The organism is Vibrio atypicus, from assembly GCF_009811315.1.
Classification (GTDB): domain Bacteria; phylum Pseudomonadota; class Gammaproteobacteria; order Enterobacterales; family Vibrionaceae; genus Vibrio; species Vibrio atypicus.
The window spans coordinates 47831-105501 of the sequence record NZ_BLID01000002.1 but is presented as its reverse complement, the minus strand read 5'-3'; the positions used below and the strand labels follow the sequence as shown (position 1 = coordinate 105501).

The 57671-nt window shown below is 44.6% G+C and carries 58 protein-coding genes, 5 tRNA genes and 1 riboswitch (1 of these 64 cut by a window edge); of the genes, 35 read left to right on the top strand and 28 right to left on the bottom strand.

What is annotated here, in order from left to right; all coding sequences use genetic code 11:
* Positions 1–559: the 3' portion of a hypothetical protein gene (locus tag GVO60_RS05120; RefSeq protein ID WP_159651564.1), read on the top strand. The gene continues 257 nt to the left of window position 1, outside the view; the window shows 559 of its 816 coding nt (coding positions 258–816); the start codon falls outside the window, past its left edge; it ends in the stop codon at positions 557–559.
* A 122-nt stretch (positions 560–681) separates the two neighbouring features.
* On the top strand, positions 682–1161 hold the full coding sequence (locus tag GVO60_RS05115; RefSeq protein ID WP_159651562.1) for a YehS family protein: 480 nt from the start codon (positions 682–684) through the stop codon (positions 1159–1161).
* Between the two features lie 99 nt (positions 1162–1260).
* Here GVO60_RS05115 and udp read toward each other — a convergent pair whose 3' ends face one another.
* The 5 genes from udp to nrtS form a co-directional block, all read right to left on the bottom strand.
* Positions 1261–2019 (bottom strand): uridine phosphorylase, encoded by a 759-nt coding sequence (udp, locus tag GVO60_RS05110; RefSeq protein WP_159651560.1) that lies wholly within the window; start codon positions 2017–2019, stop codon positions 1261–1263.
* A gap of 282 nt (positions 2020–2301) precedes the next feature.
* Positions 2302–4614: a zinc/cadmium/mercury/lead-transporting ATPase gene (locus GVO60_RS05105; protein ID WP_159651558.1), complete on the bottom strand. Its 2313-nt coding sequence runs from the start codon at positions 4612–4614 to the stop codon at positions 2302–2304.
* A gap of 57 nt (positions 4615–4671) precedes the next feature.
* The gene (locus tag GVO60_RS05100; RefSeq protein WP_159651556.1) at positions 4672–6138 is read right to left on the bottom strand and encodes an MATE family efflux transporter; all 1467 of its coding nucleotides are present in this window, start codon (positions 6136–6138) and stop codon (positions 4672–4674) included.
* A gap of 80 nt (positions 6139–6218) precedes the next feature.
* Entirely contained in the window at positions 6219–6635 is a 417-nt protein-coding gene (locus tag GVO60_RS05095) for a CBS domain-containing protein (RefSeq protein WP_159651554.1), read from the bottom strand.
* A 118-nt stretch (positions 6636–6753) separates the two neighbouring features.
* Entirely contained in the window at positions 6754–6957 is a 204-nt protein-coding gene (nrtS, locus tag GVO60_RS05090) for a nitrate/nitrite transporter NrtS (protein ID WP_159651552.1), read from the bottom strand.
* Positions 6958–7041: 84 nt separating this feature from the next.
* Between nrtS and GVO60_RS05085 the strand changes: the two genes are divergently transcribed.
* Positions 7042–8001 carry a sensor domain-containing diguanylate cyclase gene (locus GVO60_RS05085; protein WP_159651550.1) on the top strand — a complete coding sequence of 320 codons (960 nt, stop codon included), beginning with the start codon at positions 7042–7044 and terminating at the stop codon, positions 7999–8001.
* Positions 8002–8082: 81 nt separating this feature from the next.
* On the opposite strand, the gene moaE is transcribed toward GVO60_RS05085, so the two are convergent.
* The 5 genes from moaE to moaA form a co-directional block, all read right to left on the bottom strand.
* Positions 8083–8538, bottom strand: a complete 456-nt coding sequence (moaE, locus tag GVO60_RS05080; RefSeq protein ID WP_159651548.1) for a molybdopterin synthase catalytic subunit MoaE — start codon at positions 8536–8538, stop codon at positions 8083–8085.
* Positions 8539–8540: 2 nt separating this feature from the next.
* Positions 8541–8786: a molybdopterin synthase sulfur carrier subunit gene (gene moaD, locus GVO60_RS05075; RefSeq protein ID WP_159651546.1), complete on the bottom strand. Its 246-nt coding sequence runs from the start codon at positions 8784–8786 to the stop codon at positions 8541–8543.
* A complete protein-coding gene (moaC, locus tag GVO60_RS05070) occupies positions 8783–9262 on the bottom strand; it encodes a cyclic pyranopterin monophosphate synthase MoaC (RefSeq protein ID WP_159651544.1) in 480 nt (159 codons plus the stop codon). The genes moaD and moaC overlap by 4 nt, the downstream gene beginning before the upstream one ends.
* 11 nt (positions 9263–9273) lie before the next feature.
* Complete coding sequence (gene moaB / locus GVO60_RS05065) at positions 9274–9786, bottom strand: molybdenum cofactor biosynthesis protein B (protein WP_004414904.1); 513 nt, start codon at positions 9784–9786, stop codon at positions 9274–9276.
* Between the two features lie 85 nt (positions 9787–9871).
* The gene (gene moaA, locus GVO60_RS05060) at positions 9872–10861 is read right to left on the bottom strand and encodes a GTP 3',8-cyclase MoaA (RefSeq protein WP_162596531.1); all 990 of its coding nucleotides are present in this window, start codon (positions 10859–10861) and stop codon (positions 9872–9874) included.
* Positions 10850–10989, bottom strand: a riboswitch (molybdenum cofactor riboswitch). (Overlaps the previous gene by 12 nt.)
* 178 nt (positions 10990–11167) lie before the next feature.
* Here moaA and GVO60_RS05055 point away from each other — a divergent pair.
* The gene (locus GVO60_RS05055; protein ID WP_159651540.1) at positions 11168–12055 is read left to right on the top strand and encodes a YvcK family protein; all 888 of its coding nucleotides are present in this window, start codon (positions 11168–11170) and stop codon (positions 12053–12055) included.
* Here GVO60_RS05055 and luxU read toward each other — a convergent pair.
* The 3 genes from luxU to uvrB form a co-directional block, all read right to left on the bottom strand.
* Complete coding sequence (gene luxU / locus GVO60_RS05050) at positions 12041–12385, bottom strand: quorum-sensing phosphorelay protein LuxU (RefSeq protein WP_174855873.1); 345 nt, start codon at positions 12383–12385, stop codon at positions 12041–12043. The genes GVO60_RS05055 and luxU overlap by 15 nt on opposite strands.
* A gap of 2 nt (positions 12386–12387) precedes the next feature.
* Positions 12388–13782: a quorum-sensing sigma-54 dependent transcriptional regulator LuxO gene (luxO, locus tag GVO60_RS05045; RefSeq protein ID WP_159651536.1), complete on the bottom strand. Its 1395-nt coding sequence runs from the start codon at positions 13780–13782 to the stop codon at positions 12388–12390.
* Positions 13783–14055: 273 nt separating this feature from the next.
* Entirely contained in the window at positions 14056–16086 is a 2031-nt protein-coding gene (uvrB, locus tag GVO60_RS05040; RefSeq protein ID WP_159651535.1) for an excinuclease ABC subunit UvrB, read from the bottom strand.
* A 549-nt stretch (positions 16087–16635) separates the two neighbouring features.
* Between uvrB and GVO60_RS05035 the strand changes: the two genes are divergently transcribed.
* From GVO60_RS05035 to GVO60_RS04975, 13 genes are all read left to right on the top strand, one after another.
* Positions 16636–16711: transfer RNA gene (locus GVO60_RS05035), tRNA-Asn, on the top strand.
* Between the two features lie 620 nt (positions 16712–17331).
* Positions 17332–18510 carry an ABC transporter substrate-binding protein gene (locus GVO60_RS05030; protein WP_159651534.1) on the top strand — a complete coding sequence of 393 codons (1179 nt, stop codon included), beginning with the start codon at positions 17332–17334 and terminating at the stop codon, positions 18508–18510.
* Positions 18500–19483 (top strand): LytTR family DNA-binding domain-containing protein, encoded by a 984-nt coding sequence (locus tag GVO60_RS05025; protein WP_159651533.1) that lies wholly within the window; start codon positions 18500–18502, stop codon positions 19481–19483. The genes GVO60_RS05030 and GVO60_RS05025 overlap by 11 nt, the downstream gene beginning before the upstream one ends.
* A 2-nt stretch (positions 19484–19485) precedes the next feature.
* Positions 19486–20232 carry an SDR family oxidoreductase gene (locus GVO60_RS05020; RefSeq protein WP_159651532.1) on the top strand — a complete coding sequence of 249 codons (747 nt, stop codon included), beginning with the start codon at positions 19486–19488 and terminating at the stop codon, positions 20230–20232.
* A gap of 241 nt (positions 20233–20473) precedes the next feature.
* Complete coding sequence (rsxA, locus tag GVO60_RS05015) at positions 20474–21055, top strand: electron transport complex subunit RsxA (RefSeq protein ID WP_159651531.1); 582 nt, start codon at positions 20474–20476, stop codon at positions 21053–21055.
* Complete coding sequence (gene rsxB / locus GVO60_RS05010; protein ID WP_159651530.1) at positions 21055–21636, top strand: electron transport complex subunit RsxB; 582 nt, start codon at positions 21055–21057, stop codon at positions 21634–21636. The genes rsxA and rsxB overlap by 1 nt, the downstream gene beginning before the upstream one ends.
* 8 nt (positions 21637–21644) lie before the next feature.
* Positions 21645–24251: an electron transport complex subunit RsxC gene (gene rsxC / locus GVO60_RS05005; RefSeq protein WP_159651529.1), complete on the top strand. Its 2607-nt coding sequence runs from the start codon at positions 21645–21647 to the stop codon at positions 24249–24251.
* Entirely contained in the window at positions 24251–25297 is a 1047-nt protein-coding gene (rsxD, locus tag GVO60_RS05000) for an electron transport complex subunit RsxD (protein ID WP_159651528.1), read from the top strand. Before rsxC ends, rsxD begins: the two co-directional genes overlap by 1 nt.
* Positions 25298–25305: 8 nt before the next feature.
* Positions 25306–25941: an electron transport complex subunit RsxG gene (rsxG, locus tag GVO60_RS04995; protein ID WP_159651527.1), complete on the top strand. Its 636-nt coding sequence runs from the start codon at positions 25306–25308 to the stop codon at positions 25939–25941.
* Positions 25934–26623: an electron transport complex subunit E gene (locus tag GVO60_RS04990; RefSeq protein WP_159651526.1), complete on the top strand. Its 690-nt coding sequence runs from the start codon at positions 25934–25936 to the stop codon at positions 26621–26623. Before rsxG ends, GVO60_RS04990 begins: the two co-directional genes overlap by 8 nt.
* 33 nt (positions 26624–26656) lie before the next feature.
* Positions 26657–27298, top strand: coding sequence for an endonuclease III (nth, locus tag GVO60_RS04985; RefSeq protein ID WP_159651525.1), 642 nt, complete (start codon positions 26657–26659; stop codon positions 27296–27298).
* Positions 27299–27309: 11 nt separating this feature from the next.
* The gene (gene gloA / locus GVO60_RS04980; RefSeq protein ID WP_159651524.1) at positions 27310–27726 is read left to right on the top strand and encodes a lactoylglutathione lyase; all 417 of its coding nucleotides are present in this window, start codon (positions 27310–27312) and stop codon (positions 27724–27726) included.
* A 112-nt stretch (positions 27727–27838) separates the two neighbouring features.
* Positions 27839–28276 carry a DUF2753 domain-containing protein gene (locus GVO60_RS04975; RefSeq protein ID WP_159651523.1) on the top strand — a complete coding sequence of 146 codons (438 nt, stop codon included), beginning with the start codon at positions 27839–27841 and terminating at the stop codon, positions 28274–28276.
* Between the two features lie 36 nt (positions 28277–28312).
* Here GVO60_RS04975 and motY read toward each other — a convergent pair whose 3' ends face one another.
* Positions 28313–29194: a flagellar protein MotY gene (gene motY, locus GVO60_RS04970; RefSeq protein WP_159651522.1), complete on the bottom strand. Its 882-nt coding sequence runs from the start codon at positions 29192–29194 to the stop codon at positions 28313–28315.
* A 224-nt stretch (positions 29195–29418) separates the two neighbouring features.
* On the opposite strand from motY, the gene rnt reads away from it, so the two are divergent.
* Both rnt and GVO60_RS04960 read left to right on the top strand, forming a co-directional pair.
* Positions 29419–30081, top strand: a complete 663-nt coding sequence (gene rnt, locus GVO60_RS04965; protein ID WP_159651521.1) for a ribonuclease T — start codon at positions 29419–29421, stop codon at positions 30079–30081.
* Positions 30082–30105: 24 nt separating this feature from the next.
* On the top strand, positions 30106–31431 hold the full coding sequence (locus tag GVO60_RS04960) for a Na+/H+ antiporter family protein (protein ID WP_159651520.1): 1326 nt from the start codon (positions 30106–30108) through the stop codon (positions 31429–31431).
* Positions 31432–31502: 71 nt separating this feature from the next.
* Here GVO60_RS04960 and bamC read toward each other — a convergent pair whose 3' ends face one another.
* Both bamC and dapA read right to left on the bottom strand, forming a co-directional pair.
* Positions 31503–32531, bottom strand: a complete 1029-nt coding sequence (gene bamC / locus GVO60_RS04955; protein WP_159651519.1) for an outer membrane protein assembly factor BamC — start codon at positions 32529–32531, stop codon at positions 31503–31505.
* 54 nt (positions 32532–32585) lie between these two features.
* Positions 32586–33464 (bottom strand): 4-hydroxy-tetrahydrodipicolinate synthase, encoded by an 879-nt coding sequence (gene dapA / locus GVO60_RS04950; protein WP_159651518.1) that lies wholly within the window; start codon positions 33462–33464, stop codon positions 32586–32588.
* A gap of 282 nt (positions 33465–33746) precedes the next feature.
* Between dapA and GVO60_RS04945 the strand changes: the two genes are divergently transcribed.
* Positions 33747–34289 carry a glycine cleavage system transcriptional repressor gene (locus GVO60_RS04945; RefSeq protein ID WP_159651517.1) on the top strand — a complete coding sequence of 181 codons (543 nt, stop codon included), beginning with the start codon at positions 33747–33749 and terminating at the stop codon, positions 34287–34289.
* An 11-nt stretch (positions 34290–34300) separates the two neighbouring features.
* Positions 34301–34771: a thioredoxin-dependent thiol peroxidase gene (gene bcp / locus GVO60_RS04940; RefSeq protein WP_159651516.1), complete on the top strand. Its 471-nt coding sequence runs from the start codon at positions 34301–34303 to the stop codon at positions 34769–34771.
* A gap of 69 nt (positions 34772–34840) precedes the next feature.
* Here bcp and GVO60_RS04935 read toward each other — a convergent pair whose 3' ends face one another.
* The 3 genes from GVO60_RS04935 to GVO60_RS04925 form a co-directional block, all read right to left on the bottom strand.
* Positions 34841–36712 carry a methyl-accepting chemotaxis protein gene (locus tag GVO60_RS04935; RefSeq protein ID WP_159651515.1) on the bottom strand — a complete coding sequence of 624 codons (1872 nt, stop codon included), beginning with the start codon at positions 36710–36712 and terminating at the stop codon, positions 34841–34843.
* Between the two features lie 192 nt (positions 36713–36904).
* Positions 36905–37987 carry an AI-2E family transporter gene (locus GVO60_RS04930; protein WP_159651514.1) on the bottom strand — a complete coding sequence of 361 codons (1083 nt, stop codon included), beginning with the start codon at positions 37985–37987 and terminating at the stop codon, positions 36905–36907.
* Entirely contained in the window at positions 37988–38215 is a 228-nt protein-coding gene (locus tag GVO60_RS04925) for a sulfurtransferase TusA family protein (RefSeq protein ID WP_159651513.1), read from the bottom strand. It abuts the gene before it with no gap.
* A gap of 233 nt (positions 38216–38448) precedes the next feature.
* On the opposite strand from GVO60_RS04925, the gene bepA reads away from it, so the two are divergent.
* The 4 genes from bepA to GVO60_RS04905 are packed head-to-tail and all read left to right on the top strand — an operon-like array spanning position 38449 to position 41258.
* On the top strand, positions 38449–39900 hold the full coding sequence (gene bepA / locus GVO60_RS04920) for a beta-barrel assembly-enhancing protease (protein WP_159651512.1): 1452 nt from the start codon (positions 38449–38451) through the stop codon (positions 39898–39900).
* Positions 39901–39916: 16 nt separating this feature from the next.
* On the top strand, positions 39917–40261 hold the full coding sequence (arsC, locus tag GVO60_RS04915) for an arsenate reductase (glutaredoxin) (protein ID WP_159651511.1): 345 nt from the start codon (positions 39917–39919) through the stop codon (positions 40259–40261).
* Positions 40258–40827, top strand: a complete 570-nt coding sequence (wrbA, locus tag GVO60_RS04910; protein WP_159651510.1) for an NAD(P)H:quinone oxidoreductase — start codon at positions 40258–40260, stop codon at positions 40825–40827. Before arsC ends, wrbA begins: the two co-directional genes overlap by 4 nt.
* Positions 40828–40829: 2 nt before the next feature.
* Entirely contained in the window at positions 40830–41258 is a 429-nt protein-coding gene (locus tag GVO60_RS04905; protein WP_159651509.1) for a DUF2069 domain-containing protein, read from the top strand.
* Between the two features lie 63 nt (positions 41259–41321).
* Here GVO60_RS04905 and GVO60_RS04900 read toward each other — a convergent pair whose 3' ends face one another.
* A complete protein-coding gene (locus tag GVO60_RS04900; protein WP_159651508.1) occupies positions 41322–42596 on the bottom strand; it encodes a DUF2066 domain-containing protein in 1275 nt (424 codons plus the stop codon).
* 251 nt (positions 42597–42847) lie between these two features.
* Here GVO60_RS04900 and GVO60_RS04895 point away from each other — a divergent pair, with 251 nt between their 5' ends.
* On the top strand, positions 42848–44092 hold the full coding sequence (locus GVO60_RS04895; protein ID WP_159651507.1) for a uracil-xanthine permease family protein: 1245 nt from the start codon (positions 42848–42850) through the stop codon (positions 44090–44092).
* 158 nt (positions 44093–44250) lie between these two features.
* On the opposite strand, the gene ybaK is transcribed toward GVO60_RS04895, so the two are convergent.
* The 8 genes from ybaK to hemA all read right to left on the bottom strand — a co-directional run bounded on the left by ybaK (position 44251) and on the right by hemA (position 52309).
* Positions 44251–44724 (bottom strand): Cys-tRNA(Pro) deacylase, encoded by a 474-nt coding sequence (gene ybaK / locus GVO60_RS04890; protein ID WP_159651506.1) that lies wholly within the window; start codon positions 44722–44724, stop codon positions 44251–44253.
* Between the two features lie 99 nt (positions 44725–44823).
* Positions 44824–46485, bottom strand: coding sequence for a bifunctional UDP-sugar hydrolase/5'-nucleotidase UshA (ushA, locus tag GVO60_RS04885; protein ID WP_159652419.1), 1662 nt, complete (start codon positions 46483–46485; stop codon positions 44824–44826).
* 452 nt (positions 46486–46937) lie between these two features.
* Positions 46938–47789, bottom strand: coding sequence for a 3-deoxy-8-phosphooctulonate synthase (gene kdsA, locus GVO60_RS04880; protein ID WP_159651505.1), 852 nt, complete (start codon positions 47787–47789; stop codon positions 46938–46940).
* Between the two features lie 40 nt (positions 47790–47829).
* The gene (locus GVO60_RS04875; protein WP_159651504.1) at positions 47830–48639 is read right to left on the bottom strand and encodes a SirB1 family protein; all 810 of its coding nucleotides are present in this window, start codon (positions 48637–48639) and stop codon (positions 47830–47832) included.
* A gap of 18 nt (positions 48640–48657) precedes the next feature.
* Positions 48658–49041: a SirB2 family protein gene (locus GVO60_RS04870; RefSeq protein WP_159651503.1), complete on the bottom strand. Its 384-nt coding sequence runs from the start codon at positions 49039–49041 to the stop codon at positions 48658–48660.
* Positions 49042–49052: 11 nt separating this feature from the next.
* Complete coding sequence (prmC, locus tag GVO60_RS04865) at positions 49053–49913, bottom strand: peptide chain release factor N(5)-glutamine methyltransferase (RefSeq protein ID WP_159651502.1); 861 nt, start codon at positions 49911–49913, stop codon at positions 49053–49055.
* A 3-nt stretch (positions 49914–49916) separates the two neighbouring features.
* Positions 49917–51005, bottom strand: a complete 1089-nt coding sequence (gene prfA / locus GVO60_RS04860) for a peptide chain release factor 1 (protein ID WP_159651501.1) — start codon at positions 51003–51005, stop codon at positions 49917–49919.
* A gap of 47 nt (positions 51006–51052) precedes the next feature.
* The gene (gene hemA, locus GVO60_RS04855) at positions 51053–52309 is read right to left on the bottom strand and encodes a glutamyl-tRNA reductase (RefSeq protein ID WP_159651500.1); all 1257 of its coding nucleotides are present in this window, start codon (positions 52307–52309) and stop codon (positions 51053–51055) included.
* Between the two features lie 161 nt (positions 52310–52470).
* On the opposite strand from hemA, the gene lolB reads away from it, so the two are divergent.
* The 9 genes from lolB to GVO60_RS04810 all read left to right on the top strand — a co-directional run bounded on the left by lolB (position 52471) and on the right by GVO60_RS04810 (position 57521).
* A complete protein-coding gene (lolB, locus tag GVO60_RS04850; protein WP_159651499.1) occupies positions 52471–53085 on the top strand; it encodes a lipoprotein insertase outer membrane protein LolB in 615 nt (204 codons plus the stop codon).
* Complete coding sequence (gene ispE / locus GVO60_RS04845; RefSeq protein WP_159651498.1) at positions 53085–53957, top strand: 4-(cytidine 5'-diphospho)-2-C-methyl-D-erythritol kinase; 873 nt, start codon at positions 53085–53087, stop codon at positions 53955–53957. Before lolB ends, ispE begins: the two co-directional genes overlap by 1 nt.
* 29 nt (positions 53958–53986) lie before the next feature.
* A complete protein-coding gene (locus GVO60_RS04840; protein WP_159651497.1) occupies positions 53987–54931 on the top strand; it encodes a ribose-phosphate pyrophosphokinase in 945 nt (314 codons plus the stop codon).
* Between the two features lie 146 nt (positions 54932–55077).
* A complete protein-coding gene (pth, locus tag GVO60_RS04835; RefSeq protein ID WP_159651496.1) occupies positions 55078–55668 on the top strand; it encodes an aminoacyl-tRNA hydrolase in 591 nt (196 codons plus the stop codon).
* 10 nt (positions 55669–55678) lie between these two features.
* Complete coding sequence (gene ychF, locus GVO60_RS04830) at positions 55679–56770, top strand: redox-regulated ATPase YchF (RefSeq protein WP_159651495.1); 1092 nt, start codon at positions 55679–55681, stop codon at positions 56768–56770.
* Positions 56771–57041: 271 nt separating this feature from the next.
* Positions 57042–57118 (top strand) — tRNA-Met (locus GVO60_RS04825).
* Positions 57119–57155: 37 nt separating this feature from the next.
* Positions 57156–57240 (top strand) — tRNA-Leu (locus GVO60_RS04820).
* Between the two features lie 51 nt (positions 57241–57291).
* Positions 57292–57366: transfer RNA gene (locus GVO60_RS04815), tRNA-Gln, on the top strand.
* Positions 57367–57444: 78 nt separating this feature from the next.
* Positions 57445–57521 (top strand) — tRNA-Met (locus tag GVO60_RS04810).
* Positions 57522–57671: the final 150 nt, after the last annotated feature.

The window sequence follows — 57671 nt, the reverse complement described above, 5'->3', positions numbered from 1 at the left end:
ACCGTTCGATAATCGCCCTATGTATCGAATATTCCAGTTAAAGCTAAAAGCAATGCACAACGACTGGCATGAGCACAACATCAGCCGCAATCAAATTGTGCACGGTAAAACGATTCGTCACTGTATGTTCTTAATGGATGAAATCGCCATCGCTTGGCTAATTGAATCTGAGCGAGAAGATCTTAACGACGAATACCACTTAAACTGGCAGCAAGTTTTAGACAGCATGGAAGTGCTCACCCAATTACAGATTTGTATTCCAGAAAGCAGATCGACGGATGGATTCCTACGTTTGAAGTTCTATTGTGATAAAACAAGACGAAAGCTCAATCAGCTTTCATTAATCAGTCCGTTATCAATCGCCTCTCCAAACGGTATTGATGCCATTCACCAATTAGCAGAGCTATCTTCTGCTGAATCACTAACACTCGAGGATGAGGAGCTATATCTAATCACCAGTGACATTTCTGCAGTGATTGCACAAGTATATGATCAAATGTTGTCTGATATGTCTGAGAGCCTTTATTTGCCGCTGCCTAAGATCTCATATGCGTATTGAAAAGACTATCAGGGCACGTTCGAGTGCCCTTTGTTTTATTGCTGTCGCCTAGCTCGCATCTCTGTTAAAGTCGCCGTCAAATATACCTTATTAAACCAGACCTTCACTAAAGAGCAGATCCTGTGACTAACAATGAAATCTTACGTCGTATCCAGCATTCACTGAATTTGAAAAACACCCAAATTATCAAAGCTTTTGAGCAAGCAGATACAACGGTTGCCCCTAACCAAGTCAATGATTGGCTAAAAGCAGACTCAGATAAGTCTGTGACCAAGATGAAGGACAAAGAGCTTGCTCTGTTTCTAAATGGTTTCATCAACCTAAAGCGTGGCAAGAAGGAAGGTGAACAGCCTAAGCCGGAGCAATCACTGACCAACAACATGATTTTCATGAAGCTACGTATTGCTCTAAATATGAAAGCAGAAGATGTGTTGGATGTACTCGAAGTGATTGGTGTTAGCCTGAGCAAATATGAAATTGGCGCTTATTTCCGTAAGCCAAACAACAAGAACTACAAAGCATGTGAAGACCAATTGCTGTGTGATTTCTTAAGCGGCGTCCAGTTCACTAATCGTCCTGATTCAGAAGAGTTTATCGCTTAAGCGTCTGCTCTTCTCCCTAGATACAAAAAAACCTCAACTGGGTCGTCCCAATTGAGGTTTTTTCTTTATCTTAAAGATGCTGATAACTCAGCAGAGTTCTTAAAGCATTTTACGTGCAGCTTCTACCACGACTTTGATTGAACGAGCTTCTGTCTCTTTCAGTGTCGAGTGGTCTGGAATCTCTTTCTGAGTACGGTTGATGATAACACCAGCGACACAGCCAGCCTTAAGACCAGAGCTTGCACACATAGTAAGCAGCGTTGCTGATTCCATCTCAAAGTTTAGAACACCCATGTCTTGCCACTCTTGCATAGAACCTTGGAAACGCTTAACAACGCGACCTGAGAAGGTATCGTAACGCTCTTGACCTGGGTAGAAAGTATCACTTGAAGCCGTTACGCCCATGTGTACTGCTGCGCCAGATTCTTCAACTGCCGCTTTCATCGCTGTCGCAACTTCGAAGTCAGCTACTGCAGGGAACTCCATTGGAGCAAAGTGTAGGCTCGCACCATCTAGACGAACAGAACCTGTTGATACAATCATGTCACCCACGTTTACATGTGGTTGAATCGCACCAGTAGTACCAACACGTAGGAAAGTACGAACACCAAGCTGAGCTAGTTCTTCAACTGCGATAGATGTTGATGGACCACCGATACCCGTTGAACAAACAACAACAGGCTTGCCGTCAAGCTCTGCACGGTAAAGTGTGTATTCACGGTGACTTGCTAGGAATACTGGATTTTCCATCTCTTCTGCGATTTTTTGAACGCGTGCTGGATCACCAGGAATGATCGCGAGAGTTGCACCAGCAAGATCGGCTTCAGTTACACCAAGGTGGAATACAGCTTGAGACATAGGGGGCTCCTTATGGGTGGTGAAATCTGTTCTTTGTTTGAACGTTCGTTTCACTCTATAAATTCATCGGGTACAGGAACTACTCTAACCAACTCAACGCCATTAAAGAGTGATAAAAATCACAACCCTAAAGGTAATACATTTTTACATTGCACATAAAACCGGTTTGCATCACACTTTTCCGCAATTTAGCGCCTAAGTTGCATAAAAAATAACCCTTACATCAAATGTAAGGGCTATGACTGTTTTTACAACACAAGTTTAAATCTATTTAGCTAAACACTAACTGTTTTGGCTCGGCTCAAATTTCAAAAGTCGCAGAGCATTAAGAGTAACAATCGCCGTCGCACCACTGTCCGCCAGTACTGCGACCCAAAGACCCGTTATGCCTAGCAAACTCGTCACTAGGAAGATACCTTTTAGCCCCAGCGCCAATGCTACGTTTTGACGAATGTTATTCAAAGTAGCTCGGGAAAGCTCAATCATCGCAGCCAGCTCGACTAAGCGGTTGTGAGTGATTGCCGCATCTGCCGTTTCTAAGGCGACGTCCGTACCACCGCCCATTGCAATACCAATACTGGAAGCTTTCATTGCTGGCGCATCATTAATGCCATCCCCCACCATAGCGACATTCGCTCCTGTCGATAATTGCTCTACATACGTCACTTTATCTTTAGGTAGCAGGCTCGCTTTATAGTCGATATCAATCATTGAGCTGATCGCAAGAGCACTACGAGGGTTATCACCCGTTAGCATGATTGATTGGATACCTAGATGCTTCAGCGCTTTGACAGCTTGAGCGGAGTCATCTCGCAGCGTATCTTGCCAAGCAATCAAACCTATTACATTGCTATCACCAGCCAAGGCGACAACAACCGTTTTACCTTCGTCTTCTAGCCGTGCAATTTGAGCGTCCAACTGTTCTTCTAAGGTTAGTTCTAATTTACTCGGTGCGATAACTTGATAAATCGTTCCTTCAACTAAACCTTTTACCCCACTACCGACCAAGGCTTGTTTGTCCTTTGCCTCAGTAATAGTAAGTCCTCGTTCTTTCGCTTTATTAACCAATGACACTGCCAGCGGATGGCTTGAGCCCACCTCAATTGCTGCAACTTTGGCTAACAGCTCGTTCTCTTGCCACCCATTGAGAGCAACAATATTGGTCACTTCAGGTTTGCCTTTGGTTAATGTCCCTGTTTTATCAAACGCGACGGTTTCGATTTTACCTAACTGTTCTAGTGCCGCTCCTCCTTTGATTAATGCCCCTCGACGAGCCGCTGCCGCTAACCCTGAGGTAATGGCCGCTGGTGTGGAGATCACCAGTGCACAAGGACAAGCAATAAGTAGAAGAGCTAAACCACGATAGACCCATGTTTCCCATGGTTGAGCAAACAGCAATGGCGGCGTAATGATCACCAATAGAGATACCAACATCATTAACGGTGTGTACCAACGGCTGAATTTATCTAAGAAACGTTCAAGTGGCGCCTTACGAGATTCGGCCTCTTCAATCAGGTGTAATATTCGATCAATCGCGTTTTCACCTTGCTTTGAAGTAATAGTAAAGCGTACTACGCGATCGGCAACAACCGCCCCAGCCATTACCGATTCACCAGTAAATCGTTCTACTGGTATTGACTCACCCGTTAATGCGCTTTCATCGAAACTGGCAACCTCATCAAGCAATTTGCCATCAGCAGGTAAACGAGCGCCTGGAGAAACCTCGATCACATCACCTGGTTGCAGTTCGCTAACCGACACCTCTACACGCTGGCCATCTACAATCTGAATTGCATTTTCAGGAACCAACTCCATCAATGATTGCACCCCACTTCGAGCTCGAGATGCGGCAAACGCTTCCAGTCTTTCACCAATCAAAAACAGCAGTAACACCATTGCGGCTTCAACGGTTTCGCCCAAATATAGCGCGCCGATCGCAGCAACGCTCATCAGGGTTTCGATTGCAAACGGAGTACCCGACTTAGCCAATGCGACAGCTTTCTTCGCAATAGGGTATAAACCGGCCAAACAGGTCAGAATGAACAACCACTCACTGATTAAAGGGAAAGTCGGTTTGATGATTGCGGCGAATATCATTGCACTCGCGATACTGATAATCTGCCCATTTTGTTTGATGATAGGAAGCCAGCCTTTAGACTGTTCCTTTTTACTACTAGCACCGTTCGGGCTTGAGTAGGTGAAGCCTGTAGCAACAATCGCGTCTTCAACCGCCGCTGCGACATCAGCATCATTGGTTTTTACTACGAGCTTTTCGGTAGCGAACAAGACTTTTGCCTCGACTACCCCTGATACTTTAAGAACTGCAGTTTCAATCTTCCGCGCACAAGATGGACAATCCATCCCATTGACTTTCCAACTGTGCGTATGACGAGCCTCTATTGAGGCACCGGACTCACTTTCCTCATCGGACGGGTCCACTCCATTACTGCAGCTATTCGAACTGCAGCAACCCGAATCAACTGACTCGACACCTGCCATCTGGATACTGGTGATTTTAGGGCTAGAGCAAGAGCCACTTTGAGACGGGTTTACCGCTACTTTGTCTGAACGGCAAGCTTGATGTTTGGTGCACATAATATTCTCTCCATTTGATGTACACCTTAATCATAAACCTTGGAGTCAACTCCAAGGTCAAACACTATTTGTGTTTTTAGGATGATTTTCAGCTCCCGCGGCCACCTCTTCTAACAGAACCGCATCATGACTACAGAATGGCTGGGTATTCACACTAGTGATCGATGGGTCGTCTTTTAGCGCTTCCGGAGCAACGCCTTTAGTTAAATCAATAATGTGCTTTCTCAGAACAATTATCGAAATAATACCAAACACTACTGAGCCCAGAGCTTGACCGTATAGCACACCAAGAGCACCAAACCAAAGTGACCCGAAGTAGACAAATGGCAAAGTACCAAGTGTCGCTTTACCTAAATTCAAAGCCGTCGAATAAAGCGGTTTTCCTAAATTATTGAATGAGGTGTTGGCAACAAACTGCGCCCCATTGAAGATGAAACTGAAAGCCACATAAGTACAAAAAGCGGCGACAATGATGGCGGCATCCCCTTGCAGGCTAAAACTTTCAATCACAAAGTCTTGCACCAAATACAAAATCAGGCACACCGTCAATGTATACAGTGTTGTCACAAGCAAAGAGTTATTGAGTGTCTCTTTCACTCGATCAAATCGCTCCGCTCCAAAGTTTTGACCAACAATAGGGCCAACCGCACCTGAAAGTGCAAAGATCACGGCAAAACAAACCGGGGTCAAGCGACCAATCACCGCAAACCCTGCAACAAAGTCCTCCCCATATTGAGCAATAGATGTTGTCACAATGGCATTGCCAATTGGTGTTGCGATATTGGTAATGATTGCGGGAACAGCGATGGTCAAAATCGCTTTTAGATTTGTTCCCCATGCGGTGATACCGAGCGGAGCTGCCAGCTGATGCACTCGAATCAAGGGGTACAATGAAAAGAAAAGTACCGTAAAACGCGCCACGACTGATGCCAACGCTGCACCTTCGACGTTCCAGCCAAAGCCAAAAATAAACAGTGGATCCAAAATCGCGTTAACAATACCACCGGACAGCGTTGCCCACATTGAACGCTTCGCATCTCCTGCTGCACGCAATCCCGCCCCTGCAGACATAGCAATCGCTATTACTGGTCCGCTCGGAATAATAATACTTAAATACGCTTCCGCACGCTCAGCAACAAATCCTTTGGCCCCGATTGCTGCAACCAGCTCTGGAATATATAGATACATCACAATACTAACGACACTGCTAATGACAAACGCCGTCGCCATAACACTCGAAGCCAATATTCTTGCGTGTTCTCTTTGTTTAGCGCCAATGGCCTTAGAAACCAAAGCCCCCATCGCGATAGAAGTTCCGATTGAAATCGATGTAGAAAAGAAAACCAGCGTACCCGCAAATCCAACCGCTGCAGCCAATTCGACTTGCCCCAACATACTAATAAACAGCATATCCAGCAGATCGACCACGAATAGGGCCATTAAACCGACTGAGCCAGCACCTGACATCACCAAAATATGACGCATTGTGGAGCCTTCAACAAACTTTGCGCTTTGGTCTGTCATTGTGATTCCTTACTGCCTATTAGTTAAAACGAGAAAAGGCGCATGATGCGCCTTTAGATGTAACACGTTGTAACAATAGACTATACAGGATGCTTAAAGCAATCGTCGATATTTTTACCAATAGCAGTTAACACATCTCTTCGAGTAATAATGCCTACCAGTTTACCGTCGTCGATGACAGGATAGACTTTTGGTTTACCTACTTGCATCATTTCTGCTAATTGGATAATGGAGGTTTCAGAAGTCACCGATAACACTTCCGAATGCATACAGTCAGATACAATATGTGTGTCCTGACAGTAATACGAGACTTTAATTAGCTTATCCAATAAGTCTTGTCCGGAAAGAAAGCCTATCACTTCCTTACGCTCATTCACCACCGGACCACCTAGATAACGCGAGTCTAAAACTTTTTGTAAGGCAGCACTCAATGACATTTCAGGGGTAAATGTTACCGCTTGCAGTGTCATGTAGTCTTTTACTTTTAATGATTCCATTTATGTCTCCTTAACGTGCAAGCCACGCTGCTGTTACTGTAATTGTTGTCTAATTTCTTGATTTTACTAAATGGAAATCACCAATTTTTACAATAACTGTTACCTATCAACTTTAGTATTACTCGTTTTCTTGAGCAATTTCACGCTGAGTCAACCAGCTACTTATAAGGGAGACAATGAAAGGAACGCAGTAGGTCAATAAGGCTTTAACTCCATTAATTTCGGCATCTGAGAGCAAAGCATCCCCTTGATTAATCAAGTTCAATATCGTGCCAACAATAAGAGCAATAATGGCAGCTCGTCGCACCGTCGCTTTTCTCATAAATACAACCTTAGATAGACGCAGATTACAATAAACTGTCTAAACTATAGATAGTAGAACCATAACAAGTAAGGATATATTTGAGTGAATTCTGCCTTTTCTGCCACTATTTCAACAAATCCAGAGACGATGAGTTCGATCTTCGAATCGCTGCCTGAGCCGACGTTTCTTATCGATAAATCTGGAACTTATATCGAAACATGGGGTGGAAGAGACAAAAAGCGCCACCATGACCCAACGGCACTTATCGGCTTAAACCAATACCAAGTCCTTCCCGCCGACAAAGCCATTTGGTTCAGTCAGATCATTGTCGATGTTATCGACAGCCAACAACCTTATGATCTCGAATACTCACTTGACCCAAAAGTATTAAGTTGTTTTGACGGTGTCGAAGGACCAACTGAACTACAGCATTTCAGTGCCTTGGTCATCCCTCTACCCAATACTGAATATGTACTTTGGACAGTTCGCAATATCACCGAGTACAAACGCGCTTTAGATACGCTTGCTCGACAGCAACTCGAGTTGGAAAAGCTCACCTATATGGATCACCTAACCCAACTCTACAATCGATATGCATTGGATACTCTCCTTCCTGATGCCATTCAGGTAACTTGGATCAATCGAAGAAGTGCGGCGATTTTGATGATAGATATCGACTGCTTTAAACAATACAACGATTTCCATGGGCACTTGAAAGGAGATCAAGCTCTACGGGCCATCTCACAAGCAGTACGCCGATGGTCTCAGCCAAACGACCTCTGCTTTCGCTATGGTGGCGATGAGTTTCTTGCTTATCTGCCCGGAGTTACAGAAGAGGAATGTCTAGAACGTGCAAAAGAGCTACGTGAATCAATCTTAAAATTAAACATTGCTCACCCCTCATCTACGATTACAGATCAACTAACGATTACTATAGGGCTTAAGTTTTGTGACCGTATGTCGCAAAAAATAAGTCCAGAACATTTAGTTTCTATCGCAGATAAAGCGCTGTTTTACGCCAAAAACAAAAAACGAGGCACGATTCATCAATTGGTTGGCTGATTGGTATCGAAACCCAAATACCAAAACGCCTCTCAATATTTTGAGAGGCGTTTTTTAACAATACAGATTTTAGTGACGTAATTAGCTTTTCCAGCGCTCAGCAGCTTTGGCATCTGAGTCACGTGACTCAACCCAACGTGTCGCCTCTGTGGTTCGCTCTTTTTTCCAAAACGGCGCTTTAGTTTTTAAGTAATCCATAACAAACTCGCACGCTTCAAACGCCGCACCGCGATGGGCGCTAGACACACCAACAAAGACGATTTGATCACCAATGTCGAGATCACCGACTCGGTGGATAACGCGCACGTTAAGCAGTGGCCAACGTTGTTCAGCTTGGTCACAGATTTCTGCTAGTGCTTTTTCAGTCATGCCTGGGTAATGCTCTAGGGACAATCCAGTCACATTGTCGCCAAGATTCATATCACGCACTTTACCAACAAAGGTTACGACAGCACCGGCGGCAGTGCCTTCAGCTAGTGCTTCATATTCAGCACCAACCGAAAAGTCTTCAACTTGAACAGAAACTCGTGAATCCATAATTACCCTCCGGTAACTGGTGGGAAGAATGCAACTTCATCGCCATCATTCAGAGCATGATCCAACGGAACAATCGACTGATTAATGGCAGCAAGCAACTTACCTGGCTCCAACGCCAAATCCCATTTACCTTCTTGCTGAGCTAAATGTGCACGCAAAGCTTCAACCGTAGAAAATTCCGCGGAAACTTCCATCTCATCCATACCCACTAGCTCGCGGGTTTGAGCAAAGAAAAGTACTTTAATCATGCTTCCACCTTAAAGTGTCCAGATTTACCGCCTGTTTTTTCCAGCAGACGCACTTGGCCAATCACCATGTCTTTCTGCACAGCTTTACACATATCGTAAATCGTCAATGCGGCCACAGAAGCCGCCGTTAGCGCTTCCATCTCAACGCCCGTTTTGCCTGCAAGCTTACAAACTGACTCGATACGTACCATGTTTTCTGCTTCGATCGCTTCCAACTGCACTTCCACTTTTGAAAGCAGCAAAGGGTGACAAAGCGGGATCAAATCCCAAGTTTTCTTAGCGGCTTGAATACCAGCAATACGCGCCGTTGCAAACACGTCACCTTTATGGTGAGAACCGGATACGATCAACTGTAATGTTTCCGGTGCCATATGAACAAAAGCTTCTGCACGAGCTTCACGTACCGTTTCAGTTTTAGCAGAAACATCAACCATGTTTGCTTCACCAGAAGCATTGATATGAGTAAATTGGCTCATCAGTTCCCCACTTATACCGATAGATGAGGCATAAAGTTACATGGACGATGACTCGCATCTAGCTGCTGCTTGATGATCTTCGTCCAACCTGTGCGACACGCACCTGTTGAACCAGGCATTGCAAATATAACTGTGTGATTAGCAAAGCCCGCAATCGCTCGTGATTGTATTGTTGAAGTGCCAATCTCTTCGTAAGACACTTGACGGAATAACTCACCAAAGCCTTCCACTTCCTTATCAAATAATGGTTTAAGCGCTTCTGGAGTGCTGTCACGAGAGGTAAAGCCTGTACCACCAGTGATCATAATCGCTTGAACATTTTCGTCCGCGATCCACTGAGAAACAATCGCACGAATCTTGTACATGTCATCAATCACGATCTGCTTGTCTACAACGTTGTGACCGGCTTCTTTGGCATTTTCAACCAAGTAGCCACCTGACGTATCATTTTCTTCTGTACGCGTGTCAGAAACTGTTAAGACTGCAATGTTAGCTGGCTGGAATTTGCTTTCTGCGTGACCCATTTGTTCACCTACCTATCTCGAATTGTTTTGATTCACTGAGCAACGTACTGCTCAGCCAAAAATTAAATGATGTGTTTGTCAGTAACTAGCCGCCGATAGACGCCAAGTGCGGAGTCATACCGGAGTTTCCATCGTGGAGGAAATGACTGACTGATTTAGTTTGCAACTGCTCTTGAATGCGCTGAATTAATGCATCCTCTTGCGAGTCTTGCTGTAAAAGATCGCGTAATTCAACGCCATGATCGCCAAACAAGCAAAGATGTAACTTACCTGTCGCTGAGACACGCAGGCGATTGCAACTTTCACAAAAATCTTTTTCATAAGGCATGATCAATCCGATCTCACCCTGATAATCTGGGTGAACAAAGACTTGAGCAGGGCCGTCATTACATGCGCGAACTTTTAACAACCATCCATTGGCAATCAATTGATTACGAATAGCAACGCCAGACACATGATGTTTGTTAAATAGCTCGTCCATCTCACCAGTTTGCATCAATTCAATAAATCGTAATTGAATTGGTCGATCTTTAATCCAGTTAAGAAAGGCTGGCAGTTCATGTGCGTTGAGATCTTTCATCAACACAACATTAACCTTAACTTGGTCGTAACCCACTTCAAACGCGCGATCAATGCCCGCCATAACCTGAGTGAATTTGTTTTCACCGGTGATTTGATGGAACATACGAGGATCTAAGCTATCTACGCTAACGTTGATATTGGTTAATCCCGCTTGTTTCCATTCTTCGACCTGCTTCTCCATACGGTAGCCGTTGGTCGTGGTCGCAACTTTGCTGATGCCAGAAGTTTCAGCAACGGTATGAATAATATCAGTAAAGTCTTTGCGTAGGCTTGGCTCACCACCTGTAATACGTACTTTTGACGTACCACAATCAGCGAAAGCACGGACGACACGCTTTATTTCAGGTAGGGATAAAAAGGACGAGTTTTTCTGACCCGAAGGCTGATAGCCATCAGGTAAGCAATATGTACACTTAAAGTTACAAACGTCGGTAACAGAAAGACGCAAGTAATAAAACTTGCGATGAAATTTATCTTCGAATTGTTGCGCCACGGAACACCTTTCCAAACACGGGAGGCATGGTCATTTCCAATCATGCCCTGGTGACAACTTGTCACTGGCTCTGCTCGCTTATTTACCGTAGGAAACTTAGCTTGGAGAGCTCGGAGTTATGGCAACTAATAAGAAATCATCTTGTTCTTATCAGTAGCTGCTGAGTAAAATACTTAATAATTGTGAGTGTTTCTACCCTCGAGGTCAAAAAAACCTACCAAGAGCCCAAAATACCCCGTATTGAGTATCTCCTATTAATGCAATATTCTAAATTGTAGTTGGTTATAAAAAAATAAGAAAACACAGATGACTTTGTACTCTTCTAAAAAAGTGGTTGCCGTTGGCGGTGGCCATGGCCTGGGCCGTATGCTTGCTGCCCTAAAAGATTTCGGCAAAAATGCAACAGGCATAGTGGCAACGACGGATAATGGTGGTTCTACTGGCCGAATTCGTCACTGCCAAGGCGGAATTGCATGGGGCGACACACGCAACTGTATCAATCAGTTGATTACCGACCCTTCCATTAGCTCAATGATGTTTGAATACCGCTTCAAAGGCTCTGGTGAGCTGGATGGCCACAATCTTGGCAACCTAATGCTCACCGCGCTAGACAACCTCTCTGTCCGTCCTTTAGATGCCACAAACCTGATCAGAAACATGCTCAAGGTCGACGTCAATATCATTCCAATGACTGAGCACCCTGCCGATCTAAAAGCGTTAGCACCCGATGGCCGTTGGGTGACCGGCGAAACAAACGTTGATGAAATGCCGGAAAAACTGGTTCGCTTAGATATAGAACCAGAAGTCCCAGCGACGAAAGAAGGTGTATTAGCTTTAGACGAAGCTGATGCAATAATCCTAGGGCCTGGCAGCTTTTTGACCAGTATTATGCCGCCGCTACTACTGCCAGAAGTAGGTAGAGCCATCGCTAACAATAAAAAAGCGAAGCTCATTTTTGTAGAAAACCTCTCACCTGAATTTGGCCCGGCTGGGAAAATGAGCCTGCAAGAGAAGTTGGAATGGTGTGAACGTGCCTGCCAAGGTCGTCAAATAGATATTGTACTTGGTGAAGAGCCGCACTCAGATTTAGCTCAATGGAACTGCGTTACTGTGCCACTTGCCTCACCAAACAGAGATTGGCGTCATGACCGAGAAAAACTGCATGACGCGATTCAATTACTACTGAGCGACTAATTCCTGATAGCGCTGCTCCGTCTCTTTGAGCAGCGCGACCATATTCTGTTTAGTTGACTCTAAATCAAAAGCTTGCCCAGCCTTAGCCATAGAATCAATTTCAATCGCATAAGCGCACAACGATTCAGCACCAAAACTCGCCGCACTGCTTTTCAAAGCATGACTGATCTCTTTCAAGTAAGAGGTCACATCGAGATCCGGATCTGATGTCAGTTTCGACATGTATTGAGCGAGCTCTCCAAGAAAGATATCCAGCAAAATCGGTACATTATCTGCGCCAATTTCACTAGCCAGTCGATCTATTTTGTCTTGATTTAATACATCCATGATAGTTACTGAGTTTCCTTCACATTCCAAGCTTGTAGCTTTCTATAAATCGTTGATGGACTTACATCCAAATAACCTGCAGCCTTGGGAATATTGCCATCACACGCTTTGATTGCCAGCTCAATCGCTCTCTTTTCTGTCACCCATAATGGGAAGATATCTTGAACAGATGGCTCATCGTTCTCCGGTAGTTCAATCCGAATATGATTTTCAGTTGGCTTATTCAATGGCGGCGGTAGCATTGGCAAGTCAATCTCTTTGCCGTTATTTAGTACCACGACGTTTCGCAACACATTCTGTAACTGACGTACGTTTCCAGGCCACTCATAGCTTGCAAAACGATCCACCACTTGTGGTGAAAGGCGAATAAAGTCTTTTCCCTCTTCTTTAGACATAAAGCCAAGCAATGAATAGGCTATCTCAATAATGTCATCCCCACGCTCACGCAGTGGTGGCAAGTGAAGCGGTATAACATATAAACGATAGTATAAATCTTCTCGGAAGCGCCCTTCCTCAACTTCTTTCCAAGGATCACGGTTTGTCGCACAGACAAAACGTACATCCACACTTTTCATTTTAGACGAGCCTACTTTCTGAAAAGTACCGGTTTGAATAAAACGCAATAACTTGGTTTGCAAATCTAGGTCCATCTCGCACAGTTCGTCGAGAAACAACGTACCACCATCTGCAAGTTCAGCCGCCCCTTGTCTGTCTGTCGCAGCACCGGTAAACGCCCCTTTTACATGACCAAACAGTTCACTTTCGATCAAATCTTTTGGAATAGCCGCACAGTTAATAGCAATGAACGGCTTATCACCACGTTTACTGGTGGCATGAATCGCTTCAGCACACACTTCTTTACCTGTACCACTTTCACCAGTAATAAAAATACTGGCCTTGCTGGATGCGGCTGAATCTATGGTTCTATATACCGCTTGCATGGTTTGGCTACTGCCGATAAAGCCTTGATAACCCTGATTGCCTGGATAGTCAGCTTCGTTTTTTAACTTATTTGCTTTGCGCAGAGCATTGTTCACCGTGACACGCAGCCGGTCAGCTTCACACGGTTTAATCAAGAAATCTTGAGCACCATGACGCATCGCTTCAACGGCAGTATCGATAGATCCATGTGCTGTCATGAAGACGACCGGTACATCCGGATTTTTTTTCTTCACGGCATAAAGAACATCCATACCCGTCATATCTGGGAGGCGTAAATCGAGTAAGATAAGGTCTGGCGTACGAAAGTTAAGGCTTTCGATCGCATCTCGGCCGGTACCAACAATATTAATATCGATACACAAAGGAGTAAGATAGGAGCGGTAAAGGGCTGCAACGGAAGCAGTATCCTCCACCATAAGCAAATACTTTGCTTTGGGATTTTGTGTGTTGTCTTGCATATCCTAGCCAGTTAATGCATTGCAATTTGTATAAATGATTGCATTGCGCTTTGCATTTTGCAAACTGGAAGTGCATTTTTTATCAAATTATCCCCTTTTTCGGTCAAATCTGACACAAAATTTTGGCACGGTATCTGCTAAAAATATTATGACCCTCAGGGGTCACCTAGCCAACTGACGTTGTTAGTGAACTTAGTATTCACAAATTACAGCCAATAGAGCAGATCTCTATTGGCTATTTTTTTGCCTACGACTTTGGTTCGTTTGCAAGCTTTAACTATTAGTTATGAACTGCTGGCGCAAGGAATCAATTTGATCTCGCTTCTGCGCAGCCAATTCAAATTCTAAATCTTGGGCGTGTTGATACATCTGTGCTTCAAGCTTGCTGATCTCTTTCTCCAATTGCTGAGGCGTCATCACATCATAGCTTTGTGAAGGCTCTGCCACTTTAGATAGAGGTACTGTTTTACTCGCACGCTGTTTCTTACTCTTGGTAATATCCCCCAGCTCCATAATATCTTTCACATTACGTTTTAGCGCTTGTGGTTCTATCCCCATTTTTAGATTGTATTCTTGTTGTTTTTCGCGGCGACGACTAGTCTCATCCATCGCTTTTTTCATCGACTTAGTTATAGAGTCCGCATAAAGAATGGCTTTACCTTGTAAGTTTCGAGCCGCGCGGCCAATCGTCTGAATGAGAGAGCGTTCCGAGCGTAAGAAACCTTCTTTATCAGCATCTAAAATGGCGACCAGAGAGACCTCTGGCATATCTAAACCTTCTCGCAATAAGTTAATGCCCACTAAGACGTCAAACTCACCTAAACGTAGGTCTCGAATTATTTCGACCCGTTCAACGGTATCAATGTCAGAGTGTAGGTAACGAACGCGCACATCATGTTCAGTTAAATATTCAGTTAAATCTTCCGCCATACGTTTGGTTAGGGTTGTCACCAACACTCGTTCATCTTTCGCTGCGCGGATATGTATCTCAGACAGCAAGTCATCAACTTGGGTAGCAACCGGTCGCACTTCCAACTCAGGGTCAAGCAAACCAGTTGGACGCACAACTTGATCGGCAATCTCACCATCGGACTTCTCAAGCTCATAATTACCTGGCGTCGCTGAGACGAAGATGGTTTGCGGCGCGATAGATTCAAACTCTTCAAAACGCATTGGTCGATTGTCTAACGCAGATGGTAAACGGAAACCAAACTCGACTAAGGTTTCTTTTCGTGAGCGGTCCCCTTTATACATGGCGCCAATTTGCGGCACTGTGACGTGAGACTCATCGATAATTAACAATCCATCATGAGGTAAGTAGTCAAACAAGGTTGGGGGCGCCTCCCCTTCATTACGTCCACTGAGATAACGGGAGTAGTTTTCTATCCCTGAGCAAAAACCAAGTTCATTCATCATTTCGATATCAAACTGAGTACGCTGGGAGATACGCTGCTCTTCCAACAATTTATTGTTCTCAAGTAAGTACTTTTTGCGATCTTCTAGTTCAACTTTTATCTTCTCGATTGCATCAAGAATACGCTCTCTTGGCGTTACATAGTGCGTTTTAGGGTAAATAGTGAATCGCGCTAAATCTCTTTGCTTTACCACACCAGTTAGAGGGTCGAAAATGCTAATACAGTCAATTTCATCGTCGAACATTTCGATGCGCACGGCATCCTGATCAGATTCAGCAGGGAAGATATCAATCACTTCCCCACGAACTCGAAACTGACCACGCTCAAAAGCAACATCATTGCGGCTATATTGAAGTTCTGCCAATCGACGTAGGATGTCACGCTGGTCCATAACATCGCCGCGGCGAATATGCAGCATCATTTGTAGATAAGCTTCTGGATCACCTAAGCCGTAAATTGCAGAAACCGAAGCGACAATGATGGCGTCTTTTCGCTCTAGCAACGCCTTAGTCGCCGACAGGCGCATTTGTTCAATATGGGAGTTAACCGATGCATCTTTCTCAATGAAGGTGTCGGTTGTTGGTACATACGCTTCTGGCTGGTAGTAATCGTAGTAAGAGACAAAATACTCCACCGCATTGTTTGGGAAAAAGGACTTCATCTCTCCGTATAGCTGCGCCGCCAGTGTTTTATTTGGCGCCAATAAGATAGCCGGTCTTTGCGCTGTTGCAATCACGTTTGCCAATGTAAAGGTTTTACCAGAGCCAGTTACACCCAATAATGTTTGGTGAGCTAACCCCGAGTCCAACCCTTCAAGTAATTGGTTAATCGCCGTTGGCTGATCACCTGAAGGTTGATAATCCGACACCAAATCAAAAACTTTACTCATGGAAACCTCAACTATTAAAGAAACGCCGCAGCCGTCCATTGTGACTGTATAAATATACAGAAACAATAGCTATGGAAAAAATATAACCCTGTTTTAATTATTTTGCACAGCAAGTGCTAGATCATCGATTTCAATCCTGTTACTATCTTTCGCCCTACTAGAGATCTCCTCTCAAAATCGCAACTCCTTCACACACAGCTTATTCACATTTTACTTGTATTTTTACCTGATCGTTTTCCGATCTGCTTGATCGTTTTTTGAGCCAATTGCTCTTTAACCATCAATGATGCTTTATTATACAGTTGCTTAGTCAAAGATCTTGATTGATTATTTTTCACTCTATTCTCTTTGTTTTTCCCTGTATAACAATTGCTCAAGTTTAATTAACACAGTTATCCACAATTTTGGTGGATAAGTAAAGCTAGCCTTTAGCCGACGTGGCCTGCAAGGAAGTAAAGAAATTTAATTCACTAAAAAATCGCTTTTTTGGGGTTATGAGGTATTGACACTAGTAGATGCGATCGCTAATATTCGGCCCGATTAATCGATTCCTCCTTAGCTCAGTTGGTAGAGCGACGGACTGTTAATCCGCAGGTCGCTGGTTCGAGCCCAGCAGGAGGAGCCAAATTTAAAAAAGCCGTGTCTTTCGACACGGCTTTTTGCGTTCATATGTTCTCGACTTCTGTCTCTCTGTAATCAGCGTTCACTCCAAATGAACACGCCTCTCTAGTCGCTCGCTATATTGCTTTTTTACGAACATACATAAAAAAGCCCGAACAATGTTCGGGCTTTAAAACTAAGAACTAAGCCCTTAGTTATACGTCCTAGCCAGACGTGTTTTATTATCTTTTAAATACGCTTGGTTTTTAACCACTAAATATGATGCTATCTATACACTTTGAATTTAATCTGAAACAACACTCGTATAACGACAAAATTCTAGAATTAAATACCTATTAGCTTATATTTTTATTTAACCCATCTAACTTACCGTAAAGTAAGAGAATCCGCTTATCATAGCTGCATATTTTCGTCTAATTTTCGTTCGATAAAGCGTTATTAATCAACCAAACTGTCGCATAGAAGAGTCCATGATATTTAAGTTATCATTAACTTCAATTATAATTTGATGTTGCTGTAATCAAAAAAATAAAAAAACATCAAAACAATAGAAAAACTTTTAAAATACATACAGATAAGATTTAATTCGCACTTTTTAGATGTAACAAAATGCAGGGGAAACAGATGAGTTTAGTTAAATTCTTCTGGGCAAAAAAACACCAGTTATGCAACTTGATGTTATTAGCACTAGGTGCTGGTATAAGTTTTCAAGCACATGCTAAAGAAAATCATCCATATAAAGTTGGAATTATTATTGGTCAGACGACAGAAAATAGCTCCAGATCAAATATGGAGAAAATGTGTATTTTAAAAAGCACAACAAACTCCTTACAAAATCAGTATCCAAACGTAGATTTTATCTTTGTTGAAAATAATCGTTCAGCCAGTGGAAGTGTTGAAGCGGCACTTAAACTTATCAATAATGACGTCGATATTGTTTTACTACCATTGTTATCCAAAGAAGCCGAAGCTGCAGCTGACTTTCTAACTCCTGCTGGTATTCCCTTTCTTACATCTGCAACCGCAATGAATGTTATAAAAAACACTCAGCTGGGGTTTTCAATTATGGCTTCAAATCTTTATCAAGCTGAGTTGCTCGCACAATACTACCTAAGCCAAACCACTCACGAACCGCTCCATATTGTGAGGTCAAAATCCAACCGTTACTCAGTTGAAATAGCAGGAGAGTTTTTACGCCTGGTTTTGGAGAAACGTCCCGACTTAAAAGTCACTGTTCACGACTTTAGCACCAACTCGATGCCAAAAATTGTTGAAGAAATCCAATCCGGCGACACAATCTTCGCGCCTCTATTTAATCCTCACATTGCCCTTCTCTATCATGAGTTGGATCTCAATGATAAAGAAAACCTATCTATTCTTGGTCCGGACTCCGTTGGCGGAAGAAAAGAATTTTATGACATCATCGAAAAGGTATCGCCTAATATCACGTTGAGGTTTTTAAAAAATTGGAATGGTGAAACCAAAGGACCAACTAAGGAGCTTTTTGGCTCTTATGCCAATACTTATTGCTCTGCAAACCCCAACTCATTTTTGAGCGCCTACTCATTTGACTTAATTAAGTTGATAGAGAGTGAACTCCAGAAACTCACCGGGCTCAAGAGCAAAAAGCAAGCCCTTCATGTAATAAGCCAATCCAACTACCTCACGGTAATGGATGGCCAAGCTATCTCGATCAACAATACGGGACATAATAGAAAGCCAATGTACTTGTTCGAAGTCTCTGCTCAAGGAAACCAATGGATTGAAACTTTATCGCTGAGAGAAACTGAACATGGCGAGTAATCAACGCTCCAAGTTACGCAAAATCGCTCTTGCAGCGCTGCTGATGATACTCACCCAGGCTATGTTGGTTATCGCTTACTTCAATACATTGGAAAGCAAAACGCCTAATGACAGCTTAGCGGGAGCATTAATAGAAGGGTGGACGAAAACCGACGCGTTTCTTGATGATATCTACACTTTCAACACCGATGGAATACGCTCTAGTTTGCAGCGATTTATATCTGCCTACGAGCAATCCAATATTGACGCTGATATGTGCATTCAAGTCACCATACACAGCTTTACCTCAAACAATCGCGATATATTGGAACTTTGCACCGCGGATACCTCCATTCCAAAGCTAACCACTAGAGCATCTCGGATTGAAGTGAACTCAAACTCACTACCAATAACAATGGGCAACAAAAAAGTCGCCGTCGTAAACTACTACCTGGCAGAAAAGCTAACCTCTTTCCAAGACAAGTATTTTGTCAGTAGCTTAAGTCTGTTCATTCTGGCAGAACTGTTAAGTTTCGCCGCCTTCTTTGCCTTAATCAAACTGATACTACTTAACCATCCCCCAACAAAGGCATACGAAGAAAATGACGCACCGGTAATCCCACCAGAACGTCAACAGATTGAAAATATATGCAAGATAATAAACAGTAATAAACGCGCCTTTGCACTCAATGAAGACGTCGTACTAATCACTTATAGCCATCCTTATTCCAAGGTGATCTACAAATCAGGTCTATCCACGAAAATAAAATGCTCCCTAGTCGACTTAGAGCAATCTTTCCCTTTGGCTTTAATACGCATCAACCGTTCAACTTTAGTCAACCAAGAGCTACTTCAAGTTGGAGATAATGTTGATATCAAAGCGTCAAAGGATAGCCATCAGGTCATCATCAACGTTAAAGGCCAAAAATATGAACTGAAAGTAAGTAATCACTATAAAGACAACTTACTTACTGTCATTTCAAGAGGAAATTAGGAATGAAAACTACCTTAATCACCTGCGCCACCAGCGAAATGGGAAGCGCTATCGCCCAGTCTCTATCAGGTAATCTAGTGTTAGCCGGAAGAAATAAAGATAAGCTGGCGGAGTTGTGCACAAATATGACTGAGAAATGTCACCCTGTTTCTCTTGATTTTAGTGATGATGGCAGCATTAACTCCGCAGCACACGCTATCGCTAATCAAGATAAACTTGATCAAATCGTATTTATTATTCCGAGAATACCGCCATCTCAGTCTATTTTTCCAGACAACGAAACCTGGTTCGATTTGTACCAAAACTATTTCATTCGCCCACTGGGCTTATTGAAAGACTTAGTTGAAAATGAGCGAATTAATCATGGAGCAAAGATTGTTCTCATCTCCGGTTTAAGTAGCAAAAACGCACTATCACATTACAGCACCAACAACTGCCTAAGAAGTGCATGGTTAGGACAAGCTAAAACGATGGCACTAGGACTCGGTGAATTCGGTATTTCCGTCAATACTCTCTCGCTAGGAGGAGTAATGACCGAAAGCTATACCAATAAAATGGAACAAAAAGCGCAAGAAAACGGTGTCAACTTCGAAACGCAAATGCAAAGCGAAACCAATAATATTCCTCTACGTAAATATGCTTCTGTTCAAGACGTTGTTGACGCGGTATCAGCGCTTCTCGGGCCTTTGAGTAATCATATGACTGGGCAAAACATTCTTTTGGACGGCGGTTTTTTTAAAGGTTATTAATCCCGTTTTAGCTCTATCATAACTTTGGGGCGTCCCTTCTTTCTGGCTTAGAGAATCGTTAACTATTCATCGGAGCAAAGATTGGGACGCCAATTCCCCTATTTCCTCGTATTTTTTCAACTTTCCCAACACAATCTCGTATAATTTTTAGTCAAGAATATAAAACCTTATCTTTCCTTGGTTGTTATTGAACGGGCAAAGCAGGATAATATCGGGATCGGAATTTCCTAAATAAATAACTATGACCGAATATCTTTTGTTGTTGGTGGGCACTGTCCTAGTCAACAACTTTGTACTGGTGAAGTTTTTGGGCCTATGTCCGTTTATGGGCGTGTCAAAAAAACTCGAAACTGCAATAGGCATGGGGTTAGCTACAACATTTGTGCTGACCTTAGCGTCAGTGTGCGCGTACCTTGTCGAAAGCTACATTCTCGAACCTTTGGGGCTACAGTATTTACGTACGATGAGCTTCATTCTTGTGATCGCTGTTGTGGTGCAATTTACAGAAATGGTGGTTCATAAGACTAGCCCAACCTTGTATCGCCTGTTAGGGATCTTTCTCCCTCTCATCACGACGAACTGTGCGGTACTAGGTGTTGCGCTTCTCAATATCAATGAGAACCATAACTTCATCGAATCCATTATTTACGGCTTTGGCGCTGCTGTGGGCTTCTCATTAGTTCTGATCCTATTTGCTTCAATGCGAGAACGAATCAATGCGGCAGATGTACCAGCCCCCTTTAAAGGCGCGTCCATCGCTATGATCACAGCAGGATTAATGTCGTTAGCATTTATGGGCTTTACTGGCTTGGTGAAACTGTAATGAGTGCGATCTTAATTGCGGTATTTGCCGTTGCAGCACTGGCTGCCCTATTTGGAGCGATTCTTGGTTTTGCTTCCATCCGTTTTAAAGTCGAAGCGGATCCTATTGTTGACCAAATCGATACGATTCTGCCACAAACCCAGTGTGGTCAGTGTGGTTACCCCGGTTGTCGACCGTACGCTGAGGCCATTGCTAATGGTGACGCGATCAACAAGTGTCCACCAGGAGGCCAAGCAACGATTGAAAAACTTGCCGACCTTATGGGTGTTGAAGCGACCGAATCGGCTCACGATCTCGATGCGGTAAAAACCGTCGCCTTTATTCACGAAGATATGTGTATTGGATGCACTAAATGTATCCAAGCGTGCCCTGTTGACGCCATTGTTGGCGGAACAAAAGCTCTACACACAGTGATTAAAGATGAATGTACAGGCTGTGATTTGTGTGTCGCACCTTGCCCAACTGACTGTATTGAAATGATCCCTGTAGAAACCACTACAGCGAATTGGAAATGGCAATTGGACGCCATTCCTGTTGTTGATATTACCGATTCTGCGCCATCGCAGAATAGTGTGAATTAAGGACTGGTATGTTGTCATTAATCGAACAAATAAAATCTGGTTCACTCTGGGATTTCCCTGGAGGCGTGCACCCACCAGAAAACAAACAGCAATCCATTAGTACGGATATTGCCCGTGCTAGCATTCCTAACGAAATCGTATTACCTATAAAGCAACATATTGGTAAACCTGGCACCATCACGGTTAATGTGGGTGATAAGGTTCTGAAAGGACAAGCGCTAAGCAAATACGATACTAGCTTTATGCTTCCTGTCCATGCGCCAACATCTGGCACCGTGACGGCAATAGAACTGAGAACAACCGCGCACCCTTCTGGCTTAGCGGAAACATGTATCGTCATTCAACCCGATGGTGATGATAACTGGATCGAACGTCAGCGCATTGAAGATTTCACAACACTTTCAGCCGATGAGCTGATTGAAATCATTCGCCAAGCCGGTATTTCAGGCATGGGTGGTGCGGGGTTCCCGACGGCTAAGAAAATTCAGTCAGGCCTAGCTCGCACTGAGGTTCTAATCGTCAATGCTGCAGAGTGTGAACCTTATATCACTGCCGACGATATGCTGATGCAAAAGCATGCTAATGAAGTCATTCAAGGTATCGAAATTGTCGAACATATCTTAAAACCGAAGCTGACTATCATCGGTATTGAGGACAATAAACCACAAGCTATTTCCGCACTTGAAAAAGCCGCAGCGGATAAAGATATCGTCATTAGAGTCATTCCGACCAAGTATCCATCAGGTGGCGAAAAGCAACTGATCAAAATACTGACCAATAAAGAGGTGCCAGCAAATGGCATTCCGGCAGATATTGGTCTTATGGTGCAAAACGTTGGTTCACTGCAAGCGATTAAACGTGCGATTTGCGACGGTGAACCTCTGGTTGAACGTATCGTGACCTTAACCGGTGATACCTTTAAGCAACCTCAAAACGTGTGGACGCTAATCGGCACACCAGTGCAGGCTCTACTCGATGAATTTGGCTACAAGGCAGACAAAAAGCTACCTCGCCTGATCATGGGTGGCCCGATGATGGGCTTTACCTTGCCGCATGCGAATGTGCCTATAACTAAAACGGCGAACTGCATTTTGGCGCCAACACGTAAAGAGATCTCACCGAATCAATATGAGATGGCGTGTATTCGTTGCGGGCAATGTGCGGAAGCTTGTCCGGCCTCTTTGCTCCCTCAGCAGTTGCAGTGGCATGCGAAAGCAGAAGAGTTTGATAAGTGTGAAGAGCTAAACCTCAAAGATTGTATCGAGTGCGGCGCGTGTGCGTTTGTCTGCCCAAGTGAAATTCCACTGGTTCAATACTACCGTCAAGCAAAGGCTGAGATCCGAACTCGCAAAGAAGAAGCCGAAGCGGCAGAGCGAGCCAAAGTACGCTTTGAAGAGAAGAAAGCGCGCATGGAGCGTGATAAAGCGGAACGTGAAAACCGCTTTAAGAAAGCCGCCGATGATCGCCGTAAGGACATGAAGCAAAGCGGTGGTGATGATGCCATTGCCGCTGCTATCGCTCGTGTCAAAGCTCAAAAAGCGGAAGCGAAGCCAGAAGAAGCTAGCGTTAAACCGGCTGTTGCTGCTGCGATTGCCAAAGCAAAAGCTAAACAAGCCGCAGCCCAGCAATCAGGCAGCTCAGAGCCTGACAATTCAGAAATGGCGAAGTTGCGTGAAGAACGCAAGCGTGAAGCTCGAGAGCGTAAAGCTCAAAAAGCGCAACAAGCTGAGCCAAGTGAAGCATCAGAAGACAAGAAAGATGCGGTCGCAGCAGCGATAGCAAGAGCAAAGGCTCGTAAAGCCGCTCAGCAAGATAGTGAAGCTGAAGCGCCTGCAACAGACAAAAAAGCCGCTGTTGCGGCAGCGATTGCTCGCGCTAAAGCGAAAAAGTCTCAGAGCGAAACACCTGATTCAAGCAACTCTAGCGATAAAAAAGACGCCGTCGCGGCTGCCATCGCCCGTGCTAAAGCACGTAAAGCGGAGCAGCAGGCTGATAAGGTTGAAACTGAATCCGCACCTGTAGATGAGAACAAATCAGACGATCCGAAGAAAGCTGCAGTTGCTGCTGCGATTGCCCGAGCTAAAGCGCGCAAGGCAGAGCAGCAGGTCGATAAGGTTGAAACCGAGTCCGAGCCTGTAGCTGAGAGCAAATCAGACGATCCGAAGAAAGCGGCAGTTGCTGCAGCGATTGCCCGTGCTAAAGCGCGTAAAGCAGAGCAGCAGGCTGATAAGGTTGAAACCGAGTCCGAGCCTGTAGCTGAGAACAATTCAGACGATCCGAATTCAGACGATCCGAAGAAAGCAGCCGTTGCTGCAGCGATTGCCCGTGCTAAAGCGCGTAAAGCAGAGCAGCAGGCTGATAAGGTTGAAACCGAGTCCGAGCCTGTAGCTGAGAATAATTCAGACGATCCGAAGAAAGCAGCAGTTGCTGCAGCGGTTGCCCGTGCAAAAGCGCGCAAAGCAGCGCAGCAGGCTGATAAGATTGAAACCGAATCTGCGCCTGAAGCTGAGAACAATTCAGACGATCCAAAAAAAGCCGCAGTAGCCGCTGCTATCGCCCGCGCTAAAGCGCGCAAAGCAGCGGAACAACAAAAACAATTTAAGGAGAAAGAGTAGTGGCCTTTTTTATTGCCAGCTCACCACACGCGCACAGTCGTAGAAGCACTCCTGACCTAATGAAGTGGGTGGCGCTATGTGCGCTACCAGGTCTCATTGCCCAAACCTACTTCTTTGGTTGGGGGACAGTGATTCAGTTGCTCCTTGCTATCATCATAGGGCTAAGTTTAGAGGCCCTAGTCATGGTGCTGCGAAAACGTCACCCTATGTCAGCACTACGTGATAACAGTGCTCTCGTCACAGCTTGGTTACTCGCGATTGCCATCCCTCCCCTGTCTCCGTGGTGGGTCATTACCATAGGTTTAGTCTTTGCTATCTTAATCGCAAAGCACCTCTACGGTGGTATTGGTCAAAACCTCTTTAACCCAGCAATGGTGGCCTACGTCGTCCTTCTGATCTCCTTCCCAGTACAGATGACGAGTTGGGTATCGCCAAATGAGTTGCAGGCCTCTTCAATTTCAATGGGAGATGCCTTCTCTCTCATTTTTACTGGCTTTAATTTAGATGGCTTATCACTACAGCAGATCCGCGCTGGTATTGATGGCATTACAATGGCAACCCCGCTAGATGCCTTTAAGACAGCACTTCATACTGGCAGCACAGCAAGTGAAGCTTTGTCTCAGCCTCAATTTGGAGCTTTAGCTGGCATCGGTTGGGAGTGGGTCAACTTGGCTTACCTTGTTGGTGGCCTCATTTTAATCAAACTGCGCGTCATTAATTGGCATATTCCGGTTAGCTTCTTACTCGGGCTGACAGTAATGAGCGGCCTATTTATGCTATTCGCGCCAGGCGAGACAGCATCACCTGTATTGCACCTATTCTCTGGTGCAACCATGCTCGGTGCATTCTTTATTGCTACCGACCCTGTTTCCGCCTCGACAACCGTGAAAGGCCGACTTATCTTTGGTACCTTCATCGGTGCGATGGTGTTTATTATTCGTAGCTGGGGTGGTTTCCCTGATGGCGTCGCATTTGCCGTACTGCTTGGCAATATGTGTGTCCCTCTGATTGACTACTACACCAAACCTAGAACATACGGGCACTAAGGAACATCATGCTAAACGCTATTCGTAAAAATGGTGCGGTTCTCGCGATATTTGCTTGTGCTTCCACAGGTGTGGTGGCACTGACCCACTACTTAACCAAAGACCAAATCCAGCAGCAAGAACAGGCTCAGCTACTTTCAGTGTTGAACCAAGTGATACCTCACAACCTGCACGATAATGACTTATACCAAGCGTGTACCTTGATTACTGACCCGTCATTAGGTACAGATAAACCAATGCCTGTTTATATGGCGACCTTGAATGGCCAACCATCTGCCCTAGCGATCGAAGCAATTGCACCAGATGGTTACAACGGTGCAATCAAGCTCATTGTCGGCATTAAGCAAGATGGTACTGTTTTAGGTTCTCGGATTTTAAGTCATCAAGAAACCCCTGGGTTAGGTGATAAGATCGACTTACGTGTTACAGATTGGATTTTAGGTTTCAACGGTAAAACGCTGACCGAAGAAAACCAATCAACTTGGAAAGTACGTAAAGATGGTGGACAGTTCGACCAATTTACTGGCGCTACCATTACGCCACGTGCGGTAGTAAAAGCCGTTAGAAACACGGTTCAGTACGTCAACGACCACCGAACAGACATTCTCAGCCAACCTCTAAATTGTGGAGGCAACAATGAGTGAACATATAACACTAATTAAAAATGGTATGTGGGACAACAACCCGGCGCTTGTTCAGCTGCTTGGCTTATGTCCACTTTTGGCCGTTTCGTCAACTGTGACCAATGCATTGGGGTTAGGTATTGCCACTTTGCTGGTATTGGTCGGATCTAATGTTACTGTCTCTTTGGTTCGCGATTACGTGCCAAAAGAAGTCCGCATTCCGGTATTCGTCATGATCATTGCCGCACTGGTAACCTGCGTACAGCTTCTGATGAATGCCTACGCGTATGGACTTTACTTATCACTCGGTATCTTCATCCCTCTGATCGTAACCAACTGTATTATCATTGGTCGCGCCGAAGCTTTTGCATCAAAAAATGATGTACTTCCATCAGCGCAGGATGGCTTTTGGATGGGTATGGGTATGACAAGCGTATTGGTATTGCTTGGTGCTATGCGCGAGCTCATTGGCAATGGCACTTTATTTGATGGCGCTGATCTCTTGTTAGGAGAATGGGCCAAAGTATTGCGTATTGAAGTGTTCCAATTTGATAACAGCTTCTTACTCGCTCTACTCCCACCTGGCGCATTCATTGGCGTCGGTCTACTCATCGCACTAAAAAACATCATCGATAAGCAGCTCGCTGCCCGTCAGCCAAAACAAGAAAAACCAGCGATAGAACGAGCACGAGTGACCAATTAATAACAATAACTGACACTGGAAAGCAGCCTCAACATGAACAAAGAAAAACGCCGAGAGATACTTGAGCGGTTAAGGGCCGATAACCCACACCCGCAGACTGAGCTCAACTGGAGCACGCCTTTTGAACTACTGATTGCTGTTTTGCTATCAGCTCAAGCCACTGATGTTAGTGTGAACAAAGCAACCGATAAGCTTTATCCTGTTGCGAACACACCACAAGGGCTGTTTGATCTCGGTGTTGATGGCGTTAAGGAATACATTAAAACCATCGGCCTATTTAACTCCAAAGCAGAGAATGTCATTAAGACATGCAAAATCTTATTAGAACAGCATGGCGGAGAAGTCCCTGAAAACCGTGAAGCGTTAGAAGCTTTACCTGGAGTCGGACGTAAAACGGCTAACGTCGTACTCAATACTGCATTTGGCTGGCCAACCATTGCAGTAGATACTCACATTTATCGTGTATCAAACCGTACTAAGTTTGCGATGGGTAAAAACGTTGACCAAGTTGAAGAAAAACTGCTGAAAGTCGTACCCAAAGAATTCAAGATCGATGTGCACCACTGGCTAATTTTACACGGTCGCTATACTTGTGTGGCGCGTAAGCCTCGCTGCGGCAGCTGTATCATCGAAGATTTGTGTGAATTCAAAGAAAAAGTATATCCAGAAAATTAGGAGAGCGAGCAATGTCAAACGGACGTATTCTACACACTATGCTACGCGTAGGTGATTTAGATAAATCAATCGAGTTTTACACCAAAGTCATGGGGATGAACTTACTTCGCACTAACGAAAACAAACAGTATGAATATACCTTGGCTTTTCTCGGTTACGGTGATGAATCTCAAGGTGCTGTGATCGAATTAACCTATAACAGGGGCACAAGTGAATACGATCTCGGCTCTGCTTTTGGTCATATCGCAATCGGCGTTGATGATATTTACTCCACTTGCGACACTATTAAAGCCGCTGGCGGCAATGTGACTCGTGAGCCGGGCCCTGTAAAAGGTGGGTCGACTCATATTGCCTTCGTCAAAGACCCAGATGGCTACATGATTGAGTTAATTCAAAACAAATCAGCATCTGCAGGTTTAGAAGGTTAACCTTCGCATCCAATCCAAAAATAAGACAGTGCTCTACTGTCTTATTTTTTAAGCTTTACTTGATAATGATTATCATTTAATCTCAAGCTATTCGAATAGAGGAGATGAAGACATGGGTATTGCAGAGTGGGAAAAACATACATTGCTTGCAGATATGGCAATGAATGATGAGGATCACTTACGCAGCATTCTACATTATCAGCAAGCACTGACGATTAGTGAACGAATCGGAGATGCTGAAGAGATTGAGGTAGAAGATCGCCTGATGATTTCCGTCATCTCTTGTCACAACATGGCGATGTTTTGGCGCAACATCGGCGACATCAAGTATGAGCTGAAATACCTACAACTCGCCTCTGAAAAAGTCCTCACTCTGGTCCCGCAATGTCCAAACACAGATTGCGATGCCTTCATTGATTCAATGGGCTGCTGTAAAAAGGCATTAATCGAATTCATGAAACGCCATCCAAATCCTAAGATAGCGCAACTTGTGCAAGATATAGATACTGCGACCAACTGCAATCTCATCGCCAAATTCAAACTCAATTAAAAAGAGCCAGCATTGCTGGCTCTTTTCCTATCTCTTCTAAACTTGGGTTCGCCCCAAAGAAATCACTACTCGTCGGTTACGATCTTTGCCTATCGGTGACGCATTGTCATCGACAGGTCGACGCTTACCATATCCTTGAACCTGAATACGATCTTCAGGTAGTCCAAGTGATTTGAAGTAGTTTTGTAATACTTCAGCACGGCGCTCTGAAAGGTTTTGGCTCGCACTCTTACTGTCTTCAGAGTCGGTATACGTTGAGACCAATACCAAGTCGATATCTTGGTTATGACGAATGTATTCTGCGATTTGTGCCAGTCGTTTTTGCGACTGTTTGTTGAGTTCTACGCTGGTTCGATCGTAGTGAAGAATAGTAAAAGCGATGTCTTCAAAACTGTATGGCAACAAATTGGCAATACAGTCACTAAACACATTGTAGGAGCTTTGAAACAACACGGAAGACAAGGCGACTTCCACACGCTCATTGCGGCTCTGCCACTCTTGATAACTAAACGTTGGGTAACGTCCTTTCTCTAGTTCACTTAAAATACTCCAAGCCGTTTGCCCACCAACGTAACCATCAAATTGTTGGAAGAAACGAATATTAGTAATTCGGCTCGCTCCCTCACCTGGGCGCCATGAAGGTGGCATGGAGATCAACGACACATCTCGGGTTTGGCCCATCGGTCGTTTCATTTTAAGTTCAAAATCTAAGTTAATTTTCTTGCTCGCATGCGAAGAGAACACTGCGTCACCATAATTGGGGATTGGGTGAACCATACGGCACTCTAACGGCGTGTTTGCAATCATCTGCCATTGTGATTGCTGAGGCGCGGCAACATATCGGACATCCATTGCAGCAGCATGTCCTGCAATTGTCGTCAGTGTTAATGTTAGTCCTGTTGCAAACAGCTTTTTCATAGTGTGTCGATTCTCTTTTACAGCATGATTCGAGGCGGGATTTTGCCGCACTCTATAAAGACGTTAATCATAATGCAAGAAGCTCGCCAATCTCCCTATTGCCCTGGACAAAGAAGGAACAAACAAATCTATCAATAAAGCTTTGTGATTAATTCGACAATGCGGTTTTGCTTGCTTAAAGAATCTGCAATAATGCTGCCCTTGTCACATAATATTAGACCAACATGACTGTAGAAAACGAAGCACTGACGCTTAAAAAACGATTTCGAGGCTATTTCCCGGTAGTCATTGACGTTGAGACCGCAGGGTTTAACGCCAAAACTGATGCACTATTAGAAATCTGCGCCGTAACCCTTAAAATGGACGAGAACGGTGATCTCCAGCCTGCTTCAACTATTCATTTCCATGTTGAACCCTTCGAAGGTGCAAACCTTGAAAAAGAAGCGCTCGACTTTATTGGCCTACGTGACCCTTTCAGCCCACTTCGCGGTGCTATCCCCGAATCTGAAGCCCTCAAAGAAATTTATAAGCTTGTACGTAAAGAGCAAAAAGCCGCTGATTGCGGCCGTGCCATCATTGTCGCGCACAATGCCACATTCGATCATAACTTTGTTATGGCCGCGAGTGAACGTAGCAAGTTAAAACGCGTCCCTTTCCACCCCTTCGCGACGTTTGACACGGCAACACTAAGCGGACTGGCTTACGGCCAAACTGTATTAGCTAAAGCATGTAAAACCGCTGGGATGGATTTCGACAACAAAGAAGCCCACTCTGCCTTATATGACACACAAAAAACGGCAGAACTTTTTTGTGGCATCGTCAATAAATGGAAAGCCCTTGGTGGTTGGCCACTGATTGAAGCCGATGCTGAAAATAATAATGAATAAGTAAACACAACAAACGAGAAAACTATGAATCCTGTTGTAATTTCCGTATGTATCATGCTGGTACTAGCACTGATGCGCGTGAATGTCGTTGTCGCTCTGACATTCAGTGCCATTGTCGGTGGTTTAGTTTCTGGTATGAGCCTTAACGATGCTGTCTCTGCATTCGAAAGTGGCTTAGGTGGTGGTGCAACCATCGCACTGAGTTATGCAATGCTTGGAACTTTCGCTGTTGCTATCTCGAAATCAGGTATCACTGACCTTCTAGCTAACAGCGTAATCAAACGAATCCACGGCCAAGAAAACGGCGCAGCTTCGACTGGCCTAAAATACGCAGTGCTAATCGCATTGGTGCTGGTCACTATGTCTTCACAAAACGTAGTTCCTGTCCATATCGCCTTTATCCCCATTTTGATTCCACCTCTTCTAGGCGTATTCGCAAAGTTGAAACTAGACCGTCGTATGATCGCCTGTGTCTTAACTTTCGGCCTTGTTACTCCTTACATGGTGTTACCTGTTGGTTTCGGCGGTATCTTCTTAAACAATATCTTGCTAAAAAACTTGCATGATAATGGCCTAGAAAACGTCGTTGCGAGCCAAGTTCCGGTCGCGATGCTGCTACCTGCTGCGGGCATGATCTTTGGTCTACTGACTGCGATTTTCTTTAGTTACCGTAAGCCGCGCGAGTATCAGGAGACTGAGCTTACTCAAGTGACTCAAGAAACAGCAACTATCAACAAGAAGAACATCCTAGTCGCTGCGCTAGGTATTGTTGCAGCGCTTTCTGTACAGCTTTCTACCGGCTCGATGATCATCGGTGGTCTTGCTGGCTTCATGGTGTTTACTTTTGGTGGTGTTATCGCATGGAAAGAGACACACGATGTCTTTACCAAAGGCGTTCATATGATGGCAATGATTGGTTTCATCATGATTGCTGCTGCTGGCTTTGCTGCCGTGATGAAGCAAACTGGCGGTGTCGAATCTTTGGTTGAAGCACTAGCTACCAGCATTGGCGATAACAAACCAATGGCAGCTCTGCTTATGCTTGTGGTGGGCTTACTTGTCACTATGGGGATTGGCTCATCATTCTCCACGATTCCAATCTTAGCAACTATTTACGTTCCTCTTGCGGCTGCATTTGGTTTCTCTCCTATGGCAACCATCGCACTTGTTGGCACAGCCGCTGCTCTAGGAGATGCTGGCTCTCCGGCTTCTGATTCAACGTTAGGTCCGACATCGGGTCTAAACGCTGACGGGCAACACGAACACATTTGGGAAACGGTAGTACCTACGTTTATTCACTACAACATCCCATTGATTGTCTTTGGCTGGATTGCAGCGATGGTTCTGTAATCTCGCAAACAGCAATAACAAAAAAAGCTGACTCATTGAGTCAGCTTTTTATTATCTAAAGGAAATAGCGATTACTTCTCGCTATTTTTACCTACGACAGCGCTCAATACAGGCACCATATCTTTCAGCAGCTGCTCTTCAACAGGCTTACCTGAAGAGTCAGTCACGTTAATTGAAGTACGGTTGCCCAAATCACCGAACAAGAAGGTGTAAGTGCCCGAATCTAAACCAATTGGTTTCACACCAATCTCGTTCCAGAATGCATCATCTGGTGTAGCGAATTTCGCTTTCACTGTACCTTGCGACTGGTTACGCTCTTCAATCGTAAAGCCCATATTTGGCAATAAACGAGGAAGGCGCTGCCACAATACATTGTATGGTGTACGAGCGATGATCACAGGGAAGCCACTGCGGTCAGCTCCCATAGTGATTGGGATATGCTTAACCAACTCTTCCGCTTTGCGGGCCGCTTCTTCACGTAAATCTAGGTCGTATCTAGCTGTTACCAAATTCGTCATCAAAGCGTTATAGCGCTCTTTGTTGGTTGCAGTAACAGGCTTAACTTGACCCGCTTCACGCCAATCAATCAATGAGATTTTGAAACCATGTCGACCGCCTATTTTGACGCGTTCTATTTGGTAACGAGCACCGAGTTCAGCATCTTCGTCTTCCGACTTCCAATTTACCCAATCGGTCTCAATGCGTGTTTCTGATTGTTCTCGGATATCAATATCTTGTTCGTCGAGCATCTTAAGTGCAGTTTCCCACACTTTATTCAGCTCATCTTCACGTAGTAACCAAAGCGTCGTTTCGCCTTGTTTACGCTCAGAACGCGCACCAGGGATTAACTCTAGAACTTGTTGCGGTGGACGAATATCGACATCTTTACCAATACCACCAGCGAATTCACCTTGTGGGATCTGGTAGTTAGTATAGAACTGAGGAACTGCGCCCTCTGGAATCTGCCACTCTTCTAGTGCGGGAGTGTCTAGATACTCAAAGTCATCTTTCGCCTGACGGCGTTGAGTTGAGTTGCCAGAACATGCTGTTAAAACAAAAACAGCTAGTGAACTAAGAACTAGCTGGTGCGACAATTTCATTGAAACTCCTGATCAGTAAATGCCGAAGAAAAATCTTCGGCAATTCATCCTAAATTAGTAGATACACGCTTCTGACATTGCTTGAGCCACAATTGGGCGAGCGTTTTCTGACAGCTGTGTCAGCGGTAATCTCAGATCACCATTCGCAATCAGGCCCATTTTGTGTGCAGCCCATTTCACCGGAATTGGGCTTGACTCAACAAACAGATTTTTGTGCAGTGGCATTAAGCGTTGGTTGATAATTTCAGCTTCTTCAAACTTACCCTCAAGCGCCAATCTAAACATTTTCGCCATATCTTCAGCGGCAATATTATTGGTCACAGAGATAACGCCTTGGCCGCCTTGCTTAACAAATTCCAACCCAGAAGCATCATCACCACTTAGTAAGATAAAATCTTCACCACAAAGTTCACGGTGAATTGCAATTCTTCCTAAATCACCTGTTGCATCTTTAAGTGCAACAATGCTTTCGATTTCAGCTAAGCGCGCGACTGTCTCTGGAAGCAAGTCAACCGCAGTACGGCCTGGTACATTGTAAAGGATCTGAGGAACATCGCTCTCTTCAGCAATCGCTTTGTAATGTTGGAACAAGCCTTCTTGAGTTGGCTTATTGTAATATGGTGTTACGCTCAAACAGCCCACAATACCCGAATTATTGAGTAAACGGCTGAATGTTACAGATTCATGAGTTGCATTTGCACCGGTACCTGCAATAACCGGAATACGGCCTTCTGCAAATTCGACAGTCTTTAATACAACCTTGACATGCTCTTCAATAGTTAGCGTTGCAGACTCACCTGTGGTGCCGACAGCAACGATGCCGTCTGTGCCTGCGGCTACATGATATTCGACTAGCTTCTTCAAGCTCACATAGTCGACTTCGCCATCATGATTAAACGGTGTAATTAACGCTACGATACTTCCTGAAAACATGTCCTTCTCCCTCATTTGTTACTTTCTGCATGGTACTGTAAGGCGATTGAAAAAGACAAGCGATTAACCGCGCTTAAATCACCTAATTGAATGAATATTTATCAGATGTTAGATATTTGGCAAGTTACGCCTTTTATTTCCTTACTTGTCAGTACTCGGTAAGGAAATCTCACCTCTAAATTCAATTGGACAAAAATAATTCTAAAGCACGCAAGATGCATTTTTCTGGCGGGCATCTGTGCTAAGCTATCCAATCAATAATCTAAAAATAAAAGTGAGACTATGACTCAACATTTGGTGATTACTGCGGTCGGTGCAGATCGCCCAGGTGTGTGCAACCAAGTTGTTCACCTGGTCACTCAGTCTGGATGCAATATTGTTGACAGTCGCATTGCGCTTTTTGGCAATGAGTTCACCCTAATTATGTTGCTCTCCGGCAATAACGCGTCTGTGACACGTGTTGAAACGACATTACCCCTATTGGGACAAGAGCATAATCTGATTACGATTATGAAGCGAACCTCAACTCACGCACCTCTTGATTCATCCTATACGATGGAAGTATTTGTCGAGTCAAACGATACTCCGGGATTGACCGAACACTTTACTCAGTTTTTTGCAGAGAAAGAGATCGGTCTTTCATCATTGAGTGCTCAGACGATCAGTAAAGACAAAGTCGGAGCTGACAGTGACCAGTTCCACATTGCGATTACCGCCAGTGTCGACTCCGAACGCAATATCATGCAGCTTCAAGAAGAGTTTGATGCCCTTTGCCAAACGTTATCAGTACAAGGCTCACTGAATTTCATAAAGAACAGTCTATAAAAGGAATATTCATGAACACTCTCACTGCCGGCACTCCTGCCCCAGCGTTTTCTTTATTAGATCAAGATGGCAATACCGTAACGCTTGCCGACTTTACAGGTAAAAAAGTCCTGTTTTACTTTTACCCAAAAGCAATGACTCCAGGTTGTACCGTTCAAGCGCAAGGTTTACGTGATATCAAAGCAGAGCTTGATGCGCACAATGTGGTTGTTTTGGGTGTTAGTATCGACCCTGTAAAACGCCTAGGTAAATTTATCGAGCGTGATGAGCTTAACTTTACGCTGCTTTCAGACGAAGACCACGCTGCTGCGGATCAGTTTGGAGTTTGGGGCGAGAAGAAATTTATGGGGAAAGTGTACGATGGTTTACATCGCATTAGCTTCCTGATTAATGAAGAAGGTGTTATCGAGCACGTCTTTAATAAATTCAAGACCAAAACTCACCATGAAGTGGTGCTAGATTACTTAAACGAGAACAAATAACCCTCTTTATATAATCAGCAGAATTAAAAAACGCCAGCATCTCGCTGGCGTTTTTCTTTATAAGAGCAATTAAACGATAAACTTGTTTAAGATCTCATCTTGTTCACGAACATTTTCTGTTTGAACCTGCATCGCGACATTGGCATCTTCCGCAGCATCAGCAACCTGCGTGGATAGGTCTTTAATCTTCACCGTATTGGCGTTGATCTCTTCCGCAACCAAGCTTTGCTCTTCTGCCGCTGAGGCGATTTGCATATTCATATCCGTAATTCGCTGAATCGCGTCTCGAATGCGCTGTAGTGCACCATCCGCTGCCTGCGCTTTCTCAACTGCATCAACCGCTGTGTTTTTACTTTCATTCATCGCTGCAGAAACAGAGCTTGCACCCGCTTGTAGCTGTTCAATCATGCTGCGAATCTCAGTTGTTGACTCTTGAGTACGTTGCGCCAAGGTACGAACCTCATCTGCAACGACCGCAAAACCTCGGCCAGATTCACCAGCACGAGCCGCTTCAATCGCCGCATTCAGTGCAAGTAAGTTAGTTTGGTCAGCAATGTCATTAATTACTTTCAAGATCGTTTCAATATTGGCAGTTGCAGACTCTAACCCTTGAACTTCTTCAACAGCCTGATCGATGCGTGATGAAAGCGTATCAATGGACGCCGTAGTGTCACTCACCACGGATGAGCCATCTTGCGTTGCATCATCCGCTTCACGAGCAGCACCAGCAGCGCCTTGCGCATTGTTTGCCACTTCCGTAGCCGTCACTGCCATTTCGTTCATTGCAGTCGCAAGCTGTTCAAGCTCTTGTAGTTGGCTACGCATCGCTTCCGCCGACTCATGAGAACCTTGCACTGTCATTTCTGTACCGCGAAGGATTTCCGCGCCAATCGCTTTAGACTGCTGAATCTGCTTCTGAAGTGTTTCCGTAAAGGTATTGAAACCTTCTGCTAACTGGGCAAACTCTTTATCGGTATTGGTATCAAGACGCTTGGTTAAATCGCCTTGACCCGATGCCACATCTTGAATTGCTGTATTAAGAACTTCAAGCGGACGCATCAGAACACGAATTAGGAAAGTCAGTAATAGTACGCTGAGAACGACTCCGATCACACCATAGATGATAGAGCTGCTACGCATATGCTCGACAGCCACAAATGCAATGTCTTCATCAACAATGGCACCTATATACCAATTTTCTGAAGGGACTTTCGCAAAACGCACTAGGTAATTAACGCCGTCTTTCTCAAAGCGTTGTACCCCTTCTTTAACTTGTGCTTGCGGTAAGTATTTTGAAAGATTCTCGCCATTATTTTGTGCATCAGGGTGAGCAATTGTCGTACCATCGGCAGTTACAATGAACAAATAACCAGCATCAAGAAGGTTAACGCTGTTAACTAAATCAGCTAAACTACCTAGCTCCATGTCGTAAAACATCGCTCCAACAAATTGGCCACTACCTTTTACTGGCGTACCAATAGAGATAATCACGTTTTTGGTAGAAACATCGATATACGGATCGGTAACCACCAGAGAACCTTTTGCTTTCGCATCTTGATACCAAGGACGAACACGAGGGTTATAATCAGGCCCAACGTCCCAACCATCATCGTTCTCAACAACATAGCCATCATTGTCATAGCCAAAACCTACAGCTAAAAAGCTACTTTTAATGGTCGGTTTTTCAATGATCGATTTTATTTGGTCACGATTATTTGGGGCCAGTTCGACAACTTCTGTAGTCGAACGAGCCAAAGACTTCTTACTTTCCATTTCAGAAACGACGGTATTTCTTACCCCATTAACCATTTCGGTTAAGCTGGTATCAACCAGTATTTCTACTTCTTCTTTTACCGTGTTTAGCTGCGTGATTGATAGCAGCGTCACTGTAACTAGCAGCAATCCAGATGAAGCCGCAACGATCTTCTGGCTAAATTTCATATCTTCCCTCAATTGTCAGTCGTTATTATATTTTTTTTGGTTTTATTGTTATCGCCCTGACTAACGTTTCCTTAAGAAATTTCTTACAATTTCTTACCAGTGTAAATCTAATTTTAAGAAAATATTGCGGAAAACGACAAAAAAAAGCTCCAACCACAAGGTTTGGAGCTTTTTAAGTGATGAGTTAGTTAATTATGAATGTTCAGTATGATCAGATATCACTTCATCTTCATGACTTGGTAATGCATTCCAAACGGCTTTCACTAAGGTAGCTAGAGGAATGGCAAAAAATACGCCCCAAAAGCCCCACAGCCCACCAAACACAAGTACGGCAACAATGATAGCGACTGGGTGCAAGTTGACCGCTTCTGAGAACAAGACGGGCACTAAGACATTACCATCCAGCGCTTGGATAATACCGTATGCAATCAAAAGCCAATAAAACTGCGGTGTTAAACCCCACTGAAACAACCCGACCATCGCCACTGGTACAGTCACAGCCGCAGCGCCAATGTAAGGAATCAGCACAGATAAACCAACTGCGACAGCCAGTAATACCGAATAACGCAAATCAAGAATAGCGAATGTAACGTAGCTCACTCCGCCAACAATTAAGATTTCCATCACTTTGCCGCGAATATAATTGGAAATCTGTTCGTTCATTTCATGCCAAACTTTGTTCGCTAGACGTCGGTTTCGAGGCAATACACCACTCGCCATTTCAATCATTTCTTCTTTATCTTTAAGTAAGAAGAAGACTAACAGCGGCACCAAAATCAGATACACAGCTAAGGTCGCCAAGCTAACCAATGAAGCTAATGAACCTTTCACCACCGTTTCACCCATACCAATAGCTTGGTTTTTCGCGTTCGTTACTAGCGATTCGACAATTTGGAAATTCTCAAGCTCAGGGTAGCGATGAGGGAGCTCTGCGATAAAGCTCTGTAACCCTAAGTACATGGTCGGAATATCATTAATCAAGTTGCCGACCTGAGTCCATATAGTCGGAACTAAGCCAAAGACCGCCACCAGCATCAAGCTACTAAAGCCTAGAATCACCAGCACAACGGCTAAGGTTCTTGGTACACCCAAACGACTCAGTTGAGTTACAGGCCATTCCAGTAAGTAAGCCAAAACAATCGCGACCAGTAACGGTGCGATCAGATTACCGAAAAAGTAGATGGTGATAAAACCAAATAGAAGAATTGCAACAAGACTAACCGCGTGCGGATCAGAGAAGCGTCGTTTATACCAACGACTTACCATTTCAAACATTCAACAAAGTTCCTTAGTCACGTGCATACAAAAGTGGTCATCCATTTCTTCTTGCGAAAATTCAAATGGTTGCTTTTGAAGAAATTTCTTAATATCTCGCATCGAATTGGGATCGCGAATCAAAATGCAGCATTTTTCACCAACCTGTAATTGATTAGTGTGACGCTTAGCAAGTAACAGTGCCAATGGACAACGCTCTTGACGTAAATCCAAAATATTCAGTTCCATTCTTTCGCTCGATGCTTATCATGGTGGTATTGTATAGTGTTTTTTTAGATGCGTCAGTGTTAATCAAAATATGCGTAACAACTTTGACTAACCTGTGACGTACTCAAATAACTCACCACTTCAAGATAGGATTATCTGAGGAAACCATCTTTGTTATCGAGTGTCAAAGGTGTGTCTGCCTAAACGCAGTTTCCAATAAGGCAAAGTAATCAACGGAGTATCATCTTAATTCTATGTTTAAACGTACGCGTTCAATGGTCTGCCTTTGTGTCGCAACGGCACTAAGCGCCCCTCCTGTAGCTGCCAATAGTGTCGAACTTCCTGACATCGGAACAACGGCCAGTAGTACCCTTACTATAGATCAAGAACTTATCTATGGTGACGCTTACATGCGTATGTTGCGCTCAAGCCAGCCTATCGTAAATGATCCAGTGCTCAACGAATATGTGAGTAGCCTAGGCCACCGTCTGGTCGCCAATGCTGATGACGTAAAGACACCATTTACTTTCTTCATGATCCGCGACAAAAATATCAACGCCTTTGCGTTTTTTGGTGGTTATGTCGCTCTGCATTCTGGTTTATTTCTCCATGCCCAATCTGAAAGTGAACTCGCATCAGTCGTCGCTCACGAGATTGCACACGTAACGCAGCGCCACCTAGCACGAAGTATGGAAGATCAAGCACGCCGATCGCCTGCTACGCTAGCCGCTCTTGCGGGTTCATTGCTGCTTGCTATTGCTTCTCCTCAAGCCGGGATGGCTGCGATTACGGCAACAACAGCAGGAAGCATGCAAGGGCGAATTAACTACACTCGTAGTAACGAAAAAGAAGCAGATCGATTTGGTATTTCAACCTTAGCTAAGGCTGGATTTGAAGTGAATGCGATGCCAAGGTTCTTTGGCCGTTTAGCCGATGAGTACCGCTATGCCAGCAAGCCGCCACCAATGCTACTCACTCACCCATTGCCAGAAGATCGAATTACAGACAGCCGAGCCCGGGCTCAAGGCTACCCAGCTAAGCGAGTGGAACCATCTCTGGAATACAACCTCGCCCGTGCTCGTGTTGTTGCTCGCTACACAGGGATTCAAGCCAAAGCCGCCATGGATTGGTTTAATCGTACAGAGAAGAAAGCAGCACCCGCATTAAAACCTGCGTTCCAATATGGCCGTGCATTGGTTCACTTAGATAACAATGAGTTAGATGAAGCGAACGCTCTACTACAACCTCTAATTCAAAATGACAGTGGAAACCATTTCTATATTGATGCGATGTCAGATCTCTACCTTGCTAAGAAACAAGCGGAAAAAGCGCAAACTATGTTGGAACGCGCTGAGAAATCGACACCGAATAATCCTGTCATCACCATCAATTATGCAAATGTGCTAATCAAGCAAGAAAAGAACGAAGAAGCGGTTAGAGTGTTGCAGCGTTATACCCATGATTATCCAAACGATGTGAATGGGTGGCATTTACTGTCAGAAGCCAGTATTCATTTAGGCAACAGTGATGAAGATTTAGCCGCGCGTGCTGAGATTTTGGCACTGAAGGCAAACTGGAACAAAGCTATTCAATATTATACTCAAGCAAGCCAAATCGCTGAGTTAGGAAGCTTAAAACAAGCAAGATACGATGCTCGAATCGATCAACTGATGATTCAAAGAGAGCGTTTCTTAGCCCTACAATAACAATAGGAGTTACACCATGTCAGTCGTGATTATTCACAATCCGCGCTGCTCGAAGAGCCGTCAAACACTTGCTCTACTTGAAGAAAAAGGCATTGAACCTGAGATCATCAAATATCTAGACACACCGCTCAGTGTCGACGAACTAAAAACACTATATGCTCAGTTAGGTTTGGATTCTGTCCGCGCTATGATGCGCACTAAAGAAGACATTTACAAAGAGCTCAAGTTAGCTGATGCCGGTGACGATGCTCTTTTCACGGCGATGGCTGAAAATCCAAAACTGATCGAACGTCCTATCGTTGTAAACAACAACCAAGCGCGCCTTGGTCGCCCACCAGAGCAAGTCCTCGAGATCCTATGACCTGCCAGCTAGTTGTTCTCTACTACAGTCGCCACGGCTCAACACTAGCGGTGGCGAGACAAATCGCGCGAGGAATAGAGTCAGTTTCTGGATGTGAAGCTCTTTTACGTACCGTGGAAGAGATACATTCTGAAACAGAGTCAACCGACCCGATTGTCCAACTTAGTGAATTAAAGCAGTGTGATGGCCTAGCCATGGGGAGCCCAGTTTGGTTTGGCAACATGGCCGCACCGCTGAAACACTTTTGGGATCAAACCACCGCTCTTTGGGTCGCGGGGGATTTGATTGATAAGCCAGCTTGCCTATTTAGTTCATCATCTAGCTTGCATGGTGGCCAAGAAACAACATTGCAAACCATGATGCTACCTTTATTGCACCATGGCATGATGATTATGGGAATCCCTTACTCAGAGCCTAAACTGCATTCCACATCCAGTGGTGGTACTCCTTATGGTGCGACCACCGTCAGTTCAGGTTCAGGAGCTTTAACTAGCGAAGAAATAGAACTAGCGCAGAGCTTAGGCCAACGTTTAGCAACGACCGCATTAAAAATGAAGGAATCATAACTATGCAAGAGATGCAGCCCCAAACTAAGTTGTTTCGTTTGATGGCCCTTTTTGGCAACCTTGCTCTATTGTCATGGATTGCATTGTGGCAACTCAGCCTTTCACCACATCCGCACATCAGCAGTACAACCCTAGCTATTGCATGGGCAGTACCACTGCTGCTCCCATTACCCGGAATTTTAGCTGGCAAGCCATATACTCATGCATGGGCAAACTTTGTTTTAATGCTCTACTTCCTACACGGGTTTACCATCCTATACATCGATGGCGGTGAACGATGGTTAGCCATAGTTGAGATAGCGCTGACCACTATCGCTTTCTTCGGCAACATACTTTATGCGCGTGCGCGAGGCAAAGAGCTAGGAATGAAGCTTAAGCGCCTATCTAAAGTAGAGAAAGAAGAGAAAGCTCGATTTGAATCGGATTCCTAATCAAGTTTGAAAGATACAAAAAGGGTCTGCAACTGCAGACCCTTTTCAATTCTATAGCAAGCGTTAACTTTGTGTCGTAGCCGCCTCTGAACTTTCTTCCGTCGAGACTTCTTCCAAAACAGGCTCTAATACTTCAGGCTCTTCAACTGGAGCAATATAAACGTAAGGTTTACCTTGCCATTCAAAGACCAAAATTGTCTCAGCAGGGATTACTTCCGGCAGTACCTGAGGCGCCACTTCTGACACTGTTTGTTGAGAGTTCGTTGCATCAATTAAGGTAGCAGGCTCTTGCGCCGTACCCTCTGCCGCTACCGGTAGTGTTGGTACGACAATCGTAGGCTGATCGACCACGCTCTCTAATTGGGAAACAGGAGCAACACGTCGAACTTCTTGCTCAAACTCAGCCTGAGACGAAAGCAAATGAATATTGAAAGTCACCTGGCTGCCTTGGATTTTTACGATATCTAAAGAAGCCACCGAGCTGAGTTTTTTAAGTTTATTCTCTAGTGTAAAGAAACCGACGGCATCATTAAGTTCTGTAAAACGAACCTTAATCGTTTCCGATGATTCACTTGCCACCACAACGGCACTCTTCTTCGCATAGTAATCACTGATCTGATTGACCATCTTACTTGCCGCATCAGAGCCATTGTTAGAGCCGGATAGTGGCGCTTGGCGAGTCACACCAACGGTTGCTGGTTTTTGATCGTATAGCGTCCAACGTAAACTGTTACCTTGAGCCTTAATCACTAAAACAGCATCAACTGGGTAACGCTGACTCGCTTGACCGACAGGCGTTGCAAACCCGCCCCATAAATCTGAAACGGAAACCCCTGTAATATCGTCAAAGTCCCCAACAGGAACTGTCACAGGTAAACCACGCTTTTGCGCTTCTTGCTTCATCTGCTCCAACATGGCGGAGTCAGAATGTTCCCAAACGATATTGCGATCGGCTTGGCTCTCTTCCACCAGCCATACCAACAGGTTAGCACGAGCTGAAGGCCATACTGGTAATTGCGCTTGGCTCAACAGAGAACGAATATGCGGCGCGCTGAAGCCCATTTTAAGTGACTGTGCCCCATCAAGTTGTCCGTAACTGATCTGGGTGAGATATTGGCCACTTTGCTTTAACGCTTTTTGTACCACTTGATTCGATGCCGCACTGCGATCACCAGACGCTCTGACGATGACTTCTTTCATGCCTTCAACACGTGCTTTGGCATCGGCATTGTCCGCCGCTTGGTCTAGTACCACTTCTGTTCGGTACAAATCAACATTGGTCAAAGCCATCGCAGGTAAACCTACAAGTCCTAAAACCAATAAAGCTAAATGACGCATACTCTTCCTAGGGTTCAGTTATTCACTTCAAACGTTGATGATAAGCAACTATCGATATTCGAGCAACTAAAGTACCACCGAAACGAGTCGACGCTGTTCACTTTTACTCGCTTGCATTTCCACCAGCTATGAATAAAAACCGAAATATTTGATCCAGTTCAGATTGCAATCGTTTGGCGTGGTGATAAAATCCCGCGAATTTTATTTTTGTAGAGTAATTACTACTTACCGCCACCTAAAGGAATAACAAGATGAAAAATGCTATCCAAGGTGCTCAAATGCTATTCGTTGCGTTTGGTGCACTCGTTCTAGTGCCTCTTCTTACAGGCCTAGACCCAAGTGTCGCTCTGTTCGGCGCTGGTGTCGGAACCCTTCTTTTCCAATTCGTTACTCGCCGCACTGTTCCAATCTTCCTTGCTTCTTCTTTCGCTTTTATTGCTCCAATTATGTACGGCATCCAAACATGGGGTGTTGCTTCAACCATGGGCGGTCTAATGGCGGCAGGCTGTGTTTACGTGGCAATGGGGGCGCTCATTAAGGTTCGTGGTGTAGAAATCATTCATCGCTTACTTCCACCAGTTGTTGTGGGCCCTGTCATCATGGTAATTGGTCTTGGCCTTGCTCCAGTGGCAGTTAGCATGGCGCTAGGTAAAGTAGATGGCGCTCAAGTAATCGATGCTGATGCCTCTATGGTTATCTCTGTGGCTTCATTGCTAACAACGATTGTACTAAGCGTTTTTGCTAAGGGATTCTTAAAGCTAACGCCTATCTTGGGTGGTATCGTTGTAGGCTACTGTCTAAGTCTTGGCTATGGCATTGTCGATTTTACGCCAGTAAAAGAAGCCGCTTGGTTTGCTCTGCCTAACTTCACGACTCCTGAATTCAATATCAATGCGATTCTATTTATGATCCCAGTAGCTATTGCTCCGGCAGTTGAGCACGTGGGTGACATGTTAGCGATTTCAAACGTTACAGGTAAAAACTACATCAAGAAACCAGGTCTGCACCGTACTATCGCCGGTGACGGGATCGCGACAATCGCAGCCTCTATGGTTGGCGCGCCACCAAACACAACATACTCAGAAGTAACCGGCGCGGTAATGTTAACCAAAGCATTTAACCCAGTGATCATGACATGGGCAGCAGTCACAGCGATCGTATTAGCGCTTGTTGGTAAATTAGGTGCGGTACTGCAAACCATCCCAATGCCAGTCATGGGTGGCATTATGATTTTGCTGTTTGGCTCTATCGCTACAGTTGGTTTGAACACGCTAATCAAAAACAATGTCGACCTACACAAGTCACGTAACTTAGTGATTGTAGCGATTACATTAGTGTTTGGTATCGGTGGTATGGCATTTGGCATTGGCGAGTTTAGCCTACAAGGTGTAAGCCTATGTGGTATTGTCGCAATTATTCTTAACTTAGTTTTGCCAAAAGATTTGGGTGAGAACCACGTAGTGGATAACGCGCAGATGGAAGAAGAAGCTAAGTAGAAACTAGAGCTGAGATATTCGAAGGGTTGGTGCTTTGTGCCAACCCTTTTTTATTGCTACGAGTTCAAGAGTAAGGTTACTTTTAGGTGAACTAAAAACTTAAAGAGATTCCCTACTCCCTCATTCTTCAGTTTATGAAATGACGAGGTAAAACCAACTTAGCCGCATAAATCAACGAATTGTCCACGTGTAAGCATCGCTAGATCTTGTGGTGCAAGTTCAATCTCCAAACCGCGCTTACCCGCACTCACACAAATCGTCTCTTTCTCTTCCGCACTGCTATGAATAAACGTCGGCAACGCTTTCTTTTGACCTAACGGACTAATGCCGCCCACCACATACCCTGTCGTTTTCTGTGCAATCTCTGGATTCGCCATTTCAGCTTTCTTCGCCTTAGCTGCCTTCGCTGCTTGCTTAAGGCTCAGTTTCTGATCGACGGGAATAATTGCCACAGCCAGACTCTTAGGCTCACCATTTAAACTAAACAACAACGTCTTAAACACCTTAGCTGGATCTTGGCCTAAAACCTCTGCCGCTTCTAAGCCATAGCTATCAGCACGTGGGTCATGCTCATACTGGTGAATAGTGTGAGGAACTTTTTTCTTTTTCGCGAGATTAATAGCAGGAGTCATACTCCCTCCTGATTGATAAAAACAATGCTAATACAAACAAAAAGCGCCACTCCGAAGAGTAGCGCTTTAGCTTAAAGAGATTTATAAGTTGGCGTCAACTTACTTGTAAACGATCTGGCCTGATGGCGCATATTTGTTTACATCTACTGGGCTGTTTGCTTCTAAGTACTCTTTTAGTACTTCAGCATCTACAAAACCAGTGTTAACGTGACCAGGGTGGCCAGTCAGTTTAGGGTAACCATCACCACCAGCAGCGTTGTAGCTTGGTACAGTGAAACGGTAAGTTTCGTCTAGACGAAGCTGTTTACCACCGATGAATACTTGAGATACTTCACCGTTAGCTACTGTCATAGAAACACCAGCAAACTGAGCGTATGCACCAGAATCAACTGGTTTAGTCGCAACTACGTTCAGGTAATCTAGAACTTCTTGACCCGTCATGTCTGTGTAAGTCAGGATGTTTGCAAATGGTTGTACCGTTAGCACATCTTTATACGTCACTTCACCGCCTTCGATAGAGTCACGAACACCACCAGAGTTCATTACCGCGAAGTCAGCTTTTGCACGCTCCATGTGAGCAGTAGCAATTAGACGACCTAGGTTCGTTTGTTGGAAACGAACTACGTTACGGTCACCTTCAAGCTTACCGTTAGTCTCAGCAATCTTAATGTTTAGCTGAGCTTGGCCTTGCTCTTGGTATGGACGTAGGAACTCTAGAAGCTCTTGGTCTTGTGCGATTTCATCTTCGATAAGAACGCGCTGTTTCTTACCGTCGATCTTCACTTTCTTCTTCAGGTTCACTGGAATCAGGTCGTAGCTTACCATTTCTAGTTCGCCGTTACGGAATTCGTAATCTGCGCGGCCTACGTATTTACCCCACTCGTGAGCCTGAACGATGTAAGTACCGTTTTGTACGTCTGGCTTACATTCATCAGAAGGCTTGAAGTTTTTCTTAACAACGTTTGGCGCTTCCATACAAACAGGTTCTTGAGAGTGACCACCAACGATCATATCTAGAGAACCTTCATCTAGGTAACGAGCAAGTGCTACATCACCAGGAGCATTAATGCCACGTTGACCATTTTCGTAGTGACCCATGTGAGTCACAGCGAAGATCAAATCTGGTTTTTCAGTTTTTTCCAGCTCAGCGATCAGCTTCTTCGCTTCTTCTTTCGGGTCGCGGAAATCTACGCCACCGATAAACTCTGGGTTACCAATTTTAGCCGTATCTTCTGTCGTTAGACCGATAACGGCAATCTTGATGCCTTGCTTATCAAACATCTGGTACGCTTGGAACATGCGCTCGCCAGTTTCTTTGTCGTAGATGTTTGCAGAAAGCATTGGGAAGTTAGCCCAGTCAATTTGCTTTTGTAGAACATCTAGAGGGTTGTCAAATTCGTGGTTACCAAGTGCCATTGCATCGTAGCCAATTTTGCTCATACCCTTGAAATCTGGTTCAGCGTCTTGAAGATCAGACTCTGGAACACCTGTGTTGATGTCACCACCAGAAAGTAGTAGTGAGCTACCGCCTTCTGCTGCGATTTCAGCGCGTAGTTCGTCAATTAGCGTCTTACGAGCAGCCATGCCGTACTCGCCGTATTTATTCTGCCAGAAGCGACCATGGTGGTCGTTAGTGTGAAGAACGGTTAGCTTATAGGTTTTATCTGCTTCCCACTCATGCTGAGGTGCTGTTGCACAACCCGCTAGAGTAGCCAGGATTGCTGCGCTAATTGCGCTTTTTACGATCAGGCCTTGCTTCATTGTCATACCTTTTGAACTTTTTAGGATTTCCACTGCTTTTTCTTACTGCTCTTTATGAATAGACACATTCGGGGGAAAAAAACCGAAAGAGTAGTAAAACTTGAACTAGTTTAAATTAACCTAATTTACCTGACACAGCGTTTTCATATTTATGTCGTATGGATCACCTAAATAAACGTTTAAATGTGTAACAAATCGCCAAGGTTGCACCCCATTTATCAAACGATCACAAGCAAACGTTTTCATGTGCTTTCGAGTCATTTGTGAACTTGGTTAACCATTCAACAGATTATGATAACGAGAGAAAATTCCTTTTCACTTTCAGTGCGTTATAGATATGTTATAACATTGCAATGACTCATCGAAACATCCATTTTCCCCACTATTTTTGAGTATTACAGAAATAAAAAAAACCGGCTAAATGCCGGCTTTTATAATCACTGACAAGGAGCTTACTTAATATCGATGTGCTCAAAACCTTTGATGAGATCATCTAACGCTTTCATTTGCGCTAGGAATGGCTCTAATTTGTCCAGTGGCAGTGCCGATGGACCATCACAACGAGCTTGATCTGGATTTGGGTGTGCTTCAATAAATAGACCCGCAATACCTGTCGCCAAACCAGCTTTTGCTAATTCGACAGTTTGCTCACGACGACCACCAGATGCAGCACCTGAAGGATCACGCATCTGCAAGGAGTGCGTTACATCAAAGATGATTGGGCTACCGTTAGACGCTTTTTTCATTACACCAAAGCCCAGCATATCAACGACAAGGTTATCGTAACCCATACATGAACCACGCTCACAAAGGATAATGTTCTCATTACCACATTCACTGAACTTATCCACGATGTTACCAACTTGGCCAGGGCTCATGAACTGAGGTTTTTTCACGTTGATCACTGCACCAGTCTTCGCCATCGCTTCAACTAAGTCTGTTTGACGAGCCAAAAATGCCGGAAGCTGGATAACATCAACCACATCTGCAACAGGCTGAGCTTGCGCTTCTGTATGAACGTCAGTGATGATTTTTACACCAAAAGTATCTTTCAGCTCTTGGAAGATTTTCATACCCTCTTCTAGACCTGGACCTCGGTATGAATGAACAGAGCTACGGTTAGCTTTATCAAAAGACGCTTTAAACACGTATGGGATGCCTAGCTTTTCTGTCACTTTTACGTAGTGCTCACAAATCTGCATTGCAAGATCGCGAGACTCTAATACGTTCATACCGGCAAATAGCGTAAAAGGCTTATCGTTAGCTACTGGGATATCACCAACGTGGACAATCTTCTGTTCCATGTTCTTCTCTCTTAATTTTGTGCGCCCAAGAGTGGCACGCTTAGTGTAAAACCACCTGAGTCGTACTCATGGCGTTTACTTGATTTTTTAATAGCTCTGACGCAGGGTCATCAGGACACTGGTCGATAAAGTATTGGTAATCAGACAAAGCGATTTGATGACAATCGAGCTGCTGATAGATAAAACCACGATCCCGAATCTCGTATGGATCATCAGGTACAAAGGTCAACGCCAAATCAGTACATCTTAGTGCCAGAGTATAGCGCTGCTCACGCAATAGAGCACTTTTGAGTAATGCTAACCAACGACCTATTACTGTTGGATTATCTGTCTCTTTCAGATGGCTTGGTTTGAGTTTAGCTAAAGGACCACTGTGACCAATCAACCACGCCGTTAGCGTCTTCTCTGATACATATTCACCGTTAAATGGATTCACATACTGTGTGGGCGCATCATACCAATCTAACTTGATTAAGAATTGGCTTGGAAAAGTCACCCCTTTGATAGGGAATCCCAACTTACGGCCTAAATAGAGCAAAATAGCCCCTAAACTCACCGGAATACCTTTGCGGCGACGTAGCACCTGATCGATAAATCCATTCGACGATTCGTAGTAAGCGTCTTGATCGCCTTTAAAGCCCCACTCGTGATAAAACAATCTGAGCAACGAGTCGAATCGCTGCATCTCATTAGTTTCATGAACTAGGCTCAATTCAGCCTCTTGCAGCAATCGATTCAACTCTGCCTCAGCCCAATGAACTTCGGTCTCAGGGTTGACCGCTCTATTCAGTACTAGAGCCCCTTCCGCCAGTTCCATTGCGTCAAAGTCCTCATCAAATAACTCAAGCATTATGGATGACCTACTAAATTAACTAAATAGAATCGGGGTTTTGCTCACAGCAATCTTACCTGCCATTGCCAACCAGCCTAGTGCGCCGAAAAATGAAAACGTTCGTAGTAACTTGTTTTTACCTAACTTCAAGGCAAAAAAGCCCAATGCAATATAAGCCAGTACGCAAGTAATCTTCTCTGTTAACCAAGGCGCTGCTGGCGTAAATGGAATAAACCCAGTTAGGACAATTAAGTAGATACCGGAGATCAACAAGAAGGTGTCATTGATATGAGGAAACACTTTAAAAAATTTCTTATCCAACATCTTTGAATTTGCCATCATCAATGCGTAACGAACAGAAAGCAAAGTCGCGCTCAGTGCAATAGTAAGAAGATGGAAATGTTTTAATCCTTCGTACATGATTTATTCTCTTAATTCTTTTGCGGCCATTGACCTACTGTGACGCGGTCGTTGTTGCCGTAATCCTTGAATGTTTCCACCTGGAGATAACCAAGTGATTGTAAAATTTGGCGAACTGCTGAACCTTGATCGTAACCGTGTTCGAACATCAACCAACCTTCTGGCTGCAAGTAACCGATGGCATTCTTCGAGATATGCTTGATATCCGCCAAGCCATTGTCTTCTGCCACCAATGCACTTAATGGCTCAAATCGAACGTCCCCTTGTGATAAATGAGGGTCCGTTTTTTCGATATAAGGGGGATTAGAGACAATCAAAGCAAACTGCGTACCAGCATCAATGGGATCAAACCAACTGCCTGCACGAAATTCACAGTTACGAATATTCAGTCTCTCAGCATTCGAACTGGCTAATTGTTGCGCTTCTGGTTTAAGGTCGACACCCCACACCTTACGCGCTGGCAATTCTGACGCCAACGCTAATGCAATCGCACCTGTCCCGGTGCCTAAATCTAGAATATCACCTTGAATTTCCACCGCCTTTTCCAAAGCAACTTCCACAAGTCGTTCTGTATCTGGTCGTGGAATAAGCGTACTTGGCGCCACTTGCAGCGGTAAAGACCAGAACTCTCGTTCACCCACGATGTAAGCGACTGGTTCACCTTTCAATCGACGAGACAGTACCAACTCAAACTGATTCAATTGCTCAGCATCAAGTTTTTTGTCTGGCCACGTGAGTAAAAAGGAGCGAGGTTTGTCTAGAGAATGGCAAAGTAGTACCGCCGCATCAAGAGAGGGCGAATCACTGCCGCTCTCCTGAAGTTGCATGACGGCTTTCTTTAGTGTGTTTTCAACACTGTTTTCAGCCGACATCAATTAGTTGTTCTCTGCAAGTGCCGCTAACTGATCCGCTTGGTGCTCTTGAATCACAGGATCAACCAAACTTGCCAAATCACCTTCCATCACTTCGTTTAGGCGGTAAATCGTCAAGTTGATGCGGTGATCAGAAACACGACCTTGCGGATAGTTGTATGTACGAATACGGTCACTTCGGTCACCCGAACCTAATAGGTTACGGCGGGTATCCGACACTTCAGCAGCACGTTTTGCTTCTTCTGCTTGAATAATACGCGCAGCAAGAACCGCCATCGCTTTTGCTTTGTTCTTATGCTGTGAACGCTCGTCCTGACACTCAACCACAGTACCTGTCGGTAAGTGAGTAATACGAATAGCAGAGTCCGTGGTGTTAACGTGCTGACCACCCGCGCCTGACGCACGGAAAGTATCGATTTTTAGATCAGCAGCTTTAATTTCTGGAATTTCCGCTTCTGGAATCTCCGCCATGACTGCAACCGTACATGCTGAAGTGTGAACGCGGCCTTGAGATTCTGTCGCAGGAACGCGTTGTACGCGGTGACCGCCAGACTCAAACTTAAGCACGCCGTAAGCACCATCACCGCTCACTTTAGCGATCATCTCCTTGTAACCGCCGTGCTCAGACTCGTTAGAAGACATCACTTCCACACGCCAGCCTTTCTTCTCAGCGAACTTGCTGTACATACGGAATAAGTCACCAGCGAAAATACCCGCTTCATCACCGCCCGCACCAGCACGAATTTCTAGGAAACAGTTACGATCGTCATTTGGATCTTTTGGTAGCAGCAAAATTTGCAGCTCATCAGTAAGACGTTCAATGGCTTCTTTCGCTTCTTTGATTTCTTCTTCCGCCATTTCACGCATTTCTGCGTCGTCTTCTTTCGCCATCTCTTCAGCAGCAACAAGATCATCTTGCGCTTGTTGATAAGCTTGGAAACACTTCGTCACTTCCTCTAGTTGAGAGTACTCTTTTGACAATGCACGGAATTTATCTTGGTCACCAATAACATCTGGGTCACCAAGCAGGTGTTGAACTTCTTCGTAACGCTCAACCAGTGTTTCTAGCTTAGTTAGAATCGAGGCTTTCATAGTTTTATTTAACTCAGGTTCGTAATTCGAAGTCTGACACGCTCAGATTAAGCGTCATCTAGACCTAAACTTTGTCTAATGATAGCGAGCTTAGCAGGCTCGCCTTGTTCTGCTGCACTTTGCAATGCTCGGGTTGGAGCATGAATGAGTTTGTTAGTCAGCTTATTACTTAGCTCTAACATCACCTTTTCAGGATCGGCTCCGGCAGCAAGAGACTGGATACTTTTGTTCAATAACTCAGTGCGAATGTCGTCAGCACTGCGTCGATAATCTCGAATGCTATCGACAGCTTGCAACGAACGTAGCCACGTCATAAACGCAGCACTTTCTTCACTGACGATGGCTTCCGCTTGAATCGCTTCAATTTTTCGCTGCTCAATATTACTGTCTACAATCGATTGAAGATCATCAACGGTATAGAGATAAGCATCATTGAGCTCACCCACTTGCGATTCAATATCACGAGGGACTGCGATATCCACCAAGAGTATTGGCTGGAATCGTCTTGCTTTAAGGGCCGTTTCGACCATGCCTTTACCAATAATTGGCAATGGGCTGGCGGTGGAGCTGATCACGATATCCGCTCGAGCAAGATGATCTGGGATTTCTGGCAATCCAATAATGTGCGCGCCAAACTCCTCTGCAAGCGGCATTGCACGCTCTTTAGTTCGGTTAGCAACAATCATTTTCTTACACCCATTAGCTGCGAGGTGCTTCGCAACTAACTCAATCGTCTCTCCGGCACCAACAAGCAATACCGTCGAATCTTCAAGTGATTCAAAAATATGTTTGGCTAGCGTACAGGCTGCATAGGCCACAGAGACGGCATTACCACCAATGTCAGTTTCTGTTCGTACACGTTTTGCCACTGAAAAGGTCTTCTGGAATAATTTTTCCATTGCCGAATCGACGGCTTTTCCTTCACGCGCATCTGAATACGCTTGTTTTACCTGACCAAGAATCTGCGGTTCACCGAGGACCAAAGAGTCCAAACCGCATGAAACGCGCATTAGGTGGCGTATTGCGGCTTGTTCTTCATAAGTGTAAATACTTGGTTTCAGGGCTTCTTGGCTCACCTCATGGAACTGAGACAGCCAGTCAATGATTTTACTTTTCCCCGCCCCTTTCACGTCGCAGTAAACCTCAGTGCGGTTACACGTAGAAACGATAACACTACCGTTAACTATCGGGTTTTCACTGAGCTGCTTCAGCGCTTCAGGTAACTTCTCCGGTCCAAAGGCAACTTTTTCACGCAGTTCAACCGAGGCCGTATTATGATTGATACCTATAGCAAGCAAAGACATGTATCGCGAGTTCTCTGAATCAGATGTGGATAAATAAGATCGGAATTTTACTTGATGGCCCAATTTAATTAAAGGGTATTAGGGATATGTTTTCATTAGTTCGTGATTTCAGTGATATAGTGAGGCCCAACGCAAGGCATAAATTGGACAAAATACCCGCAATGATGACGAATTTTCGCCCTCTTTGGATTTGTATGCTAAGTGCTGTCGTTTTATCCGGCTGTGCCAGCATCGAAACCAGCACCACGAACGTGGAATGGCAAACCCACCAGCAACGCTTAGCTTCAATCTCTGAGTATCAATCCAACGGAAAGTTAGGCTACATTTCGCCAGAACAACGCCAATCGCTCAATTTTCAATGGCAACACGCGCCAAAAGCCAGCCACCTACGAATGACGACCTTCCTCGGACAAACCGCACTTAACATGAAAATAACCCCTTCAGGTGCGAGCGTCGAAACTTATGATGGCCAAAAGCTCTCTTCACCTAATGCTGACGCACTGATTTACCAACTGACTGGTTTAACTATTCCTGTTGAGCAGCTCAATGATTGGCTACTTGGAAAGCCTACTGAAGCCGACGGCTACCAGCTAAACGATACCAATACCTTAGCCACATTAAACAAGCAAATGAACGGGCAACTATGGCAACTTGAGTACCTCAACTATAAAGATGTTCAGCTTGACGGCGTTGTTTTACCTTTACCGCAAAAAATGAAGCTAAAACAAGACAAGACTTCTATCAATATTGTTATTTCTAAGTGGGATTTGAATTAATGATCTCTGAAACCACCCATTGGCCTTCTCCGGCGAAGTTGAACCTATTTCTCTACATTACGGGTCGACAAGAGAACGGTTATCACGAACTCCAAACTTTATTCCAATTCCTAGATCATGGTGACGATCTCGCCATCACCGCCAATGAAAGTGGTGACATTACCCTAACACCGGCTATTCCCGGAGTCGCACTGGAAGACAATCTTATCTGGAAAGCAGCGACAGCATTGCAAAAACAGTCGGGCTGTCAGCAAGGGGCACATATCGAAATAAACAAAGTGCTACCGATGGGCGGAGGTATTGGCGGAGGGTCTTCCAATGCCGCTACCGCACTAGTTGCTCTTAATTATTTATGGCAAACAGAACTGTCTGATGAAGAGTTAGCAGCCATCGGACTAAAACTGGGGGCCGACGTTCCTGTCTTTACTCGCGGTTTTGCCGCTTTTGCTGAAGGGGTGGGTGAAAAACTCACAAAAGCCTCACCAGATGAGAAATGGTATCTTGTTGTTCGACCAAATGTGAGCATTGCAACTGTCGACATATTCACACATCCTGATTTAACTCGAAATACGCCGAAGCGAGAGCTGGCAACACTTCTTGACAGCGATTACGGAAACGATTGCGAAAAAATTGTTCGAATGCTGTACCAAGAGGTTGATAAGCAACTTTCTTGGCTGCTACAATACGCGCCGTCAAGATTGACGGGGACCGGATCTTGCGTTTTTGCTGAATTTTCCAGCAAAAAAGACGCTCAAAACGTCCTCGAAACACTTTCTGACAATGTCTCTGCTTTCGTAGCTAAAGGGCGAAATCTTTCACCTTTACATGAGACCTTGGCTAAGTACCGCTTAGCCCACAAACAATCTATCTAAAAACTGGACGCAACCCTGAGGTTTCCACCGTGCCTGATATGAAGCTATTTGCTGGTAACGCTACACCTGAACTAGCCCAACGTATTGCTGATCGTCTATACATCTCTCTTGGTGATGCAACTGTTTCTCGTTTTTCTGACGGCGAAGTCGCTGTTCAAATCAACGAAAACGTACGTGGTAGTGATGTTTTCATCATCCAATCTACCTGCGCACCAACTAACGACAACCTGATGGAACTTGTAGTGATGATTGACGCAATGCGCCGCGCTTCAGCGGGCCGTATTACAGCAGTTATCCCTTACTTTGGCTACGCTCGCCAAGACCGTCGTGTACGCTCTGCTCGTGTGCCAATTACTGCTAAAGTTGTTGCAGATTTCCTTTCTAACGTTGGTGTTGACCGCGTTCTAACTATCGACCTACACGCAGAGCAAATCCAAGGCTTCTTCGATGTACCTGTAGATAACATCTTCGGTACACCAGTGCTTCTTGAAGATATGCAAGCTCGTGGTTTAGAGAACCCAGTAGTGGTATCTCCTGACCTAGGTGGTGTTGTTCGTGCTCGCGCAACAGCAAAAGCACTAGGCGATATCGATATTGCTATCGTTGATAAGCGCCGTCCACGTGCTAACGTTTCTGAAGTAATGAACCTAATCGGTGATGTTGAAGGTCGCGACTGTGTGATCGTTGACGACATGATCGATACAGGTGGTACGCTATGTAAAGCAGCTGAAGCTCTTAAAGAGCGCGGTGCTAAGCGTGTATTCGCTTACGCAACTCACGCTGTATTCTCTGGCAATGCTGCAGAAAACATCGGAAATTCAGTACTAGACCAAGTGATCGTCACTGACTCAATCACTATGTCTAAAGAGATGGAAGCGACAGGTAAAGTAACGACACTAAGCCTATCTCGCATGCTTGCAGAAGCAATTCGTCGTATTAGCAACGAAGAGTCTATCTCTGCAATGTTCAACTAATCTCAAGATTAGTAACGACTTCAAAAACACCCCTTCTTGGGGTGTTTTTTTATTTGCGCATAATTCAGTTCATCCGCACCTCGCCCGAGGTGAGAAATCTGTGCTATCATACTGCGCTTTTTGAGATTCCAAGAGAGATCCTTACCTTGAGTCAACAGATCAAACTTCTTGTCGGCCTGGCAAATCCAGGGCCTGAATATGCCAGAACTCGCCATAACGCCGGCGCTTGGGTAGTAGAAGAACTCGCGCGCGTCCACAATATCACCTTGAAGAATGAAGCTAAATTCTTTGGGATGACAGGACGCATCATGATGAATGGTCAGGATCTTCGCCTGCTTATCCCAACAACTTTTATGAACCTTTCTGGCAAAGCGATCGCTGCTATAGCGAAGTTTTACCAAATCAAACCAGAAGAGATCATGGTTGCTCACGATGAGCTGGATTTACCCCCAGGTGTTGCTAAATTCAAGAAAGGCGGTGGCCATGGTGGTCACAACGGCCTTCGCGACACCATAAGTAAACTTGGCAATTGCAAAGATTTTTATCGTCTAAGGATTGGTATTGGCCATCCTGGACACAAAGATAAAGTAGCAGGTTTTGTGCTTGGTAAAGCCCCTGCAAAAGAGCAAGAGCTTCTTGATGCCGCAGCAGATGAATCAGTCCGCTGTTTAGACATTCTTATTAAGGATGGGCTATCAAAAGCACAAAATCGTCTACACACGTTCAAAGCTGAATAAGGTTATTATCATGGGTTTCAAATGTGGCATCGTTGGCCTACCAAACGTTGGTAAATCAACTCTGTTTAACGCACTAACTAAAGCGGGTATCGAAGCAGCAAACTTCCCGTTCTGTACTATCGAGCCAAACACAGGCGTAGTACCTGTGCCAGATCTTCGTCTAGATGCCCTAGCGAAAATCGTTAACCCACAGAAAGTGCTACCAACAACAATGGAATTCGTTGACATTGCTGGTCTTGTAGCTGGTGCATCTAAAGGTGAAGGTCTAGGTAACAAATTCCTAGCTAATATCCGTGAAACTGATGCGATCGGCCACGTTGTACGTTGTTTTGAAAATGAAAACATTGTTCACGTAGCAGGTAAAGTATCACCAATCGAAGATATCGAAGTGATCAACCTTGAGCTTGCCCTAGCTGACTTAGATTCTTGTGAGCGCGCAATTCAGCGTAACGCTAAGAAAGCAAAAGGCGGCGATAAAGACGCTAAATTTGAACTGACAGTTCTAGAGAAACTACTTCCGGTTCTAACTGAAGGTGGTATGGCTCGTACTCTTGAGTTATCAAAAGAAGAATTGGCTGCGATCGGTTACCTAAACTTCCTAACACTTAAGCCTACTATGTACATCGCGAACGTGAATGAAGATGGCTTCGAAGACAACCCATATCTAGATGCAGTTCGTGAGTACGCTGAAAAAGAAAACAACGTTGTTGTTGCGGTATGTGCGGCAATCGAATCTGAGCTATCTGAGCTTGATGACGAAGATCGCGAAGAGTTCCTTGCAGACATGGGTATCGAAGAGCCGGGTCTTAACCGCGTAATTCGTTCAGGTTACGAGCTACTAACTCTTCACACTTACTTCACTGCTGGTGTTAAAGAAGTACGCGCTTGGACAATCCCTGTTGGTGCAACCGCACCACAAGCAGCAGGTAAGATCCACACTGACTTCGAGAAAGGCTTCATCCGTGCTGAAGTTGTTGGTTACGACGATTTTATTCAATACAGCGGTGAAAGTGGTGCAAAAGACGCAGGTAAATGGCGTCTAGAAGGCAAAGAATACATCGTTAAAGATGGCGATGTTGTTCACTTCCGCTTCAACGTATAATTCTCACTCAAGTCATTGAGTTTAAAAGCCAGCAGAAATGCTGGCTTTTTTATTATTCAATAAATCTTCGATTACTAAAGCTCCTAAATGAATGTCATTTTGTTATCGGTTTTCGCCCATTAACACGCCTCTTTGTCTAAAAAGAAACCGAACGAGCCGTTTTGGCCAATTTATTCAAAAAAACTGTTGACGGATCTCACTCAACTTCGCATAATGCGCGCCGTTCCCGACGATAAGGCAACAAGTTGTCGAGAGCACAAAACATGGTAATGGCTACGTAGCTCAGCTGGTTAGAGCACATCACTCATAATGATGGGGTCACAGGTTCGAATCCCGTCGTAGCCACCATTCCTAAACACTTTTTCGAAAGTTGTTAGGAATAGATGCGGTCGTGGCGGAATTGGTAGACGCACCAGATTTAGGTTCTGGCGCCGCAAGGTGTGAGAGTTCAAGTCTCTCCGACCGCACCATGTTTTCTCTTCTAATAAAGAAGAAAGGTAATCTTTACGGTTATCGCCTGCAGGTCTATCGCCAAGCGGTAAGGCAGCGGCTTTTGATGCCGCCATTCCCTGGTTCGAATCCAGGTAGACCTGCCATATTCAAAGTGAGAGTCCTTTAACAAAAAGGGTTGTCACATAGAGCGCGAAGGTTTATATTGTCTCGCTCAAAAAGATGGCTACGTAGCTCAGCTGGTTAGAGCACATCACTCATAATGATGGGGTCACAGGTTCGAATCCCGTCGTAGCCACCATTTACTCCCCTGAAAAGGGAACATTACTGGTTTTTACCAATTAATCAGTAATGATTTAGATAGATTCAAGATGCGGTCGTGGCGGAATTGGTAGACGCACCAGATTTAGGTTCTGGCGCCGCAAGGTGTGAGAGTTCAAGTCTCTCCGAC

What these genes read in the sequence shown, in the direction of transcription:
- udp (WP_159651560.1), bottom strand. Translation starts at nt 2,019, where the DNA reads ATGTCTCAAGCTGTATTCCACCTTGGTGTAACTGAAGCCGATCTTGCT.
- GVO60_RS05105 (WP_159651558.1), bottom strand. Translation starts at nt 4,614, where the DNA reads ATGTGCACCAAACATCAAGCTTGCCGTTCAGACAAAGTAGCGGTAAAC.
- GVO60_RS05100 (WP_159651556.1), bottom strand. Translation starts at nt 6,138, where the DNA reads ATGACAGACCAAAGCGCAAAGTTTGTTGAAGGCTCCACAATGCGTCAT.
- GVO60_RS05095 (WP_159651554.1), bottom strand. Translation starts at nt 6,635, where the DNA reads ATGGAATCATTAAAAGTAAAAGACTACATGACACTGCAAGCGGTAACA.
- nrtS (WP_159651552.1), bottom strand. Translation starts at nt 6,957, where the DNA reads ATGAGAAAAGCGACGGTGCGACGAGCTGCCATTATTGCTCTTATTGTT.
- moaE (WP_159651548.1), bottom strand. Translation starts at nt 8,538, where the DNA reads ATGGATTCACGAGTTTCTGTTCAAGTTGAAGACTTTTCGGTTGGTGCT.
- moaD (WP_159651546.1), bottom strand. Translation starts at nt 8,786, where the DNA reads ATGATTAAAGTACTTTTCTTTGCTCAAACCCGCGAGCTAGTGGGTATG.
- moaC (WP_159651544.1), bottom strand. Translation starts at nt 9,262, where the DNA reads ATGAGCCAATTTACTCATATCAATGCTTCTGGTGAAGCAAACATGGTT.
- moaB (WP_004414904.1), bottom strand. Translation starts at nt 9,786, where the DNA reads ATGGGTCACGCAGAAAGCAAATTCCAGCCAGCTAACATTGCAGTCTTA.
- GVO60_RS05055 (WP_159651540.1), top strand. Translation starts at nt 11,168, where the DNA reads ATGACTTTGTACTCTTCTAAAAAAGTGGTTGCCGTTGGCGGTGGCCAT.
- luxO (WP_159651536.1), bottom strand. Translation starts at nt 13,782, where the DNA reads ATGCAAGACAACACACAAAATCCCAAAGCAAAGTATTTGCTTATGGTG.
- uvrB (WP_159651535.1), bottom strand. Translation starts at nt 16,086, where the DNA reads ATGAGTAAAGTTTTTGATTTGGTGTCGGATTATCAACCTTCAGGTGAT.
- GVO60_RS05030 (WP_159651534.1), top strand. Translation starts at nt 17,332, where the DNA reads ATGAGTTTAGTTAAATTCTTCTGGGCAAAAAAACACCAGTTATGCAAC.
- GVO60_RS05025 (WP_159651533.1), top strand. Translation starts at nt 18,500, where the DNA reads ATGGCGAGTAATCAACGCTCCAAGTTACGCAAAATCGCTCTTGCAGCG.
- GVO60_RS05020 (WP_159651532.1), top strand. Translation starts at nt 19,486, where the DNA reads ATGAAAACTACCTTAATCACCTGCGCCACCAGCGAAATGGGAAGCGCT.
- rsxA (WP_159651531.1), top strand. Translation starts at nt 20,474, where the DNA reads ATGACCGAATATCTTTTGTTGTTGGTGGGCACTGTCCTAGTCAACAAC.
- rsxB (WP_159651530.1), top strand. Translation starts at nt 21,055, where the DNA reads ATGAGTGCGATCTTAATTGCGGTATTTGCCGTTGCAGCACTGGCTGCC.
- rsxC (WP_159651529.1), top strand. Translation starts at nt 21,645, where the DNA reads ATGTTGTCATTAATCGAACAAATAAAATCTGGTTCACTCTGGGATTTC.
- rsxG (WP_159651527.1), top strand. Translation starts at nt 25,306, where the DNA reads ATGCTAAACGCTATTCGTAAAAATGGTGCGGTTCTCGCGATATTTGCT.
- GVO60_RS04990 (WP_159651526.1), top strand. Translation starts at nt 25,934, where the DNA reads ATGAGTGAACATATAACACTAATTAAAAATGGTATGTGGGACAACAAC.
- nth (WP_159651525.1), top strand. Translation starts at nt 26,657, where the DNA reads ATGAACAAAGAAAAACGCCGAGAGATACTTGAGCGGTTAAGGGCCGAT.
- gloA (WP_159651524.1), top strand. Translation starts at nt 27,310, where the DNA reads ATGTCAAACGGACGTATTCTACACACTATGCTACGCGTAGGTGATTTA.
- GVO60_RS04975 (WP_159651523.1), top strand. Translation starts at nt 27,839, where the DNA reads ATGGGTATTGCAGAGTGGGAAAAACATACATTGCTTGCAGATATGGCA.
- motY (WP_159651522.1), bottom strand. Translation starts at nt 29,194, where the DNA reads ATGAAAAAGCTGTTTGCAACAGGACTAACATTAACACTGACGACAATT.
- rnt (WP_159651521.1), top strand. Translation starts at nt 29,419, where the DNA reads ATGACTGTAGAAAACGAAGCACTGACGCTTAAAAAACGATTTCGAGGC.
- GVO60_RS04960 (WP_159651520.1), top strand. Translation starts at nt 30,106, where the DNA reads ATGAATCCTGTTGTAATTTCCGTATGTATCATGCTGGTACTAGCACTG.
- bamC (WP_159651519.1), bottom strand. Translation starts at nt 32,531, where the DNA reads ATGAAATTGTCGCACCAGCTAGTTCTTAGTTCACTAGCTGTTTTTGTT.
- dapA (WP_159651518.1), bottom strand. Translation starts at nt 33,464, where the DNA reads ATGTTTTCAGGAAGTATCGTAGCGTTAATTACACCGTTTAATCATGAT.
- GVO60_RS04945 (WP_159651517.1), top strand. Translation starts at nt 33,747, where the DNA reads ATGACTCAACATTTGGTGATTACTGCGGTCGGTGCAGATCGCCCAGGT.
- bcp (WP_159651516.1), top strand. Translation starts at nt 34,301, where the DNA reads ATGAACACTCTCACTGCCGGCACTCCTGCCCCAGCGTTTTCTTTATTA.
- GVO60_RS04935 (WP_159651515.1), bottom strand. Translation starts at nt 36,712, where the DNA reads ATGAAATTTAGCCAGAAGATCGTTGCGGCTTCATCTGGATTGCTGCTA.
- GVO60_RS04930 (WP_159651514.1), bottom strand. Translation starts at nt 37,987, where the DNA reads ATGTTTGAAATGGTAAGTCGTTGGTATAAACGACGCTTCTCTGATCCG.
- GVO60_RS04925 (WP_159651513.1), bottom strand. Translation starts at nt 38,215, where the DNA reads ATGGAACTGAATATTTTGGATTTACGTCAAGAGCGTTGTCCATTGGCA.
- bepA (WP_159651512.1), top strand. Translation starts at nt 38,449, where the DNA reads ATGTTTAAACGTACGCGTTCAATGGTCTGCCTTTGTGTCGCAACGGCA.
- arsC (WP_159651511.1), top strand. Translation starts at nt 39,917, where the DNA reads ATGTCAGTCGTGATTATTCACAATCCGCGCTGCTCGAAGAGCCGTCAA.
- wrbA (WP_159651510.1), top strand. Translation starts at nt 40,258, where the DNA reads ATGACCTGCCAGCTAGTTGTTCTCTACTACAGTCGCCACGGCTCAACA.
- GVO60_RS04905 (WP_159651509.1), top strand. Translation starts at nt 40,830, where the DNA reads ATGCAAGAGATGCAGCCCCAAACTAAGTTGTTTCGTTTGATGGCCCTT.
- GVO60_RS04900 (WP_159651508.1), bottom strand. Translation starts at nt 42,596, where the DNA reads ATGCGTCATTTAGCTTTATTGGTTTTAGGACTTGTAGGTTTACCTGCG.
- GVO60_RS04895 (WP_159651507.1), top strand. Translation starts at nt 42,848, where the DNA reads ATGAAAAATGCTATCCAAGGTGCTCAAATGCTATTCGTTGCGTTTGGT.
- ybaK (WP_159651506.1), bottom strand. Translation starts at nt 44,724, where the DNA reads ATGACTCCTGCTATTAATCTCGCGAAAAAGAAAAAAGTTCCTCACACT.
- ushA (WP_159652419.1), bottom strand. Translation starts at nt 46,485, where the DNA reads ATGAAGCAAGGCCTGATCGTAAAAAGCGCAATTAGCGCAGCAATCCTG.
- kdsA (WP_159651505.1), bottom strand. Translation starts at nt 47,789, where the DNA reads ATGGAACAGAAGATTGTCCACGTTGGTGATATCCCAGTAGCTAACGAT.
- GVO60_RS04875 (WP_159651504.1), bottom strand. Translation starts at nt 48,639, where the DNA reads ATGCTTGAGTTATTTGATGAGGACTTTGACGCAATGGAACTGGCGGAA.
- GVO60_RS04870 (WP_159651503.1), bottom strand. Translation starts at nt 49,041, where the DNA reads ATGTACGAAGGATTAAAACATTTCCATCTTCTTACTATTGCACTGAGC.
- prmC (WP_159651502.1), bottom strand. Translation starts at nt 49,913, where the DNA reads ATGTCGGCTGAAAACAGTGTTGAAAACACACTAAAGAAAGCCGTCATG.
- prfA (WP_159651501.1), bottom strand. Translation starts at nt 51,005, where the DNA reads ATGAAAGCCTCGATTCTAACTAAGCTAGAAACACTGGTTGAGCGTTAC.
- hemA (WP_159651500.1), bottom strand. Translation starts at nt 52,309, where the DNA reads ATGTCTTTGCTTGCTATAGGTATCAATCATAATACGGCCTCGGTTGAA.
- lolB (WP_159651499.1), top strand. Translation starts at nt 52,471, where the DNA reads ATGATGACGAATTTTCGCCCTCTTTGGATTTGTATGCTAAGTGCTGTC.
- ispE (WP_159651498.1), top strand. Translation starts at nt 53,085, where the DNA reads ATGATCTCTGAAACCACCCATTGGCCTTCTCCGGCGAAGTTGAACCTA.
- ychF (WP_159651495.1), top strand. Translation starts at nt 55,679, where the DNA reads ATGGGTTTCAAATGTGGCATCGTTGGCCTACCAAACGTTGGTAAATCA.